This is a genomic window from Mycobacterium sp. 2YAF39 (genome assembly GCF_052114565.1).
GTDB lineage: Bacteria > Actinomycetota > Actinomycetes > Mycobacteriales > Mycobacteriaceae > Mycobacterium.
This window is the reverse complement of the sequence record NZ_JBFREZ010000013.1, coordinates 55,247-110,494: the sequence shown is the minus strand read 5'-3', so window position 1 is coordinate 110,494 and position 55,248 is coordinate 55,247. Positions and strand designations below refer to the sequence as shown.

Annotated in this window: 59 protein-coding genes and 1 tRNA gene (2 of these 60 only partly in view); 30 read left to right on the top strand and 30 right to left on the bottom strand. The window is 65.5% G+C overall.

Going from position 1 to position 55,248, the window contains the following annotated elements; genetic code table 11:
• Together AB4Z42_RS26775 and AB4Z42_RS26770 are read left to right on the top strand one after the other, a co-directional pair.
• On the top strand, positions 1-562 hold the 3' portion of the coding sequence (locus AB4Z42_RS26775; protein ID WP_442012269.1) for an NADP-dependent oxidoreductase. It extends 452 nt beyond the left edge of the window; only the last 562 of its 1,014 coding nucleotides appear in the window; its start codon lies off the left edge, out of view; the stop codon is at positions 560-562.
• A gap of 47 nt (positions 563-609) precedes the next feature.
• Entirely contained in the window at positions 610-1,428 is an 819-nt protein-coding gene (locus AB4Z42_RS26770) for a cutinase family protein (protein WP_442012268.1), read from the top strand.
• Here the strand turns inward: AB4Z42_RS26770 and AB4Z42_RS26765 are convergent.
• Positions 1,425-2,402 carry an SDR family NAD(P)-dependent oxidoreductase gene (locus AB4Z42_RS26765; protein ID WP_442012267.1) on the bottom strand — a complete coding sequence of 326 codons (978 nt, stop codon included), beginning with the start codon at positions 2,400-2,402 and terminating at the stop codon, positions 1,425-1,427. The two genes, AB4Z42_RS26770 and AB4Z42_RS26765, sit on opposite strands and share 4 nt — an antisense overlap.
• Positions 2,396-3,595, bottom strand: coding sequence for a cytochrome P450 (locus AB4Z42_RS26760; RefSeq protein WP_442012283.1), 1,200 nt, complete (start codon positions 3,593-3,595; stop codon positions 2,396-2,398). Before AB4Z42_RS26760 ends, AB4Z42_RS26765 begins: the two co-directional genes overlap by 7 nt.
• 112 nt (positions 3,596-3,707) lie before the next feature.
• Here AB4Z42_RS26760 and AB4Z42_RS26755 point away from each other — a divergent pair, with 112 nt between their 5' ends.
• Entirely contained in the window at positions 3,708-4,340 is a 633-nt protein-coding gene (locus AB4Z42_RS26755; RefSeq protein ID WP_442012266.1) for a TetR/AcrR family transcriptional regulator, read from the top strand.
• On the opposite strand, the gene AB4Z42_RS26750 is transcribed toward AB4Z42_RS26755, so the two are convergent.
• The 3 genes from AB4Z42_RS26750 to AB4Z42_RS26740 form a co-directional block, all read right to left on the bottom strand.
• Positions 4,332-5,039, bottom strand: coding sequence for a cutinase family protein (locus AB4Z42_RS26750; RefSeq protein ID WP_442012265.1), 708 nt, complete (start codon positions 5,037-5,039; stop codon positions 4,332-4,334). The genes AB4Z42_RS26755 and AB4Z42_RS26750 overlap by 9 nt on opposite strands.
• A 113-nt stretch (positions 5,040-5,152) precedes the next feature.
• Positions 5,153-6,394, bottom strand: a complete 1,242-nt coding sequence (locus AB4Z42_RS26745) for a DUF445 domain-containing protein (protein ID WP_442012282.1) — start codon at positions 6,392-6,394, stop codon at positions 5,153-5,155.
• Positions 6,395-6,411: 17 nt separating this feature from the next.
• Positions 6,412-7,080 carry an Abi-alpha family protein gene (locus AB4Z42_RS26740; protein ID WP_442012264.1) on the bottom strand — a complete coding sequence of 223 codons (669 nt, stop codon included), beginning with the start codon at positions 7,078-7,080 and terminating at the stop codon, positions 6,412-6,414.
• A 50-nt stretch (positions 7,081-7,130) separates the two neighbouring features.
• Between AB4Z42_RS26740 and AB4Z42_RS26735 the strand changes: the two genes are divergently transcribed.
• Positions 7,131-7,511, top strand: coding sequence for a carboxymuconolactone decarboxylase family protein (locus AB4Z42_RS26735; protein WP_442012263.1), 381 nt, complete (start codon positions 7,131-7,133; stop codon positions 7,509-7,511).
• Between the two features lie 9 nt (positions 7,512-7,520).
• Complete coding sequence (locus AB4Z42_RS26730) at positions 7,521-8,402, top strand: NAD(P)-dependent oxidoreductase (RefSeq protein WP_442012262.1); 882 nt, start codon at positions 7,521-7,523, stop codon at positions 8,400-8,402.
• On the opposite strand, the gene AB4Z42_RS26725 is transcribed toward AB4Z42_RS26730, so the two are convergent.
• The 4 genes from AB4Z42_RS26725 to AB4Z42_RS26710 form a co-directional block, all read right to left on the bottom strand.
• Positions 8,399-10,144 (bottom strand): DUF885 domain-containing protein, encoded by a 1,746-nt coding sequence (locus AB4Z42_RS26725; RefSeq protein ID WP_442012261.1) that lies wholly within the window; start codon positions 10,142-10,144, stop codon positions 8,399-8,401. The two genes, AB4Z42_RS26730 and AB4Z42_RS26725, sit on opposite strands and share 4 nt — an antisense overlap.
• Entirely contained in the window at positions 10,086-11,042 is a 957-nt protein-coding gene (locus AB4Z42_RS26720; RefSeq protein ID WP_442012260.1) for a hypothetical protein, read from the bottom strand. The genes AB4Z42_RS26725 and AB4Z42_RS26720 overlap by 59 nt, the downstream gene beginning before the upstream one ends.
• Positions 11,043-11,060: 18 nt before the next feature.
• Positions 11,061-11,465: a cupin domain-containing protein gene (locus AB4Z42_RS26715; RefSeq protein ID WP_442012259.1), complete on the bottom strand. Its 405-nt coding sequence runs from the start codon at positions 11,463-11,465 to the stop codon at positions 11,061-11,063.
• Between the two features lie 71 nt (positions 11,466-11,536).
• Positions 11,537-13,099, bottom strand: a complete 1,563-nt coding sequence (locus AB4Z42_RS26710; RefSeq protein ID WP_442012258.1) for a phytoene desaturase family protein — start codon at positions 13,097-13,099, stop codon at positions 11,537-11,539.
• A gap of 81 nt (positions 13,100-13,180) precedes the next feature.
• Here AB4Z42_RS26710 and AB4Z42_RS26705 point away from each other — a divergent pair, with 81 nt between their 5' ends.
• Both AB4Z42_RS26705 and AB4Z42_RS26700 read left to right on the top strand, forming a co-directional pair.
• Positions 13,181-13,780, top strand: coding sequence for a TetR/AcrR family transcriptional regulator (locus tag AB4Z42_RS26705; RefSeq protein WP_442012257.1), 600 nt, complete (start codon positions 13,181-13,183; stop codon positions 13,778-13,780).
• Between the two features lie 43 nt (positions 13,781-13,823).
• Positions 13,824-14,087 carry a hypothetical protein gene (locus AB4Z42_RS26700; protein WP_442012256.1) on the top strand — a complete coding sequence of 88 codons (264 nt, stop codon included), beginning with the start codon at positions 13,824-13,826 and terminating at the stop codon, positions 14,085-14,087.
• Positions 14,088-14,102: 15 nt separating this feature from the next.
• Here the strand turns inward: AB4Z42_RS26700 and AB4Z42_RS26695 are convergent, their stop codons facing one another.
• Positions 14,103-14,531: a hypothetical protein gene (locus AB4Z42_RS26695; RefSeq protein ID WP_442012255.1), complete on the bottom strand. Its 429-nt coding sequence runs from the start codon at positions 14,529-14,531 to the stop codon at positions 14,103-14,105.
• A 145-nt stretch (positions 14,532-14,676) separates the two neighbouring features.
• On the opposite strand from AB4Z42_RS26695, the gene AB4Z42_RS26690 reads away from it, so the two are divergent.
• Entirely contained in the window at positions 14,677-15,369 is a 693-nt protein-coding gene (locus AB4Z42_RS26690) for a cupin domain-containing protein (protein WP_442012254.1), read from the top strand.
• A 743-nt stretch (positions 15,370-16,112) separates the two neighbouring features.
• Here the strand turns inward: AB4Z42_RS26690 and AB4Z42_RS26685 are convergent.
• Positions 16,113-16,517 (bottom strand): HNH endonuclease, encoded by a 405-nt coding sequence (locus AB4Z42_RS26685; RefSeq protein WP_442012253.1) that lies wholly within the window; start codon positions 16,515-16,517, stop codon positions 16,113-16,115.
• Positions 16,518-16,562: 45 nt separating this feature from the next.
• Positions 16,563-16,637: transfer RNA gene (locus tag AB4Z42_RS26680), tRNA-Thr, on the bottom strand.
• Positions 16,638-16,686: 49 nt separating this feature from the next.
• Between AB4Z42_RS26680 and AB4Z42_RS26675 the strand changes: the two genes are divergently transcribed.
• Positions 16,687-17,016 carry a hypothetical protein gene (locus tag AB4Z42_RS26675; protein ID WP_442012252.1) on the top strand — a complete coding sequence of 110 codons (330 nt, stop codon included), beginning with the start codon at positions 16,687-16,689 and terminating at the stop codon, positions 17,014-17,016.
• Between the two features lie 2 nt (positions 17,017-17,018).
• Here AB4Z42_RS26675 and AB4Z42_RS26670 read toward each other — a convergent pair whose 3' ends face one another.
• On the bottom strand, positions 17,019-17,852 hold the full coding sequence (locus tag AB4Z42_RS26670) for a hypothetical protein (protein ID WP_442012251.1): 834 nt from the start codon (positions 17,850-17,852) through the stop codon (positions 17,019-17,021).
• 94 nt (positions 17,853-17,946) lie between these two features.
• Between AB4Z42_RS26670 and AB4Z42_RS26665 the strand changes: the two genes are divergently transcribed.
• Together AB4Z42_RS26665 and AB4Z42_RS26660 are read left to right on the top strand one after the other, a co-directional pair.
• Positions 17,947-18,669, top strand: a complete 723-nt coding sequence (locus AB4Z42_RS26665) for a response regulator transcription factor (RefSeq protein ID WP_442012250.1) — start codon at positions 17,947-17,949, stop codon at positions 18,667-18,669.
• Between the two features lie 22 nt (positions 18,670-18,691).
• Positions 18,692-20,146 (top strand): sensor histidine kinase, encoded by a 1,455-nt coding sequence (locus AB4Z42_RS26660; RefSeq protein ID WP_442012281.1) that lies wholly within the window; start codon positions 18,692-18,694, stop codon positions 20,144-20,146.
• 3 nt (positions 20,147-20,149) lie between these two features.
• On the opposite strand, the gene AB4Z42_RS26655 is transcribed toward AB4Z42_RS26660, so the two are convergent.
• The 10 genes from AB4Z42_RS26655 to AB4Z42_RS26610 form a co-directional block, all read right to left on the bottom strand.
• Positions 20,150-20,554 (bottom strand): HIT family protein, encoded by a 405-nt coding sequence (locus AB4Z42_RS26655; protein ID WP_442012249.1) that lies wholly within the window; start codon positions 20,552-20,554, stop codon positions 20,150-20,152.
• 21 nt (positions 20,555-20,575) lie between these two features.
• Positions 20,576-21,439 carry an SDR family NAD(P)-dependent oxidoreductase gene (locus AB4Z42_RS26650; RefSeq protein ID WP_442012248.1) on the bottom strand — a complete coding sequence of 288 codons (864 nt, stop codon included), beginning with the start codon at positions 21,437-21,439 and terminating at the stop codon, positions 20,576-20,578.
• Positions 21,440-21,446: 7 nt separating this feature from the next.
• Positions 21,447-21,881, bottom strand: coding sequence for a nuclear transport factor 2 family protein (locus tag AB4Z42_RS26645; RefSeq protein WP_442012247.1), 435 nt, complete (start codon positions 21,879-21,881; stop codon positions 21,447-21,449).
• Positions 21,882-21,884: 3 nt separating this feature from the next.
• Positions 21,885-23,015: an NDMA-dependent alcohol dehydrogenase gene (locus tag AB4Z42_RS26640; protein ID WP_442012246.1), complete on the bottom strand. Its 1,131-nt coding sequence runs from the start codon at positions 23,013-23,015 to the stop codon at positions 21,885-21,887.
• Positions 23,016-23,107: 92 nt separating this feature from the next.
• On the bottom strand, positions 23,108-23,653 hold the full coding sequence (locus AB4Z42_RS26635) for a nuclear transport factor 2 family protein (RefSeq protein ID WP_442012280.1): 546 nt from the start codon (positions 23,651-23,653) through the stop codon (positions 23,108-23,110).
• A gap of 1 nt (position 23,654) precedes the next feature.
• Positions 23,655-23,861 carry a ferredoxin gene (locus tag AB4Z42_RS26630; RefSeq protein WP_442012245.1) on the bottom strand — a complete coding sequence of 69 codons (207 nt, stop codon included), beginning with the start codon at positions 23,859-23,861 and terminating at the stop codon, positions 23,655-23,657.
• Between the two features lie 8 nt (positions 23,862-23,869).
• Positions 23,870-25,222 carry a cytochrome P450 gene (locus AB4Z42_RS26625; protein WP_442012244.1) on the bottom strand — a complete coding sequence of 451 codons (1,353 nt, stop codon included), beginning with the start codon at positions 25,220-25,222 and terminating at the stop codon, positions 23,870-23,872.
• A complete protein-coding gene (locus AB4Z42_RS26620) occupies positions 25,219-26,046 on the bottom strand; it encodes an SDR family oxidoreductase (protein ID WP_442012243.1) in 828 nt (275 codons plus the stop codon). The genes AB4Z42_RS26625 and AB4Z42_RS26620 overlap by 4 nt, the downstream gene beginning before the upstream one ends.
• A gap of 11 nt (positions 26,047-26,057) precedes the next feature.
• Positions 26,058-27,278, bottom strand: coding sequence for a cytochrome P450 (locus AB4Z42_RS26615; protein ID WP_442012242.1), 1,221 nt, complete (start codon positions 27,276-27,278; stop codon positions 26,058-26,060).
• Positions 27,275-27,883, bottom strand: a complete 609-nt coding sequence (locus AB4Z42_RS26610; protein WP_442012241.1) for a TetR/AcrR family transcriptional regulator — start codon at positions 27,881-27,883, stop codon at positions 27,275-27,277. The genes AB4Z42_RS26615 and AB4Z42_RS26610 overlap by 4 nt, the downstream gene beginning before the upstream one ends.
• Positions 27,884-28,025: 142 nt before the next feature.
• Between AB4Z42_RS26610 and AB4Z42_RS26605 the strand changes: the two genes are divergently transcribed.
• From AB4Z42_RS26605 to AB4Z42_RS26585, 5 genes are read left to right on the top strand one after another with little or no spacing between them, the layout of a single operon-like run.
• Positions 28,026-29,492: an aldehyde dehydrogenase gene (locus AB4Z42_RS26605; protein ID WP_442012240.1), complete on the top strand. Its 1,467-nt coding sequence runs from the start codon at positions 28,026-28,028 to the stop codon at positions 29,490-29,492.
• 11 nt (positions 29,493-29,503) lie between these two features.
• Positions 29,504-30,265, top strand: coding sequence for an SDR family oxidoreductase (locus tag AB4Z42_RS26600; protein WP_442012239.1), 762 nt, complete (start codon positions 29,504-29,506; stop codon positions 30,263-30,265).
• 30 nt (positions 30,266-30,295) lie between these two features.
• Positions 30,296-31,159 carry an NAD(P)-dependent oxidoreductase gene (locus tag AB4Z42_RS26595; protein ID WP_442012238.1) on the top strand — a complete coding sequence of 288 codons (864 nt, stop codon included), beginning with the start codon at positions 30,296-30,298 and terminating at the stop codon, positions 31,157-31,159.
• A gap of 2 nt (positions 31,160-31,161) precedes the next feature.
• Positions 31,162-31,605, top strand: a complete 444-nt coding sequence (locus AB4Z42_RS26590) for a carboxymuconolactone decarboxylase family protein (protein ID WP_442012237.1) — start codon at positions 31,162-31,164, stop codon at positions 31,603-31,605.
• Positions 31,595-32,821 carry a hypothetical protein gene (locus AB4Z42_RS26585; RefSeq protein ID WP_442012236.1) on the top strand — a complete coding sequence of 409 codons (1,227 nt, stop codon included), beginning with the start codon at positions 31,595-31,597 and terminating at the stop codon, positions 32,819-32,821. Before AB4Z42_RS26590 ends, AB4Z42_RS26585 begins: the two co-directional genes overlap by 11 nt.
• Here the strand turns inward: AB4Z42_RS26585 and AB4Z42_RS26580 are convergent.
• Together AB4Z42_RS26580 and AB4Z42_RS26575 are read right to left on the bottom strand one after the other, a co-directional pair.
• Positions 32,760-33,401: a TetR/AcrR family transcriptional regulator gene (locus AB4Z42_RS26580; RefSeq protein WP_442012235.1), complete on the bottom strand. Its 642-nt coding sequence runs from the start codon at positions 33,399-33,401 to the stop codon at positions 32,760-32,762. The genes AB4Z42_RS26585 and AB4Z42_RS26580 overlap by 62 nt on opposite strands.
• A gap of 13 nt (positions 33,402-33,414) precedes the next feature.
• Complete coding sequence (locus tag AB4Z42_RS26575) at positions 33,415-34,653, bottom strand: cytochrome P450 (RefSeq protein WP_442012234.1); 1,239 nt, start codon at positions 34,651-34,653, stop codon at positions 33,415-33,417.
• Between the two features lie 59 nt (positions 34,654-34,712).
• On the opposite strand from AB4Z42_RS26575, the gene ddaH reads away from it, so the two are divergent.
• Positions 34,713-35,483 (top strand): dimethylargininase, encoded by a 771-nt coding sequence (ddaH, locus tag AB4Z42_RS26570; RefSeq protein ID WP_442012233.1) that lies wholly within the window; start codon positions 34,713-34,715, stop codon positions 35,481-35,483.
• 6 nt (positions 35,484-35,489) lie between these two features.
• On the opposite strand, the gene AB4Z42_RS26565 is transcribed toward ddaH, so the two are convergent.
• A complete protein-coding gene (locus tag AB4Z42_RS26565; protein ID WP_442012232.1) occupies positions 35,490-36,647 on the bottom strand; it encodes an NAD(P)/FAD-dependent oxidoreductase in 1,158 nt (385 codons plus the stop codon).
• Between the two features lie 52 nt (positions 36,648-36,699).
• Between AB4Z42_RS26565 and purD the strand changes: the two genes are divergently transcribed.
• On the top strand, positions 36,700-37,968 hold the full coding sequence (gene purD, locus AB4Z42_RS26560; RefSeq protein ID WP_442012231.1) for a phosphoribosylamine--glycine ligase: 1,269 nt from the start codon (positions 36,700-36,702) through the stop codon (positions 37,966-37,968).
• Here the strand turns inward: purD and AB4Z42_RS26555 are convergent.
• Positions 37,965-38,786, bottom strand: coding sequence for an alpha/beta hydrolase (locus AB4Z42_RS26555; protein WP_442012230.1), 822 nt, complete (start codon positions 38,784-38,786; stop codon positions 37,965-37,967). The two genes, purD and AB4Z42_RS26555, sit on opposite strands and share 4 nt — an antisense overlap.
• Before the next feature lie 110 nt (positions 38,787-38,896).
• Here AB4Z42_RS26555 and AB4Z42_RS26550 point away from each other — a divergent pair, with 110 nt between their 5' ends.
• The 3 genes from AB4Z42_RS26550 to AB4Z42_RS26540 are packed head-to-tail and all read left to right on the top strand — an operon-like array spanning position 38,897 to position 41,981.
• Complete coding sequence (locus AB4Z42_RS26550) at positions 38,897-39,526, top strand: TetR/AcrR family transcriptional regulator (protein WP_442012229.1); 630 nt, start codon at positions 38,897-38,899, stop codon at positions 39,524-39,526.
• A 42-nt stretch (positions 39,527-39,568) separates the two neighbouring features.
• The gene (locus AB4Z42_RS26545; protein WP_442012228.1) at positions 39,569-40,561 is read left to right on the top strand and encodes an SDR family NAD(P)-dependent oxidoreductase; all 993 of its coding nucleotides are present in this window, start codon (positions 39,569-39,571) and stop codon (positions 40,559-40,561) included.
• Entirely contained in the window at positions 40,554-41,981 is a 1,428-nt protein-coding gene (locus tag AB4Z42_RS26540) for an APC family permease (protein ID WP_442012227.1), read from the top strand. The genes AB4Z42_RS26545 and AB4Z42_RS26540 overlap by 8 nt, the downstream gene beginning before the upstream one ends.
• On the opposite strand, the gene relZ is transcribed toward AB4Z42_RS26540, so the two are convergent.
• Complete coding sequence (relZ, locus tag AB4Z42_RS26535) at positions 41,978-43,714, bottom strand: bifunctional ribonuclease/(p)ppGpp synthase (RefSeq protein ID WP_442012226.1); 1,737 nt, start codon at positions 43,712-43,714, stop codon at positions 41,978-41,980. The genes AB4Z42_RS26540 and relZ overlap by 4 nt on opposite strands.
• Positions 43,715-43,754: 40 nt before the next feature.
• Between relZ and purB the strand changes: the two genes are divergently transcribed.
• Genes purB through AB4Z42_RS26520 form a run of 3 tightly spaced genes read left to right on the top strand, consistent with a single transcriptional unit; the run spans position 43,755 to position 47,319 of the window.
• Positions 43,755-45,182 (top strand): adenylosuccinate lyase, encoded by a 1,428-nt coding sequence (gene purB, locus AB4Z42_RS26530; protein WP_442012225.1) that lies wholly within the window; start codon positions 43,755-43,757, stop codon positions 45,180-45,182.
• A gap of 5 nt (positions 45,183-45,187) precedes the next feature.
• On the top strand, positions 45,188-46,414 hold the full coding sequence (locus tag AB4Z42_RS26525; RefSeq protein WP_442012279.1) for a cytochrome P450: 1,227 nt from the start codon (positions 45,188-45,190) through the stop codon (positions 46,412-46,414).
• Positions 46,411-47,319 (top strand): tellurite resistance/C4-dicarboxylate transporter family protein, encoded by a 909-nt coding sequence (locus tag AB4Z42_RS26520; RefSeq protein ID WP_442012224.1) that lies wholly within the window; start codon positions 46,411-46,413, stop codon positions 47,317-47,319. The genes AB4Z42_RS26525 and AB4Z42_RS26520 overlap by 4 nt, the downstream gene beginning before the upstream one ends.
• A gap of 1 nt (position 47,320) precedes the next feature.
• On the opposite strand, the gene AB4Z42_RS26515 is transcribed toward AB4Z42_RS26520, so the two are convergent.
• Positions 47,321-48,181 carry a DUF559 domain-containing protein gene (locus AB4Z42_RS26515; protein WP_442012223.1) on the bottom strand — a complete coding sequence of 287 codons (861 nt, stop codon included), beginning with the start codon at positions 48,179-48,181 and terminating at the stop codon, positions 47,321-47,323.
• 94 nt (positions 48,182-48,275) lie between these two features.
• Entirely contained in the window at positions 48,276-48,896 is a 621-nt protein-coding gene (locus AB4Z42_RS26510) for a hypothetical protein (RefSeq protein WP_442012222.1), read from the bottom strand.
• 30 nt (positions 48,897-48,926) lie between these two features.
• On the opposite strand from AB4Z42_RS26510, the gene AB4Z42_RS26505 reads away from it, so the two are divergent.
• The 6 genes from AB4Z42_RS26505 to AB4Z42_RS26480 form a co-directional block, all read left to right on the top strand.
• Entirely contained in the window at positions 48,927-49,820 is an 894-nt protein-coding gene (locus AB4Z42_RS26505) for a phosphoribosylaminoimidazolesuccinocarboxamide synthase (RefSeq protein ID WP_442012221.1), read from the top strand.
• Positions 49,817-51,949: a S9 family peptidase gene (locus tag AB4Z42_RS26500; RefSeq protein ID WP_442012220.1), complete on the top strand. Its 2,133-nt coding sequence runs from the start codon at positions 49,817-49,819 to the stop codon at positions 51,947-51,949. Before AB4Z42_RS26505 ends, AB4Z42_RS26500 begins: the two co-directional genes overlap by 4 nt.
• Positions 51,950-51,991: 42 nt before the next feature.
• Complete coding sequence (locus tag AB4Z42_RS26495; protein ID WP_442012219.1) at positions 51,992-52,549, top strand: TetR/AcrR family transcriptional regulator; 558 nt, start codon at positions 51,992-51,994, stop codon at positions 52,547-52,549.
• A gap of 10 nt (positions 52,550-52,559) precedes the next feature.
• A complete protein-coding gene (locus tag AB4Z42_RS26490) occupies positions 52,560-53,057 on the top strand; it encodes a glutathione peroxidase (RefSeq protein WP_442012218.1) in 498 nt (165 codons plus the stop codon).
• A gap of 72 nt (positions 53,058-53,129) precedes the next feature.
• Positions 53,130-53,834: a DUF2334 domain-containing protein gene (locus AB4Z42_RS26485; protein ID WP_442012217.1), complete on the top strand. Its 705-nt coding sequence runs from the start codon at positions 53,130-53,132 to the stop codon at positions 53,832-53,834.
• A 24-nt stretch (positions 53,835-53,858) separates the two neighbouring features.
• Positions 53,859-55,248 carry the 5' portion of an FAD-binding dehydrogenase gene (locus AB4Z42_RS26480; RefSeq protein ID WP_442012216.1) on the top strand. Its footprint extends 254 nt past the window's final position, so 1,390 of the gene's 1,644 nt are visible here — the first part of the coding sequence; it begins with the start codon at positions 53,859-53,861; its stop codon lies off the right edge, out of view.

Here is a 55,248-nt window from a genome sequence, read left to right as displayed (position 1 = left end):
CGAGACCGTGGTCGTCTCGGCCGCGGCGGGTGCCACCGGGTCGGTGGCAGGACAGATCGCCAAGATCGCGGGTGCCCGGGTGGTGGGCATCGCCGGCGGGGCAGAGAAGTGCAAGGCGGTGGTCGAGGACTTCGGCTTCGATGCCTGCATCGACTACCGGGAGGACAACCTGAAGGCTGCGTTGAAACAGCACTGCCCCCGAGGGGTCGACGTCTACTTCGACAACGTCGGCGGGCCGATCCTGGACGCCGTTCTGGGCCGTCTCGCACCCAAAGCGCGCGTCGTGTTGTGCGGTGTCATCTCCAGTTATCTGACGGGCGAGCACCCCGGGCCTGCCAACTACGTGAATTTGCTGGCGAAGACGGCGACGATGCAGGGATTCAACGCGCTCGATGAATGGGGTCGATTCGACGAGGCGTTCGGACCACTGCGCGATTGGGCGGCCGAAGGCAGGCTCGTGCACCGCCAGACGATCTACGACGGCATCGAATCATGCGTCGATGCCATGAACGGCCTGTTCACCGGTGCCAACATCGGTAAGATGCTGGTGAAGATCAGTTAACCGGGAAAGCCCTGAGTACATGCAGACGAAAGAGGGTACAGACGGTCATGATCTCTAACGTCCTTCGTTTGCTCGGGGTCACCGCCACCTCGGCCGCGGCTCTGCTGCTCTCACCCGTCCCGTTCGCCGCCGCACAGGGATGCCCCGATGTCGAGGTGGTCTTCGCCCGCGGAACCGGCGAACCGCCGGGCGTGGGCGGGGTCGGCCAGTCCTATGTTGACGCTCTGCGCGCCCAAGCCGGGACCCGGTCCGTGAACGTTTATCCGGTCAACTATCCCGCCAGCGGCGACTTCGCGGATCGCATCGCCTTTGCGAGGACCGTCGTCGACGGGATCCGCGATGCGGGTACACACATCGAAACGACAGCGGCGAACTGTCCGGACACCAAGATCGTGCTCGGCGGTTACTCCCAGGGCGCAGCGCTTGCCGGTTACGTGACGTCGGCCGAGATTCCCGAACAGGTGCCCGCCGAGTACCGCGAGTTCATCCCCAACCCGATGCCTGTTGAGGTCGCCGACCATGTTGCCGCCGTGGTCCTCGTCGGACTGCCGTCGCCGGAATGGCTGGCCAGCGGCGGTGCACCACCCATCACGATCGGTCCGTCGTATGTCGACAAGACCCTCAAGGTCTGCGCACCCGACGACACCATTTGCAACGGGGCACCCGCGGGACCGCCCAGCTTCGCCCATGCGATGTATAACGTGAACGGCGGCACCAATGACGCAGCGGCCTACACGGTGGCGCGGCTTGGTCCGGCTCCGGCTCCGGGAGCGGCCCCCGCCCCGGCACCTGCGCCTGGCCCAGCGCCCATGCCTGGTCCGGCTCCGGCGCCTATGGCCAATCCGGCTCCGGCACCTATGGGCTAGCCCGGCCCCGACGCCATGATGGTGGCGAAGAGCTCGGTCATCTCGTCGGCGGGACCGCCGGGAACGGTGTAGCCGGTTTCATCGCGGATGTCGTCGAGGTGGTCGCGCACCTCCTCGATTGACAGTTCGGGACTGTAGAAGCCCTTCGTCCGACCGATGAAGAAGCGCGCCACATGTCCGGCGCCGACGGTGTAGATCTCACCCGACACAGGGCAGTCGCGGTGCGTTAAGAACGCCGCCACCGGAGCGACGAGCGCCGGGTCGAGCTTCTGAAGGTATTGGGCGGCAAGCTCGTCCAGGATTGCCTGGGCAGCCGCATCATCCTGTTGGGGCGCCGTGTCGACCGAATGCTGCAGCATCCGTGTGTACGCGATCGGGGAGATGGCATTCACCTTGATGTTGCGATCGGCCCCCTCTGCCGCCAGCACCCGGGTGAAACCGACCAGACCGGTCTTGGCCGAGCCGTAATTGCTCATGCGCTCGGCGCCGAGAAGGCCTGCCGCCGAGCACGTGTTGAGGATTCGGCCATATCCCTGCTCGCGCATCACCTTCCACGCCGGCCGAGTCAGGGCGAAGGCCCCTTTGAGATGCACGTCCAGGAGGGGGTCGAGCAGTTCGGCGGTGATGTCCTCGAACGGGGCGTCCCGCACGATTCCAGCGTTGTTGATGAGGATGTCGACGCGTCCCCACGTGTCGGTGGCGACATCGATGATCGCCTGGCCGCCTGCAGGCGACGTCACGCTGTGGCTGTCGGCCACCGCCTCACCGCCCAGCGCGACGATCTCGTCCGCGACGCTGCCGGCGGCGGCGCGATCAGATCCGTCGCCGGTCAACGAACCGCCGATGTCATTCACGACGACACGCGCACCGCGCGATGCCAGCAGCAGCGCGTACTGCCTGCCGAGACCGCCGCCCGCGCCGCTGATGACCGCGACCTGTCCGTCGAACCGCAGTGCGTCGGTCGTCCTCACCATGTGACGGGCAGCTCTTTCATGCCGTAGATACCGGATTCGCCTTTGAATCGCAGTTCTTCCACATCCACGGCCAATTGCAGCCCCGGTACCCGGCGTGCCAGCGTGCCGAAGGCGATCTGCATTTCGACCCGCGCGAGATTCGCGCCGATGCACTGGTGCACGCCGTAACCGAATCCCAAGTGCCCGCGTGTATTTCGGTCGCCATCCAGTATGTCGGGGTCGTCGACGAAGGCCGGGTCCCAGTTGCCGGCGGGCAGGTTCATCACAAGCCAGTCGCCCGCCTGGATCTGCTGGCCGCCAAGGACAAGATCTTCGGTGGCTATCCGGTCGACCTGGCTGTGAACGATGGCGAGATAACGCATCAGTTCTTCGACGATGTTGGCGATGACGGACGGGTCGTCGGTGTTACCGAGTCGCTCGAACATCTCCCGATGTTCCATCAGCGCGACGGTTCCGAGTGCGATCATGTTCGCCGTGGTCTCGTGACCGGCCTGCATCATGATCGCCCCGGTGACGGTGGCGGTCTCGCGGCTGATGTCGCCGGTCACCACGTGGTCGGCGACCAGGCGGCTGAGCAGATCGTCGCCGGGCTCGTGCTCTTTGCGCTCGACCAGCTCGGCGATATAGGCGAACATCGCGCCGAAGGCCTCGGCCTTCTCCTCGTCGGAGGTACGGCCGTCCAGCCCCACCGTCGTGTGGTGGTGGAACATCTCGAGGTCGTCGCTTGGCACTCCGAGCAGATGCGCGATGACGAGTGAAGGCACCGGTAGCGCGAAGGCGCGCACGAGATCGGCGGGTGGTCCGCTGTCCAGCATGTCGTCGAGATACCGATCGACGATCTCCTGAATCTGTGGCCGCATGCCGTCAACGCGCCGGAAGGTGAAGTCTCTGGTCAGCATTCGCCGGATCCGATGGTGTTCGGGGTCGTCGACGCGCGCGAACATCACCGGCGTGTTGTTGTCGCTGTCTTTCGGCAGCATCGACGCCGGGATCGTTTCGGCGGACAGTCGAGGATCGACGAGCGCGGCCCTGATGTCTTCGTACCGGCTCACCACCCACGTCGGCTTGCCCTGGTAGATCGCCCGCTGCAGGCCCGGCTCATCGCGCCATTGCGCGAACTCGGCAGGCGGCCGCAGCGGGCAGCCCGCCGAGCGCGCAGCGGGGATTGCGGGCAGGTCGGTATCAGGGGCCATATCGGAAGTCGTTGATGTCACCGGCGTTTCCCATTAAGTGTCAGTGCTCTGCCAATTATCCAGAGCGTAAGACCCACGAGAGTGGCAGTCAACTGTCAGTTAGACTGGGCCGATGACCGCGGTAGCCGACCGCCCGTTGCGTGCCGATGCGGCGCGCAACGCCGAGCGCATTCTTCGTGCTGCGCGGGACGTCTACGGAGAACTGGGCTACGAGGCGCCGATGGAGGCCATCGCCCGCCGGGCCGGGGTCGGCGAACGGACACTGTATCGACGGTTTCCCACAAAGGGGGACTTGATCAGTGCCGCACTGGATCAGAGCATCGCCGAAGACCTCACACCGGTGATCGAGAAGGCCCGCGGCGACAAGGATCCGATGCGCGGACTCGTGGCGTTGGTCGAGGCGGCGATCGCACTGGGCGCCCGCGAGCATCACCTGTTGACCGCCGCCTTACGCGCGGGTTCGCTGAGGTCCGATATCTACGCCGAGCTGAACGCCGCGCTGGCCGAGCTCACGGCGCGAGGCCGGGAGGCCGGCGTCGTACGCGCCGACCTCGTGGCCGACGACCTGCCTCGCTTGATCGCCATGCTCTACAGCGTGCTGTCGACGATGGATTCCGCCGGCGACGGCTGGCGTCGTTACGTCGCCCTGATCATCGACTCGATATCCACCGGCACGCGGCAACGGCTGCCACGGGCCGTGCCGCTGCGCTTCGAACCGGCGTCGGGCGGCTGGCCTCTAATGTGAACTCGCGCTGTTGTCGGACGAGACACGCTCAGCGGCGAATGTTGCGGCCTGGTCGGTCATCCCGTTGACCGGATAGGCGTTGTGTGACGCGCCGTCCCCGCCGCCGGGTGCGCAGATCGGATCTGTGGGGACGCACATTTCGAGGGTCTTTGCCGTGTACAGGCTGCCGACCGTGATGGGCGGCGCCGCGGTGTTGATCGTCTGCAGGAACCCGTTCGAGGGCTTTCCGAAGAGCGCGACCGCAGCCACGTGGTTGGCGTCATCGGCAGGCATCGGACCGGTGATCCCCTGAGGCAGGGTGAATCCCGGAGGGACCGCGTCTGCGGTGATGTACCCGGCGACCGCCGCACCCTGTGAGAAACCGCCGAGCACGATCTTGGTGTTCGGGCACGTGTTGACGATGTCCTGGACCTTGTTCCTCGCATCGATCACACCGTCCGCGGCGGTCGCGAAATCAAGCGACGCGGGGTAGTTCACCGGGTAGACATCCATCGACTTGTCACCGATCTTCGAGCGCAGCGAATCGACGAATGCCTGGCCGACACCCCCCACTCCGGGTGCTTCGAATGTGCCGCGCGCGAAGACAACCTGCACATCTGAACACGATGCGGCGGATGCCGCCGGGGGCGGGATCGACGGGCTGAGCAACGCCGAGGCCGCGACCCCCGCGACAATGACCAACCGATTGATGACCCGCATACCGACACCGCCTGTGCTAGTTCTTGGAATGTGTGGGGCTCAACGCTGCGCTCCGCGTAGGCGGAGTTCCCGTCTTACGCGGATGTATAACTGTCGAATCCCTGTGAGCTAGGTCAATGTCCGAACTGCTCGATGATGAGCACCTGCAGTTCACCGACGACGCCGCCGAGCACGCCGCCGACCGTGATCATCAACGGTTCGTCGTCCTTGAAAATCGGCCGCAGGATCGACTCGTACTGCTCGTTGGACAGCTGATCCATCTTCTCGATGATGGTCTGTTCCAGATCGATGACGCTCGTCGCGTAGTCCTGTGCCTCCAGAAGCGTCGACGGAAGACGATCGAGCACGAGTTCGACCACCCTGTCCTTCAGCGCCCGATAGCGTTTCGTTCCGACGGCGAGCACGACCAGCGGACCCGCGACACCTGTCTGCGCATCGATCGCGGCTTCGACTTCCTTGGCGGCCAACGCGAACAACTTGTCCGAACCCGGTCCCTTGAGAATGCCGTCGAAGAGAATTTCGGGTGAGAACAGATCGTCGGCGAGGATCTTGGCGTAGTCGCGCGTGATCTTTTCGCGCTGGACGTGCAGCAGTCCCTGAAACGGGATGAACCCGAGAAACTTCTTCGGTTGCACCGGCCGGAACAGCATGTTGAGCGCGATGTAGTCGGAGAGGAATCCGACGGCGAAACCGAACGCGGGCATGATCCACGGATTCTTGAACAGTGCCCACGCGATCATCTGCACGAGACCGATGCACAGGCCGAAATAGATCCCGCTGCGCCGGACGAAGGCCATGGCGTCGTCGCTCACGCCGCGCATCAGCTTGTTCAGCTTTTCCTTGTTTCGCACCAGCGTGGTGACGGCGAGAAATTGAAGATCAACGTACCTGCCGAGGTCCGACTTCATCTCGTTGAGCATGTTCTCGGTGACGCGTGGTGCCTGCGACCGGATCCGCTCCGCGATGACCTGGCGACCGGCCTCGGGCAGCGAATCCCACAAGCCCGGGCGGATCTCCTCGGCGATGTCGCGGGAGATCTCGTCGACCGCCTGGATCAGCGGATCGCGCAAGGCCTCGACAGCTTCCGCGGCGTCGATGCGCGCCACCAGCTCTTCGGGTTTGAGCAGGTTGGTGGTCAGCAACTCGATGGTCTTCGAGCCGACCTTGCCCGCCCGCCGGGGCACGATGCCCTGCCAGCCGATGGGTCCGATGCCCTTGAACTCGAGCGGCCGGTAGATCATCTCCAGCGCAACGATTTTCGTACTCCAGCCGACGAACGCGGCGACGAGCGGCATCGAGAGATAGATCAACCAATTGGCGCCGAAGTCGTGCCTGATTTCCGACCAGGTCTGCATCGCGACGACGACGTCGGTCACTGGCCGCCCTGCTGCATCGTCGCCTCCCACAGTGATTTGCCGAGGCTGGACAGCGTCAGAGTGAACTTGTCGACCTTCGCGGTCAGCGGTCCGCGGGAGGCGTTCTTGATCGCGTCGAGCACCGCGGTCTCCGCCATCAGGACCTCGTAGTCGTCCTTGAGGTCGGGGTCCTCGGGCCCGATGTCGACCAGGCCGAGCGACAACAGATGGCTGACGTAGGTGGGCACCATCGCAGGCAGCGCGACGTTGGCCGTGCGGCCGATCAGCGAGGCGTTCTCGAGCACCGCTCGGCCCGGAACGGCTCGCCGCACCCAGTCGTGCACCGTCACCAGGGGTGACGACGAACCGTCGGAGAGCGCGCTGATGATGCGTGCTTCGTCGGCGACCAGTTGGTCGAGGATGTGGTTGAAGAGCTCGACCTGGCTGCTGCTCGTGCTGTTGTCCAGCGCGCGCTCCAACAACTCGCGCATCTTGGAACCCAGTGCGTCGGTCTGTGGTGCTTTGGTCGCGGTCGGCGGCGGGCTCTCGGGTGATGGCTCCTCGGACTGATCGCCGAGCCAGCCCATCAGCTGTTCCTGGGTACGAATCGACGTCCGGAGCCAGAACCGCGCTGCGCCGGTTGCGAGCCCGGCGACGCGTCCGAGCGGATCCTGGGAGTTCCCCACGGCGCAACGGTAACGGCTCGACTGCAAGAATCGGCGAAAAGGAGACAGCCGTGAATCAGGACACGTACGACAGGGGTCGCGAGATTCGAAGCGCAGTTCTCGGCAAGGCCTATGTCGCGCAGGCGACCGAAAACGCCGACGACTTCACGGAGCCACTGCAGGATCTGGTCACCGAGTACTGCTGGGGCGCGGTGTGGGGTCGCGACGGGCTGCCCCTCAAGACCCGCAGCATGCTCAACCTGGCGATGCTCGCGGTGCTGAATCGGCCCAACGAGTTGCGGACGCACATCCGGGGTGCGCTCACCAACGGGGTGACCCGCGACGAGATTCGCGAGATCTTCCTGCAGGTGGCGATTTACGGAGGGGTGCCTGCCGCCGTCGACAGCTTCCGGGTCGCGCGGGCCGCTTTCGACGAGATCGAGCAGGGTTAGGAGTTCCCGATGGACATCGGTTTCGTCGGCCTCGGCAACATGGGCTTTCCGATCGCCTGCCGGCTGCTCGCGGCGGGACATCGTGTCGTCGTGTTCGACACCCGCGCAGCCGTCGTCCACGATGCCGTCGCACAGGGCGCCGAGGCCGCGCCGTCAGCCGTCGACGTCGCGGATCGCGTCGCGACCGTCATGGCCAGCCTGCCGATGCCACAGGCGTCGATCGCGGTCGCGGACGCCGTCGCGGGTGGGTCGGCCATCCGTCGTTTCATCGACTTCTCGACCGTGGGAAGCCGTACAGCACAACGCAATAGCGCCGCACTCGCCGAGCATGGCGTGACTGCGCTGGACAGCCCTGTGAGCGGAGGCGTGCACGGCGCCGAGGCGGGGACGCTCGCCGTGATGGTCTCCGGACCGCGTGCCGACTTCGACGAGTGCGCGCCGGCCTTCGATGTGATCGGACGCGTCACCTTCATCGGCACGGAACCCGGTGCCGCGCAGACGATGAAGCTTGTCAACAACATGATCGCCGCGACATCGCTTGCCGTCACCGCCGAAGCGATGGCGATGGGGGTCAAGGCCGGCTTGGACGCCCAGACGATGATCGATGTACTCAACGCCGGATCGGGTGGTACGCACGCGAGCCGCGACAAGTTCCCACGGGCGGTGCTGCCACGCACTTTCGACTACGGTTTCGCGACCGGTCTGATGGTTAAAGACGTACGGCTCTACCTCGATGAGGCACGGGCACTCGGACTGCCCACCGAGATGGCCGATGCCGTCGCCCAGATGTGGGAGACCACCCTGATCGCGGAGGGCCCCGAATCCGACTTCACGTCGATCGTGAAGCCGATCGAAGCCGCGGCCGGAGTCGTCATCGAGGCTCGTCCCTAGAACGGGTCGCCGGTCTCCCCGAGCATCGCCCTACGGATCAGCGGCAGTGGCAGCGGCCCGAGCTTGATGAACGTGTCGTGAAAGTCCTTCAGAGAGTAAGCATCACCCTGCTTTTTCTTGTAGTCCTCGCGCAGCTTGAGGATCATCAGCTTGCCCATGGTGTAGTAGCCGTAGGTGGCGTCGGAAGTCCCGCGCTTGGCCTCGGACTCGGCCACCGGCCCCGGCAGGTATGCCTCGTTGGCGAACATGTCCCTGGCTTGCTCGACCGTCATGCCCTCGGTGTGCATCTTGATACCGACGATGAAACGGACGTCACGCAACAGCGCATCCTGGACCTGCGCCAGCCGGTACCGCGGATCGCCGGCATGTAGACCTTCGTCGAGCATCATCTGTTCGCAGTAGTGCGCCCAGCCCTCGAAGTTGCTGGCCGTCCCGAACACCTTTCGGACGTCGGACGGGTAGTCCTTCGCATACAAGAACTGCACATAGTGACCGGGCCAGACCTCGTGCACGGACACATTGCTGATCATCTGCCGGTACCAGGCCGTCATGAAGTCGTCCTGCTCCGCCTGCGGCCACGCCGGGTTCGGCAGCGTCATGTTGAAGTAGGCCTCTGTCGCCACCTTCTCGAACGGTCCGGGGGTGTCCATCGACGCCGACGTGGTGGCGCGGAGGAACGGCGGCGTCTCCACGACGCGCGCCGGTGGAGCGGGCGGTAGGTCGATGATGTGCTTGTCGCGCACGAACTGCGCGAGGCTGTCGAGGTTGTCCTGTGTGACTGCCAGCAGTTCGGATGCCGGCGGGTAGTCCTTTTCGACGACGGCCAGCACCTCGGCCGGCGGTTTGGTGGGATCGATCTTCCCGGCCGCCTCCGCGAATGCCTGCCTGTTGCGCTGAAGGTCCTGCTCGGCGATGTCCAGCAGTTCCGGAAGCGGGGTGGTGATCATCTCGTCGGCGGCCAGCACCTTCTGGTAGGTGTCGGTGCCGTACGCGAACGAACCGTTGGACCGCGGCAGCAGATCGTTCTCCAGCCACGCCTTGTAATCGTCGAGCGCCGCGACGACCGCCGCGTTGGCCGTGTTGAACTCGGCAAGCAGCGCAGCGTCTTTCACGTCGGTGAACGCCGCGGGCACGTCCTTGTCGAAGAAGTCGCGGTTGCCGTCGACCTGCTCGATCGCGATCTCGGTGTAGATCCGGGGTGGGTTGTCCAGGTTCTTGCGGGCCTCGGCCAATGCGTTGGGCATCAGCTTCAGGCGCGCTATCAGCGATCGCATCCGTTGCTCTGGGGGTGCGAACTTGCGGGAGATCATCACGAAGGCGTCGTTGGCGATACCGCTGCTGTAGATGTCGGGGTCCCTGGCCCAAGGCCGGATGACGTCGTTGCGCAACAGCATCCCGTCGAGCTTGTGTTTGGTCTGTTCGAAATCGAGTTGCGCTTCGAGTGAAAGTGTTTCGGCATCAACGTCATCGAGCCGCGTGAGGAACGACCGGATGGAGTCGGAGTCGGCCGCCACCGACGCCGCGGAGTAGTCCGCGATCAGATCGTCGTACTTGTGGATGCCGAGGTAGGTCGCGGACGACGGGTCCTGCTTGTAGGTGAACTCGAGAATCTCCGCCGCGAGTTGGCGAAAGGCCGCATCGCCCGAGCCGGGCGCCGGGGCAGGTGCGGGCTGTTCGGACTTGCTACACCCCAGGGGCATCAGGAGGAGCAGTGAGCAGAGAACCAACGCCAGACGTCGCATCTGCAGCACGATAGCTGCGAGCATCCGTCGGCGGGGTCGAAGTGCGGTGATCGGCCGCGGGGTGCAACCAGGTGGCGATGTTGGCGACGTAGTCCTTGAAGGCCGCCAGCCGCGAAGGATCAGCCTTGATCTCCTTGCCCTCCGGTTCGGTGACGAAAGTGGGCGCCCCGCAGTCGAGATCCCAGTTGTAGTCGGCGAAGTGGTGAAACGTCGATGCGGCCAGCGCGCGACCCATCGGCCGTCCGTCGGGCCCGGACTCGCCGTCCAGGACGACTGCGAGGTTGAAACGGCGATCGCTTGCGGTGCTGCGACCCTGTGCGAGTACCGACGCGCAGGGCACGCACGCCGACACCGCGCCCTCATGCGGATGGGCGGGGAACCACTCGATCCGGCCGCAGGCGTTGCCCGTCGTGCGCAGCAACTCGTGCACCGGTTCGTCGGTGAACACAGGCTGGTAGTCGCCGTTGGCGCCCGAGTGGTAGTTCGGCCACGAGATGGCGGGGGTGTCCTGGTCGTCGCGCATTCGTGCCGGGTCGGGATTCTTGTCGTGAAAGTGATTGACCGCACCCAGGGATCCGAGCCCGACAAGGCAGCTGCCCAGATCCTGGTGATCGCGGGCGGTGAGCACGCCGCCACCGTTCTCGCGGAAGGCCACGATGGCCGCGGCTTCGACGTCGGTGAGGCCGTCGCCGACATCGACGGCCAGCAGCCACACCTGGTCGTAGTCGAGCTCGTCGAGCCGGCTCAGGATCGGGTCGTCTGCGGTCCGGCCGGCTCGGTTTCGCGCGGTGACCTCGTGCCCGGCGGCCCGCAATTCGCCCGCCAGTAACGAGAATCGGGTGATATCCCAGTCGTCGCCGTGTTCGGCGATCGTCGTCTGCAGGAGGATCTTGGACATCGGAATCCCTTTTCTCACTCAGGCTTTGGCAGCAGTGACGCGCCGATCGCGGCGCGCGAACAGCTCGTCGCCGTCGACGAGGGTGAGCATCTGCTGACCCGGGGCGCAGAGCATGGTGACGACGAAACGCACTTTGATGTCGTCCCGGGCATTGCCATCCGAGTAGTGGATGACGTCGCCGCCCGGCTCCCAGAAGGTTTCACCGGCCTTGACGACGCGTGGCGCCTCACCCTCGAGTTCGAACAACATCTCACCCTCTAGCACGTAGCCGAACGCCGGTCCGCTGTGACGGTGCGGCGGGCTGCCCGGATCGCCCGGCGGGAATTCGACAGCAATGGTCATCGCGTGCGACCCGGGGGCTACGTCGGGCGGCGTGGCCTCCTGCAGCACGGTGATCGCGGTCTGCCACGCATTGCTGGTCATTTGGGGCTCCTTCGGTCGCTGTTCGCGGTTACACACGTAGGACCGGGCAGGAGCGGGTTTTGTGACAGGCCTCAGCTGCGATCGTCGAGGACCTGGTGGCCGGCGTTGTATCCCGGTATGAACGTGATGCCCGGACCGCCGTGGCACCCGGCTCCGCCCAGGTAGAGCCCGTCGATCGGGACCTCGATATCGAGAAACCCCTTGGGCCCGGGTCGGTTGGGCCCCATCAGATCCGGATGCAGCAGGCCGTGGCAGAAGTCGCCCGACGGTGCGGCGAACATCGTCTGCATGTGGTACGGCGCGAACGTGATGTGGCGGATCAGGATGTCGCGGAAGTTCGGGGCGTAGCGGGTGATCTTGTCGATGACCTTCTCGGCCATCTCGTTCTTGAGATGGCCGTGCTGATCGCGATTCGCCTCGACGGGGAACGCATATGCGTACGCGCTCGCCGCATGTTTACCGGGCGGCGCCATGCCGGCGTCGTGGACCGAGGGGATCTGCATCCCCATCGACGGATTGTCGGGTACGACGCCGCGCCTGCACTCCTCCCACTGGCGTTGCTGTTCCTCGGGCGAGTTGAAGATGCCGATGGACCCCTGCATGCCGGGCTCGTTCAGGAACTCATAGGGCGGGGCGAACTCGGGCAGGTCGTCCAGCGCAAAATGCAACTGCACGAACGACGCTCGATGATCGCGTCCACCCAACCGCGTGAGGAGATCGGCGGGCAGGTGCTCGGCGCCCACCAGGTCGACGAGTGTGAGGTCGGGAGACAGGTTCGAGATCACGACCGGTGCGCTGATCTCGGACCCGTCGCGCATGCGCACGCCGGTGACGCGGTCGCCGGCGACCAGGATCTTGTCCACCTTGGCGCGGTACCTGACTTCGCCACCGTTGGATACGAACAGGTCGAGCAGGTGGTCGCAGAGTGCGCCGATGCCGCCCTCGAGTTTCGTCATCATCGCGGTGGCGTCGTCGGGTACGGCGAGGGCGAACGCCAAACATGTTGCGCTGCCAGGGGTGTAGGGACCGCGGTAGGTGGAGTTGATGGCCAGGAATGCGAGCATGCCACGCATCACGGCGTGTTTCTGCCGGTCGGGAAGGAAGCGGTCGATGGCGTCCATCGCGGTGCCGAACAGGATGTCGTGGATGGCCGCGCGCTCGTCCTCGTTGGCGGCGCACGCATACATCTCGTCGATGGTCTTCGGGGGTTTGCGAACATCGAAGCGGCCGAGCGCTTTTGACGGACCCTGGCTCCACCCGATCAGCCCCGCCATGCCGGTGACGGCGTCGACGCCGTGTTTCTCGGTGAGGTGGGTCATGAACTGCATCGGGTCGCGATAGAAGATCATCGCCTCGTCGCCGTCGTCACCGAGGTTGACCGACATCACCTCCGACTCGACGGTGGGCAGGGTGTCGAGTCCGAGGTCCTTGGCGATCTGCGGCGGCATGGGGAACTGCACCGACCCGGCGATCTCGTATCGGAATCCGTCGATGAGCTCGACGGTCGCCGCCATCCCGCCCGCGTACGTGTTGGCCTCGAGGCAGACGGTGCGCATACCTGCCCGCTGCAGGAGGGCGGCGGCGGTCAGTCCGTTGTGGCCGGCACCGATGACGATCGCGTCGTAGTCACTCATGACAGGCAGGTTATGTCAGTACTGACACAAATACGTCAGTACTGACGAGATTGTCCGAGATCGGGTTACGATCTCCGCGCTATGACCGCATCGCCGAACCTGCACGAGCTGCGGCGGCGGTCGACGCGTGAAGCGTTGCGACAGGCCGCGCTGACCAGCTTCGCCCGTAAGGGCTTCTCGAACGTGACGGTGACCGAACTCGCCCGCGAGGCCGGTGTCACCGAGCGCACCTTCTTTCGGCACTTCCCGACCAAGGAAGCCGTGCTGTTCCAGGACTACGAGACGCAGGTCGAATGGCTGGCCGAGGCACTGGCGCGGCGGCCCGAGTCGGAGTCGGTGTTCGACGCGGTACTGGCCAGCGTCGCAAGCTTCCCGCACGACTTCGAGGTGGTCCGCCAGGCGGCGAGCGCCCGCGCGGAACTGATCACCGCCGAACGGATCGCCGCCCACCTCAGGGTGGTCCAGGCGTCGTTCGCCAGAGCGATCACGAGCTTCGTCGCGCAGCGATACGCCGATAGGCCCGAGATCGATCTGCTCGCCGAGGTGGCTGGCGCGACGCTGGCCGCAGCGCTGGTCACTGCGGTGGAGAACTGGGGTGGAAGCGGGTGCACGGGCGACCTCGACGAGATTGTCGCCACCTGCGTGAATCTCGTCAGGTCCGGTATGGCGCCACTGGCTTGAGCAAATGGCATTTTGCGGAGCGTTACGGGCGTACGCTGGGCTTATGTGGTCTCGTCGATTGATCCTGGCCGGCTTGTGCGCCGCTGCTATCGCCACCGCGCCCGTCAGCTTTGCGGACCCGACGATCTATCCGAACACCGACGCCAACGGCGTCCCGACGAATCAGTCCGGCGGCCCCGTCACCGACATCAACGGTGTGCCCTGCACAGCCGGTCACTACGGGACGTGCTTCTCCTTCGCGCAGAATCAGCCGGGTCGCGAGACGCCTGGCTCGATCGTGGGCGGCAGCCCGACGGTCAGGCGATAGCCGGTCCGCGTACCGCTAGCGCAGCGAGCCGGGCGGCCAGTCGACGCCGATCTCGTCGCAGATCGGCGGGATGATGATCAGCGCACCGCGCGGGCTGCAGAATGGCGTCCCCGGTGGCTTTTGCATCGGAGGGGCAGGCGTGCCGACTGGGGCAGGCGGCGGCACGGCCGGATGCGGCGAGCCGGACCAGGGGTACATGGTGTTGGTCGTGACGTCCACGATGCCCTCGGAGTTCCAGTACCAGTCGTGCGGGACGTTCCAGTCCCAACTGAGGACCTGACCGCCGGGAGGCGAAGGCTCACCCGGAAACCAGTGCGTACACGTGACGCCCGCCGGACAGTTGCCACCTTGATAGCTCGGGCCCTGGGCGGATGCCGCGGGCATACCCAATCCGGCCAGCCCGAGACCGCTGGACACGACTACTGCGGTCGCCAGCTTCGACATTCGTTTAATGGTCGTACTCCTTATTCGGGCGCCGCCCCTGTGGCGTGGCCATTGCGGTCAAGTACAGACCGTGGACCGCGCTACCGATCCCAAAGTTCCAAAGATGACGCCTCGGAGCCCCACCGCCGGCGCTAGGCTCCCGGGCGTGACGGTGAATCGCCGCAAAGTGCTGGGTGGAGCGGCTCTGGCGGGCGCCGGCGCCGCAACTGGTGTTGGCGTCGACCGCATCGTCTCCAGCGGCACCGGTAATGGCACCGAGAAGGAAGCTCCCGTGACTGTTTCTGATGACGCTGCGCGCTTTGGTGATCCGCGGATACCCGCCGAGACGATCACGTCGCAGTCACACCTGTTCCATCTCGGCGCGCAGCCCCGCAGCATGCATGACGGTGGTTTTTTCCAGCAAGCCAACGAGGACAACTTCCCGATCCTCAAAGGGCAAGAGGCCAGCCTGCTGTTGCTGACATTGGAGCCCGGCGGCATCCGTGAGCCGCACTGGCATCCCAGCGCGTGGGAGCTCAACATCGTCACCAGCGGTGTGGCGACATGGATCGTCATCGACGGGAACGGCAACTACGAGAGCTTCGACCAGCACGTCAACGACCTCGTATTCGCGCCGCAGGGTTCGTTTCACTACTTCGAGAACCGCGGCCAGGACGACCTGACGATCATCATCATTCAGAACACAAGTGCGCCTGAAGACAAGGACAACATCGGCATTGGTGAGTCGCTCAGCAGGCTCCCACCGCGCGTGTTGTCCGCCGTATTCGGTGTTCCCGAAGACACTTTCGGCAAGTTCAAGAAGATCGACAACTCGATCGTGATTCTGCGGTCGCCGTAGCCGACTAATGCAGACTTAGAGGATGAGCGACGCCTCACGAGGTGAGGATTCATCCCCGATTCTTACCGCGCTGGCTATGCGGCAGTGCCCAACCCCACACATGCCCGTTCGACGCTGTCGGACCTTGGGATGAATTCCAGGACGTACTGCGAAGATCTCCTCGAACACGCGCTCGTCGGCGGGCAGCCGATAACGCTGCGCCCCAACGATTTTCGGCGAGTTTGTGAGAGCGCAGTCCACGACGTCATGGAGTAGTCGGGTGCATCGAGTTGTCTCCGCGCAACCGTAACGGCGCGGTGTGCGTTCAGCAGCTTTCAGCGGTATTTCAGCTCCCATCGGTAAGCCTGGGTCCGTAGCGGCTCATCGCAACGTGGCGACCGGACAAGTCGGTGATGACGGTTTCAGGCCCACTCGATTGGGTCGAATCGGTACTCGGTGTCGACGTGCTGGTACATCCGCCCAGCGTCACCACCACTGCGAGCAGCGTGGCAATCGCACGCACCGTCCTAGTCGGAGGTTTCGGGCCGTACGCATAACGGTCGGTCGTCGGTACACCTGCTCAATTGGATGTTGCGCATTCGGCGCAGTGATCGCATTCCGCTCCGGTTAATCGCTACCGCACTGCGTGGCGAAGCGAAAGGCCTTCGTATCCACAGGAGTTGGGATTTTCCCGGACTACCTGGCAATTCAGATTTTTTGAAAAGGCTGAAAAGAAATGCGTTGTTCAGTAATGCACGTGCTGACTAGTAGGACTGTCCGTCGGCGTAACGCTGGCGACGGTAGTGGCGCCCATTGCCGCGATTGCGGCTCTTGTACGTCGGTAATTGTGAGTCACAGTTCGGGCAGACCAGCCGCAGGTTTTCCCGACGGTTGTTGGTCGGGTCGCCGTCGATGTGGTCCATCACCAATGCGAGGGGCAGTGCCAGCCACACGCTGGCTCCGCCGCAGATCGCACAGCAGCCCGACTGAGCGTTGGCGAGATACTCCCGGATGTGGTGGCCCCTGCTAGTGGCGATCGTGGCCTCGCCAGACTCGAGCCAACGCGACGTACTCGACTTGCGTCGAAACGATTGCTGACACGCATTACCGCAGTAGATCTTTTGGCTGCGCTTCGAGAGTTCGGATCCACAGCCACGGCACTGTCTCACGCTACGAAGCTACGACGTCCCACTGACAATAGCCGCCGTCGGACTTGGAGCCTCCTATCGGGATTGAACCGATGACATTCCGCTTACAAGGCGAACGCTCTACCACTGAGCTAAGGAGGCCTGCGGGCTCAGAGTTTATCGGGTCAGGCATCGGGGCATCCCGGTGGCCGTGAGCGTCAAAGACGATCTGCTCGACGACTTCCCGCATGTGTACCCGGCGCTGTCGCGCCCCGAGGTCGAGCGGTTGCTTACTCTGCTCGACCAGAGCGCGAGCACCGAGGCCGCCATGGGTCTCTCCATCGCCACCGCTCTCGAGCCGTTGGTCCCCGAAGTCGCAGGTCGGATCCAGAACTACAACAAGGCGGGGGATACCGACGACTACGTGCGCATGCTGCGCGGAGCCGCGGTTCTTCTGCTTCAGAAGTGGCAGCCCGACGAACAGGCGCCCGCCCCGGACAGCATCGCCGACCTGGTCGACGAGGTCGAGGCCGAAAGCTGACGTCACTCGTCGGCGTCGACGACCCGTTGCGACCTCACGGGCTGCACCGCCGAACGTGCCCGCGGGCGTCGGCCCGGGAACGGAATCCGGTCGGCGATATTGCTCAGCGGGTTGACCACCTGGCTCAGGGTGATGACCGCTTCGTGGAGCGCATCGATCGTTGGCGCCAACGCCTCCAACCCCGGCGTCAACCTGTTGAGGGTGTCCGCCACGTCCGCCAGTTTCAGCAGCGGGCCGTTCTCATCGGTCAGGGTGTCGAGCAGCCCGCCCTCGGCCAACAGTCGGTCGGCCACGCCGTCCTCGCGCAACACCCGCTCGATCAGGCCGTCGTTGGCCAGCAGCTGATCGGCCAGTCCGCCCGGCGCGATGACCCGCGACAACGCCCCGTCGTCGGTGGTCATCCGGTCGAGCAAGCCGCCCTCTGCGGTTACCTGGTCGACGATCCCGCCCGGCGCGAGCGCCCGGGAGACGGCACCCGTGTCGGCGGTCAGCCGATCCAGCAGTCCGCCCTCGGCCGTCACCTGATCGACCACCCCGCCGGGCCTCAGCAGCCGGTCGAGCGGGCCGTTGGGCGCCAGCGCCCTACCGAGGGGCGCATCGTCGTCCATCAGCTTGGCCAGGCGGTTTGCCCGCTCGACCGCGTCGTCGAGACCCAGCATGTGTGCGAAGGACGCCGACCCGGTCCCGTTGGCCGGATCCGTATCGCCGAGGGTTCGCTGCGCGATGCCGAGCGCCCCGCCGGCGATCGAAAGCCCTGTCTCGGCCATTGCCAGCCCAACGCGTACCGGCGCTGTGGCCAGGTCGGTCACGGCGGAGAGGGTCTTGCCCAGGTTCATTTTCCCAGTCTATGGACCGCGCAAGCGAAAACTCACAGGAAGTGCACAGCCATTCGGCAGGATCATGGCAAGGCGGGAGGTGGAAAGTAGCTGAATGGCGATGCCTGCTGCAACCGAAAACCATCCAGAAGCCACGGTCCTTGTCGTCGACGATGAGACGAACATCGTCGAGCTTCTGTCGGTGAGCCTGAAGTTCCAGGGATTCGAGGTCTATACGGCGTCCAACGGTTCTGCCGCCCTGGACAAGGCCCGTGAGGTACGGCCGGACGCAGTGATCCTCGACGTCATGATGCCGGGAATGGACGGTTTCGGCGTGCTGCGCCGGCTACGCGCCGACGGCATCGACGCACCCGCGCTGTTTCTCACGGCCCGCGACTCGCTGCAGGACAAGATCGCCGGGCTGACACTCGGTGGCGACGACTACGTGACCAAGCCGTTCAGCCTCGAAGAGGTGGTCGCCCGGCTGCGGGTCATCCTGCGGCGCTCGGGTCGTGGTGCGATCGAGGAATCCCGCAGTTCACGGCTGACGTTCGCCGACATCGAGCTCGACGAGGACACCCACGAGGTGTGGAAGGCCGGCGAGCCGGTCTCCCTGTCGCCGACGGAATTCACCCTGCTGCGGTACTTCATCATCAACGCGGGCACGGTGCTGTCGAAGCCGAAGATCCTCGACCACGTATGGCGCTACGACTTCGGCGGCGACGTCAACGTCGTCGAGTCTTACGTCTCGTATCTGCGCCGCAAGATCGACACCGGCGAGAACCGGCTGCTGCACACGCTGCGCGGCGTCGGCTACGTCCTGCGCGAGCCGCGGTAAGCGCTTGCGTGACGGGCGCGCCATAGAGCACGACAATGGGAGTGTGGGCGCACTGAGCTTGCGGGGTATCCCGCTGAGGATCGGGCTCGTGGCCGCCACTCTGGTGTTGGTGGCGTGCGGACTGTTCGCGGCCGACTTCGCCGTCACGTCCATCCTGCGGCACACCCTGAGCAACCGCGTCGACCAGGAATTGCTCGACGCCTCCCGCAGCTGGGCGCAGGCCCCGCGCCACCTGCCTGCCCTGCCGATGGAGGGACCCAACCCGGCGCGCCCGCCGTCCAACTTCTACGTGCGGGGCATCGGCCCCGACGGGCACATCTGGATGGCGGTCAACGACCGCGACGCCGAACCCGCGTTACCCGACAGCAACGACGTGGGACCGGTGCCGGTCACCATCAGATCGGTCGACAACTCGGGTGTCGAATGGCGCGCGATGACGGTCCGCGGACCCCAGGGTGAGCTCACCACGGTGGCCATCGACCTGTCCGATGTCCAGACGACGGTGCGGGCCCTGACATACGCGCAACTCGGGATCGGTCTGGCCGTACTGCTCGTGCTCGGTGTGGCGTGTTACTGGGTCGTGCATCGCAGTCTTCGCCCCCTCGTCGAAGTCGAACGGACCGCCGCGGCGATCGCGGCGGGGCAGCTCGACCGTCGTGTTCCTACCCGTGACCCTCGCACCGAGGTCGGCCGACTTTCGTTGGCGCTCAACGGCATGCTCGCCCAAATCCAGAGCGCGATAGCGGCGTCGGAGTCATCCGCGGCGCAGGCGCGCGGGTCCGAGGACCGGATGCGACGGTTCATCACCGACGCCAGCCACGAGCTTCGCACACCCCTCACGACGATCCGCGGTTTCGCCGAGTTGTACCGGCAGGGTGCCGCCAAGGACGTCGAAATGCTGATGAGCCGGATCGAAAGCGAATCGAGCCGGATGGGTCTGCTTGTCGAGGATCTGTTGCTGCTGGCCCGACTCGACGCGCAGCGTCCATTGGATCGGCGCAGGGTCGACCTGCTGGTGCTGGCCAGCGATGCCGTGCACGATGCACGCTCGATCGCACCGAAACGCAGAATCACCATGGAGGTGTTCGACGGGCCGGGAACCCCCGAGGTGGTCGGCGACGAGCCGCGCCTGCGGCAGGTCCTCTCCAATCTGATGACCAACGCGTTGCAGCACACCCCCGACACCGCGGACGTCACGGTGCGGGTCGGAACGGAAGACGACACGACCGTGCTTGAAGTGTGCGACAAGGGTCCGGGGATGAACGTGCAGGACGCCCATCGCGTCTTCGAGCGGTTCTACCGCGCCGACTCGTCGCGAGCGCGGACCAGTGGCGGCACCGGACTAGGGCTCTCGATCGTCGACTCGCTGGTGTACGCGCATGGCGGCACGGTCAGCGTCACCACCGCCCCGGGGCAGGGCTGCCGGTTCAAGGTCGCGCTTCCGCGAATCGCCGACGTTCCCGCTGCGGTGGGTTGATTCTCAGCCCAATTCGGCGAGCGCGGCCTTGATCTTGGCTTGCGCATCGTCGAGGGACTGCTGCGACGGGTTCTGATCGGCGTTCGCGAAACCGAAGTCCGCGAGATTGTTGGTCGGGAAGACGTGGACGTGCAGGTGTGGGACCTCCAGCCCGGCGATGATCACGCCCGCACGGTCAGCGGGAAAGGCCTTGACCACGGCCTTGCCGATCAACTGGGACACCTCCATGACCCGGGCGAACACGGAGGGGTCGACGTCCTGCCAGTTGTCGATCTCGGCACGCGGCACCACCAGCGTGTGGCCGACGGTGATGGGTGCGATCGTCAGGAACGCGACGATGTCGTCGTCCTCGTAGACGAACCGACCGGGCAGCTCTCCGTTGATGATTTTGGTGAACACGCTCGCCATGTCGCTGAGCTTACGGGGTGTTCAGCTGGGTACCGCTCCGGTGCCGCCGATCAGCTTGTCCAGCTCGGCCACCGACCACGGCGGGCTGTCGTGATGGTCCCGGTAGGCGATGATCGCCGGTGTCTGCCGATCGAAGCGACCGACGAAACCGCCTGCGGCGATGAAGATCTGGCCCGTCACATCCTTGGCGAGATCACCCGCGAGGTAGGCGTAGATCGGCGCGGCGTATTCGGAAGGGGGCGCGTCCAGCGCGGCCTGCGTACTGACGTCGTCGAGAAGGCCGCGGCGATTCAACTCGGCGATGTGGGATTCGTACTCGGTGCCCGTCGACAGCCGCGTCTTCGCGCCGGGGCACACCACGTTCGCCCGCACCCCGTGCTCCTTGAGCTCCGCGGCGATCGCGAGTGTCAGCCCGTTGACCCCACCCTTGCCGGCCGGGTAGCCGGTGCCCCCGTAATCGCCGAGGTACGCGAACGAACTGGTGTTGACGATCGAACCGCCACCCTGTTCGACCATCTTCGGCGCCGCGGCGCGACAGGTCTCGAACGTGGTCACCAGGTGCGCGTCGATCAGATCGCGGAACAGCGTACTCGTGACTCTGAGGATCGACTCACCGGCCAGTCCCGGCGTGCCCGCGCAGTTGACCAGGATGTCGATGCGGCCGAATTCGCTTACGCACCGGTCGATCAGGGCGTCGGCGACATCGGGGTTCGCGGGCGAACCGGGGTGGGCGACCGCTCCGGCGATGCGTTCGGCGGCCTTGTGGGCGGTATCTGGATCGCGTCCGTTGAGCACGATCCCGGCGCCCTGTTCGGCGAGCAGTTCGGCCACCGCGAATCCGATGCCGCGGGTGCCGCCGACGACGACGGCGCCCTTGCCTGCCAAAGCGGGACTAATCGCCTTCGCCCTCCTGGGCGAACTCCATCGCGTCCATGTTCCAGTAGCCGCGCAGGTTGGTGATCAGGCCTTCGTCGTTGACCTTGTAGGTGAACACCCCGCGCACCGTGGCGGTGAAGCCGTTCGGGAAACGGGTCTGCAGCACCAGGATGTAGGCGATCTCCGTCGGCGAACTGGACGGGAACGTTGCCTCACGGGTGACGGTCAGCTGGTTCGGGCCGATGTTGGTGTCGAAGAACTCCCGGACGGCCGCCTTGCCGCGCACCCCGTTGCCGTCGGGGTTGGTCACCGAGGGTCCGATCGGATCCTCGATGACGATGTCGTCGGTCATCAGCGCCAGCCAGCCGTCGCCGTCACCTGCCTGAACACAGCGCCACGACGCCTCGGACGCGGCGACGACGGGACTCTTCTCGACGGTCTCCTGCGACATGGCCTACGACCGATCGTCGTCGGTGTACCGGATGATGCCGCGAATGTTCTTGCCGTCCAGCATGTCCTGGTAGCCGTCGTTGATCTGCTCCAGTTTGTACTGCCGGGTGACCATGTCGTCGAGGTTGAGCTTGCCCGCCTTGTACATCGACAGCAGCTGTGGAATGTCGTACTGCGGGTTTCCACCACCGAAGATGGTGCCCTGCAGGTTCTTCTGCATCAGCGTGAGCATCGCCAGATTCAGCGTCACCTGGTTCTCGAGGATGCTTCCCATCGCAGTGAGTACGCAGGTGCCGCCCTTGGCGGTGATGTTCATGTAGCTGTCGACGTCCTCGCCGTGCAGCTCGCCGACGGTCACGATGACCTTGTGCGCCATCAGGCCCGCGGTGACCTCCATGATGCCCATCATTGCGGCGTCGATGTCCGGATAGACATGGGTCGCACCGAATTTCAGCGCTTGGTCACGCTTCCACTCGACGGGATCGATGGCGAAGATGTGACGGGCTCCGGCGTTGACCGCACCCTGCAGTGCGGACATCCCGACGCCGCCGACGCCGACGATCGCGACGTCCTGTCCCGGACGGATGTCCGCGGTCCGCGTCGCCGAGCCGTAGCCGGTGGTCACACCGCAGCCGACGAGGCACGCGACCTCGAACGGGATCGACGGGTCGATCTTCACGACCGAGGCCTTGTTCACCACCATGTACGGCGAGAAGGTGCCGAGCAGCGTCATCGGGTAGACGTCCTGGCCCTTCGCCTTGACGCGGAAGGTGCCGTCGGACACGGCCGCTCCGTTGAGGAGGTGCATACCGAGGTCGCAGAGGTTGCGCATGCCGGCCTGACACGTCTGACATCTGCCACACGACGGGATGAACGACAACACCACGTGGTCGCCCGGCGCGAGGTCCTCGACGCCTGGCCCGACCTCGGTGACGATGCCGGCGCCCTCGTGGCCGCCGAGCACGGGGAAGCCGCCCATGGGGATTCCGCCGGTGACCAGATGGAAGTCGGAATGGCACATCCCCGACGCTTCCATTTGGATCTTGACCTCGTCCTTGACGGGATCGCCGATCTCGATCTCCTCGATCGACCACGGCTGGTTGAACTCCCAGATGAGAGCGCCCTTTGTCTTCATCCGAACTCGCCTTCCACTAGACCCTTGGGGCCAGACTAGAGCCATTAGTTAGGTGCGTCACACGCACCCCCAAGCAACCGCTTGGCCGGGAGCTACCAGATCTTGGCCGGTGCCTTGCCGAGCGGGTAGTAACCGGGCAGCTTCTCGCCCGCAATGGAGCGCTCGATCCGCTTCTGCATACCTTCGCTGAGGTCTCCGGTCTCGATCAGCTTCCCGAACATGTAGGCGACATGACCGAAGTCGAAGAAGTCGCGTTGCCACTCGATCTTGAGGTCGGCATCGAGGCGGAACCAGCTGCCGCCGATGCCGTAGATCTCGTCCTGGCTGCCGTCGGTCTTGTTGACGATCTGCTTCCAGAAGCCGACGACCTCACCGAGCTTCTCGTCGATGAGAACCTTCTGATATTCGTAGACCCAGTTCTCCAGGCCCTGCATCTCCAGGCCCAGCGCGACGTCGCGGATCTCGTCGCGGCCGATACACATCACATCTTCCTTCGGCCCGATGTTCCAGCCATAGGTCGCGTCGGCGGTGTAGAAGTCGGCCAAATTCTTCCAATCGCCTGCAGCCTCGGAGTCCTTATTGGCCTGCAACCACCGTTCGACCCAGTCTTCGAGTTGTTCCCGCGACAGTGAGGGCATATCAGTCATCCTTATCTTCTATGAACAGTGCCTGAGTGGGGCACATGTCTACCGCATTTTGAACTTCGTCCCGGTCTTCTTCCGGCCCAGTGTCTTTCAGGATTTCGACCTGGCCGCGTTTGGGAACGGAGAAGTAGTCGGGTGCCTCGAGCTCACACATGGCGTGGCCCTGGCACAGGTCGATGTCGACGCCTACCTTGAACCCCATCGTGACTCCTAGGCGGTGCGCCTGCGATAGCGGACCTTTGCGGGCTGCGCCAGCTGCACCACCATCTTCGAGTGGTCGTTCTTGTAACTGTCGGCGGGCTGCGCCATCTCGAACTCATACTCACGCAATAGAACCGAGAAGATCGCCTTGATCTGCATCTGCGCGAACGCCGCTCCGACGCAGCGGTGCTTGCCGGCGCCGAACGGGATCCACGTCCAACGGTTGGCCAGATCCTCCTGCCGCGGCTTCAGATAGCGGTCGGGGATGAATTCGTCCGGTTCGGGGAAGTCCTCCGGAATTCGGTTCGAGATCGCCGGCGACGCTGCGACGAAGTCGCCCTTGTGGATCGGGAAGCCCCCGACCTCGAACTCGTCCTGTGCCACTCGCATCAGGATGATCAGCGGCGGGTGCAGACGCAACGTCTCCTTGACGACGTTGTCCAGCTTCGGAATCTGGCGCAGCGCATGGAAACTGACCTCCTGCCCGTCGGCGTAGAGCTCTTCGAGCTCGGCTAGCACCTCGGCGTACACGTCGGGGTGCCGAATCAGCTCGATCAACGTCCACGAGGAGGTACCCGAGCTGGTGTGGTGACCGGCGAACATCAGGGAGATGAACATGCCGGTGACCTCGTTGGCCGTAAAGCGCGGGTTGCCTTCGTCGTCCTTGATCGAGACCAGCACGTCGAGCAGGTCTCGATCCTCCTTGCTCGCGGGTGGGTTGGCGATGCGGCCTTCCATGATCTCCTGAACCAGCGCAACGAGTTTCACGCGCGACTCGTCGCGAATACGGAAGCTCTCGATGTCGAGGTAGGGATCGACGTAGCAGAGGGGATCGGTCCCACGCTCCAGCTGGTGGTAGTACTGGGCGAATCGACTGTCGAGCTGCTCGCGGAACTTCAGTCCGATGAGGCACGCCGTCGAGGTGTAGATGGTCAACTCGGAGAAGAAGTCGAGGAGTTCGATCTCGCCCTCGGGTCCCCAGTCGGCGATGATCTTCTTGACCTCGTTCTCGATGGTGGCCGCGTGGCCCTTCATCTGCTCGCCACGCAAAGCGGTGTTGTGCAGCATCTCCGCTCGACGTTCGGGGTCGGCGTCGAACACCACACCCTCACCGAAGATCGGCGTCATGAACGGGTACGCCTCAGCCTGATTGAGCTCGCTGTCACTGGAGCGGAAGAAGAACTCGTTGGCCTCCGACCCCGACAGCATGACGACGTGCTTGTCGACCAGCTGGAACCAGCCGACATCGCCGCATTCCTCACGGATGCGGTTCATCAGGCCGATCGGGTCGGTGCGGAACTCCTCGAGGTGTCCGTGTTCTTCCTCGCCGCCGGAAACCCGGGGCACGATCGCAGTGGTCATTTGTTCAGGTTCTCCTCGTTCAAGACCAGTTTCTGCCGCTCGGCCGGGGCGCTGGTCAATGGGGCTTCGGGCTGAAGTTCCATGTTGGCGATGTACCCGCCGCGCGGTGTCTCCGCGACGAACGTGATCGCGCGTGCGAGATCGGCGGCCCGCAGGAAGTAGTCGTGTCGGGCCTGTCCCCACTTCGCCCAATCCTCAAGTGCCGGAGCGATCTTGTCGGCGGGCAGGCTCCAACCCATGCTGGTCTTGGTCGGACCCGGATGCACGATTGAAGCGCGGACGCCGGTGCCCTCGAGCTCCATCTGGAGGTTGTTGACCATGGCGACCAGCGCGGCCTTGGCCGCCCCGTAGGCACCCATGTGCGGACGTTGCCGCAGCGCCACTTCCGAACCCACGAAGATCAGGTCACCGCGTTGGCGTTCCAGCATGCCTGGCAGCACCGCGGTCGTCAGCCGGTTGGCCCCGACGAGATGGATCTGCAGCTGTGAGTCGAATTCGTCGGTGCTGATCTCGGCCAGCTTTCCGAAGTAGGTGTCTCCGGCGCCGGCAACCAGCACCTCGATCTCGCCCAGCGCGTCAACCGCGTTGGCCACGAACGACTTCACCGAGTTGGGGTCGGTCACATCGAGGTGGAAACTGACGGCCTCGCCACCTTCGGCACGGATCTTGCCGACAAGGTCGTCGAGCTTCTCGACGCGACGGGCGCCGAGTGCGACGGGAAACCCGCGCGATGCCAGGTCGATGGCGGTGGCTTCCCCGATGCCTGCCGAGGCGCCTGCGACGATGGCCGGTCTGCGGTCGGGAAGTGGTTCAAAGCGTGGCATTTAGGTGACCTTCAGTGGATCTCGAGAGTCATGGGTAGGTGGGCGAATCCGCGGACGCTGCTGGAGTGGACGCGGACGGCGTTGGACTCGTCGACCTCGAAACCACCGATCCGCTTGAAGAATTCGGTCAGTGCCACCCGGGCTTCCATCCGTGCCAGATGGGCGCCGAGGCAGAAATGCGCGCCACTGCCGAAACTCAGAAGATTCGATCCGATATCGCGACCGATGACGAATTCATCGGGTTTGTCGAACACTCGCTCGTCGCGATGGGCCGAACCCGGGAGCAAAAGGAGGATGTCGCCGTCAGGAATGGTGGTGTCGTAGAAATTCAAGTCGCCGGACACGACGCGCGCCAGGAGCTGGCTGGAGGTGTCGTAGCGAAGCGTCTCCTCGACCCACGACGGAATCTGCTCGAGGTCGGAGAACACCGGTGCGAGTTGGTCCGGGTTGGCATGACCCCAGAAGGCGGCATTGGCAAGCAGTTTGGTCGTGGTCTCGTTGCCCGCGATCACCATCAAGAACAGGAACCCCAGCACCTCCTCGTCGGTGAGTCGGTCGCCGTCGATCTCGGCTTCCAGCAGCGCCGACGTCAGATCGTCGCTGAGCTTTTTGCGCCGCTGCGCGATCATCTCCTGGTAATAGACCATCAGGTTGATCGACGCTTCGATCGCCGACGCGGGTACGTCCATCACACCGTCTTCGCGGTGCATCACTCCGTCGGCCATTGCCCTGATGCGGTCGCGGTCCTCGACGGGCACACCCATCAGCTCGGAGATGACGTCCATCGGCAGCTTGCCCGCGAATTCCGCGACGAAGTCAACGGTGCCGGATCCGGCCTTCTCGAGCATGACGTCGAGGTGCTGAACCGCAAGTTCGGTGACGCGTCCCTCCAACTCCCGAATCCGTCTCGGCGTGAAGCCTTTTGACACCAGCGTGCGCAACCGCAGATGGTCGGGATCGTCCATGGCGAGGAACGACATCGTCTTCGATGCGTGTGGTCCACGCGAAATCGGATCGAGCGAGACCCCGTCGCGGTTGGACAGCGTGGTGCTGTTGCGGAAGCCGTCCCGCACATCCTTGTGCCGTGACAAAGCCCAGAAGCCGATGTCGGAGTTGTGATACAGCGGGGCCTCGTCACGCAGCCGCTTGTAGTACGGGTACGGGTCTTCGTGGAAGTCGTAGTCGTACGGGTCGAGGAGCAGGTCGCTCGTCGGCGTGGACTGGGATGTCACTTGTCTTCTCCCAAGATGAGGCCGACCACATAGCTGAGGCGGTCGGCGATCTGGTGGTAGGTGAACGCTCCGCTGCCCGCGTTGACCAACGCGCCGAAGAACGTCATCTCCAACGCGGCGAGTGTGCGTGGGTCGGCATCCGGGCCGACGGCCGAGCGGATGCGGCGGTGGATCTCGGCGCCGATGCGATCACGGACCGAGCGCACCGCATCATCGTTTCCGCTCAGCAGCGCGGTCGTGCACGCGGCCGCGACCTCCGGCTCGTCGGCGACCGTCAGCGCCATACTGCGCAGTGTCTTCTCGACACGCGTCACCCTGCTGTCGTTGACGTCGGTGAAGTACGGCACCCGGCGGATCAGGTTCAGGTAGACCTCGGCGATCAAATGGTTCTTCGACGAGAAGTACGTATAAGCGGTCGCAGGCGCCACCTTGGCCCGCGCGGCGACGGCACGCACTGTCAGATCCGCGTAGGACGACTCGCGCAGCATCTCCACGCCGGCGGCGAGCACCTTGTTGAAGGTCTCCTCCTGCCGGCGGTTGCGCGGCGTCTCCCCTGCCTGCGGGGGAGGTGGCTGCGTGATCGCAACCACGGGATCACTGGACACATGTCCAACTTATCCGACAGGGGTGTGATGAGGCAAGCGCACAGGTGAAGTGGGCCAGCCTTGCTTCTCACGTAGTAGTGACGCTAAGGTTCGAGGTGACACAGTCGGACAGTTGTCCAGTAATGCGAACACAGGAGTTCGGATGGGAATCCTCGCCGATCGCGAGAGTCGTCTGTTCATCGACGGCAAGCTGGAGCCGGGAAGTGCGGGCACGTTTCAGACCGTCAATCCTGCTACCGAGGAAGTGCTCGGCGTCGCTGCCGACGCGAGCACCGAGGACATGGGCCGGGCGATCGAGGCGGCACGGCGTGCCTTCGATGACACCGGATGGTCGACCGACACCGAGCTTCGGGTGCGCGGCATTCGTCAACTGCAACAGGCGATGCGCGACGCCGCGGAGGAGCTGCGCGAGCTGACGATCAGCGAAGTCGGCGCGCCCAGGATGCTCACCTCCATGGCGCAACTCGAGGGTCCCGTCGAGGACCTGAGTTTTTGCGCCGACACCGCCGAGTCGTATTCGTGGAAAACCGATTTCGGTGTCGCGTCGCCGATGGGCATCAAGACCAGCCGGACCATCGCGCGGGAGGCCGTCGGGGTCGTCGGGGCGATCACGCCGTGGAACTTCCCCCACCAGATCAACCTCGCCAAGCTGGGCCCCGCCTTGGCGGCCGGCAACACAGTGGTGCTCAAGCCGGCGCCCGATACGCCGTGGTGCGCCGCGGTGCTGGGTGAGCTGATCGGTGAACACACCGACATTCCGGCCGGTGTGGTCAACATCGTCACCTCCAGCGATCACGGCGTCGGTGCGCTGTTGTCGAAAGATCCACGGGTGGACATGGTGTCGTTCACCGGGTCGACGAACACCGGTCGCGCGGTGATGGCAGACGGTGCGGCCACCCTCAAGAAGGTGTTCCTGGAACTCGGTGGCAAGTCGGCGTTCCTGGTGCTCGACGACGCCGACCTGGCCGGTGCGTGTTCGATGTCGGCGTTCACCGCGTCGATGCATGCGGGTCAAGGCTGCGCGATCACCACCCGACTCGTCGTCCCACGCGCCCGCTACGACGAAGCCGTCGAGGCGGCGGCGGCCACGATGGCGGGTCTCAAGCCCGGTGATCCGCAGGACGCGGGCACCATCTGCGGGCCGCTGATCTCAGAGCGGCAGCGCGACCGCGTGCAGGCCTACCTCGACTCGGCTATCGAGGAGGGCGGCACATTCGCCTGCGGCGGAGGGCGTCCCGCCGACCGTGACACCGGATACTTCATCGAGCCGACCGTCATCGCCGGCCTCGACAACAACGCCAAGGTGGCCCGCGAGGAGATCTTCGGGCCGGTATTGACCGTCATCGCCCACGACGGCGACGACGACGCCGTTCGCATCGCCAACGACTCGCCGTACGGCCTGTCGGGCACGGTGTTCTCACCGGACCTCGACCGGGCCAACGCGATCGCCGCGCGCCTGCGCGTCGGCACCGTGAACGTCAACGGCGGTGTCTGGTACTCCGCGGACATGCCGTTCGGCGGATACAAGCAATCCGGCATCGGCCGCGAGATGGGGCTTGCCGGTTTCGAGGAGTACCTGGAAATCAAAGCCATCGCGACGGCGAACTAGAGGAGACATCGGTGGGTCTGTACGGAGATCAGTTCAAAGAGAAGGTCGCGATCGTCACGGGTGCCGGCGGCGGCATCGGCCAGGCGTACGCCGAAGCGCTCGCCCGGGAGGGTGCGGCGGTGGTGGTCGCCGACATCAATGTCGAGGGCGCGCAGAAGGTCGCCGACGGCATCAAGGGGGAGGGTGGCAACGCGCTCGCGGTACGTGTCGACGTCAGCGACCCCGACTCCGCCAAGGAGATGGCAGCGCAGACGCTTTCGGAGTTCGAGGGCATCGACTACCTGGTGAACAACGCCGCGATCTTCGGCGGTATGAAGCTGGACTTCCTCATCACCGTCGACTGGGACTACTACAAGAAGTTCATGAGCGTGAACCTCGACGGTGCGCTGGTGTGCACGCGTGCCGTGTACAGAAAGATGGCCAAGCGCGGTGGCGGGGCGATCGTCAACCAGTCTTCGACGGCAGCCTGGCTGTACTCGAACTTCTACGGTCTGGCCAAGGTCGGCATCAACGGCCTCACCCAGCAGCTCGCGACCGAACTCGGTGGACAGAACATCCGCATCAATGCCATCGCGCCGGGGCCCATCGACACCGAGGCCAATCGCACCACCACGCCGCAGGAGATGGTCGCCGACATCGTGAAGGGAATCCCGTTGTCCCGCATGGGCGAGGTGGACGATCTGACCGGCATGTGCCTTTTCCTGCTGTCCGACCAGGCCAAGTGGGTCACCGGGCAGATCTTCAATGTCGACGGCGGACAGATCATTCGGTGATGAGCGCTTGCGCGAAGAACAGAGGGCACGATGAGTGACGACCTGAAGCTCGGCTACATCGGCCTCGGCAATCAGGGTGCCCCGATGGCGAAACGCCTCGTGGAGTGGCCCGGTGGTCTCGTGGTCTTCGACGTGCGGACCGAGGCGATGACGCCGTTGGCCGAACTCGGCGCGAGCCTTGCCGACAGCGTCGCCGACGTGGCCGAAGCCGACGTCATCAGCGTTACGGTGCTCAACGACGCGCAGGTCCGTGATGTCGTCGCGCAACTGGGTGATCACGCCAAGCCGGGCACCGTCATCGCGATTCATTCGACGATCGAGCCCGATACCGCCTCCGAGTTGGCTGAACAGCTGCGCCCCAAGGGAATCCACATTGTCGACGCTCCGGTCAGCGGCGGAGCGGGCGCGGCTGAAAAGGGCGAACTGGCAGTGATGGTCGGCGCCGACGACGATGCGTACGACACCGTCAAACCGGTCTTCAAGAAGTGGGCGTCGATGGTCGTCCGCGCCGGCGAGCCGGGCGCAGGGACGAGGATGAAGATCGCCCGCAACATGCTGACATTCATCGGGTTCACCGCGGCCTGCGAGGCGTCCAGGCTGGCCGAAGCGGCAGGCATCGATCTGCAGAAGCTCGGCCGCGTCGTGCGCCACAGCGATGCGCAGAGCGGCGGGCCGGGGGCGATCATGGCCCGTGATGACACGAAACCGCTTGCGCCGGATCACTTCCTGTATGACATGTTCGTTCACACGCGCGGTCTGGCTGAGAAGGATCTGAAGTTGGCCCTCGGACTCGGTGAGGCCAACGGTGTTGAACTGCCACTGGCCGAGATAGCTTTGCGGGATCTGGCGGCCGGGCTCGGCGTCCCGCACACCACGTCGACGGCGAAGGAGTGACGATGGATGAACAGCGCCGCAAGGGCCTCGAGAAGATGAACGAGGTCTACGGCTGGGAGATGCCCAATATCGAAGGGGATCCGTTCTTCGACCTCACGGTCGACCATCTCTTCGGCAGCATCTGGACGCGACCCGGACTGACAATGCGCGACAAACGGATCATGACGCTGACCGTGGTCACCGCCGTCGGAAACTCCGACCTTGCCGAGATCCAGGCCAACGCCGCCCTGGCCAATGGCGAGATGACGGAGACCGAGCTCAAGGAAATGGCGATCTTCCTGACGCATTATCTGGGTTTCCCGTTGGGGTCCAAGCTCGACGGTGTCGTTTCCTCGGTGATCAAGAAGCGCAAGAAGGCCGCGGAGCGCGGGCAGAGCGAAGACAAGAAGGGCAACGTCAACGCGGCGGTCCGAATGCACTCCGGGGGCTCTGTCCATGATGAGTAGATATGCCGCGCTGTCGCGCGAGGAGCTGGCCACACTGGTACCGGAACTGCTGCTGATCGGTCAGCTCATCGATCGCTCGGGAATGGCGCACTGCATCAGCGCGTGGGGACGCGAGGAGATGCTCCAGATCGCCATCGAGGAATGGGCTGCGTCCAGCCCGCTGTACACCAAGCGGATGCAGAAGGCGCTGAAGTACGAGGGCATCGACATCTTCACCCTCTTCAAGGGCCTGCAACTCGACATCGGTGCACCGCCCCAGTTCATGGATTTCCGCTACGTCGTGCACGACCGCTGGCACGGCGAGTTCTATCTGAATCACTGCGGCGCGCTGATGGACGTCGAGCCGATGGGTGAGGAGTATGTCCATGGCATGTGCCACGACATCGAGGACCCCACCTTCGACGCCACCGCGCTGGCCACCAACCGCAAGGCCCAGGTGAGGCCCATCCACCGGCCGCCACGGATACCGTCCGACCAACATCCGCACTGCCGGTGGACCGTCATCATCGACGAGTCCTACCCCGAGGTGCCGTTCATCCCGGCAATGGACATCGTCGGCGCCACCCACGCCCACTCGTGTGAACTCGAGCCGATCGACCCGAACGACGAAGGCATGGCGGACTATTCGGGAGAGTTGCTCGCCGATGTCGACTTGGGCGCGTTCTCACATTCGGCCCTGGTCCGGATCGCCGACGAAGTCTGTCTGCAGATGCACCTGTTGGTGAAGTCGTTCACGATCGCGGTCGAGAAGCGCGCCAAGGACGATGCGGCGCTCGCACGGTCGATTCGCACCAAGCAGCTGATCGGTATCGCGGGGGTGGCCGCCGAGCGAATTCACAAGGCGCTGCGGCTCTCCAGTGATCCGAAGGGTGCGCTACGCGTGCTGGAACTGCATCCGCTGCTGAATCCGGCGGCCTACGTGTACGCCGACATCGACCCGGACTTCGTCCACGTGCGGCGCTCCCCTGCATACGAGGACGGCTCGTGGATCTCGCTGGTATCGCCCGTGGCTGACCTGCCACTCCAGGCGATTGTGCAGGCCGTCGACCCCCATCTGCGCGCGGAGGTGTCGGGTACCGAGTCCGACTGGACCGTGCGGGTCGTCGAAACCGACACCGCGGCAAAGAAACTGTCCGAGGTCGAGGTGACCGAGTTCAGCGCGGGTGCGTCGTGGGTGTTCGAGGAACGGAAGTCGCTTCCGCTGACGGTTGTATAGCGCCACCCACCCACCGCCGTAGGTAGCTTCGAAGTTCGGCGCCCCGCCGCGGCGGTCTGCCGGGGTCGATGATGAACGACTGGATGATCCGCAGCAGGTGTTCGACCAGTTCGCCGAGATCGGCGTCGCTGTACCCGAGACCGGCCCAGTCGACGTCGAATCTGCGCACCAGCGAGTGGCCGAAATCCATCGCGACATCCGACGTGACGGATTGGGTGTGCGGGTTCGGCTGGCCCGCCATCAGCAGTAGGCCGATGTGTTTGTCCTCGGGTAGCCATTCCAGGGCTGTTGCGACGGCCTCGGCGATAGCGTCGGCGGGGTCGGTGATTCCCCGAAGGTGCGCGGCCAACCGGTCCAGGAAGCCGCTTGCGGCGTGCACCGCGGCGGCGATCAGCAGTGCGTCGGTGCTCGGGAAGTAGCGGTACACCGTCTGTCGGGTGACGCCGAGCGTGCGGGCGACGTCGCTGATCGAGAAATCGGCCCCACGTGCGTCGATCGCCCTGCCCGCAGCGTCGAGGATGCGGCTGATGGCCTCGTCGTCGGATGCCGGCGCCGATCCGGACCAGCCATGGGTGCGCATTCCCGGATAGTACTCAGCCTCGGTACGAGACCGGCAGCGCCTTGACCCCGTTGATCCACCCCGACCTAAGCCGTTGCGGTTCATCCAGTTTGGTGATGTTGGGAATCTGATCGGCGAGCTCGTTGAAGATCAGCTTGATCTCCATGCGGGCTAGGTTCGCGCCGATGCAGAAGTGCGCGCCGTTACCGCCGAACGACAGATGCGGGTTGGGATTGCGCAGGATGTCGAATTGGAAGGGCGACTCGAACACGTCCTCGTCGAAGTTGGCCGAACTGTAGAACAACCCGACGCGCTGCCCCTCACGGATGCTCGCGCCGCCGATCTCGGTGTCCGCCAGCGCCGTTCGCTGGAAGCAGTGCACGGGGGTGGCCCAGCGGATGATCTCGTCTACCGCTGTGTCGGGCCGCTCGCGCTTGAACAGCTCCCACTGGTCGGGGTTCTCGAAGAAGGCGTTGATGCCGTGCGTCATGGCGTTGCGGGTGGTCTCGTTGCCTGCGACGGCGAGCAGGATGACGAAGAACGCGAACTCGACGTCGCCGAGGGTTTCGCCGCCTTCCCCTCCCAGGTCGGCTTGCACTAGGCGCGTGACGATGTCGTCGGCCGGACAGCGCCGCCGCTCTTCAGCCATGGTGTACGCGTAGCCCATCAGCTCGGCGTTGGCGGTCGTCGGATCGGAGTCGAAATCCGGATCGTCGGTGTTCATGATCGAGTTGGTCCAGTGGAACAGCTTCTCGCGGTCGGCCTCTGGCACGCCGATCAGATCGGCGATCGCCAGCAGCGGCAGGCTCATCGCGATGTCGTTGACGAAGTCCCCGCTTCCCTTCTCCTTCGCGGCGGCGACGATCTCATGTGCGGCGACGGCGAGCTTCTCCTCGAGTGCGGCGACTGAGCGGGGAGTGAACAGTCGCGACACGATCTTGCGCAGCCGGGTGTGTTCGGGGGCGTCGTGGTTGATCAACAGCGCCTTGGTCAGGTCGAGCTGCTCGCCGGTGACGCCGTCGGGCAGTCGCATCACGGCGCCCTTGCGGTTGGTGGACCACAGGTCGCCGTTGCGGGAGATCGACTTGATGTCCTCGTGGCGGGTGATCACCCAGTACCCACCGTCGTCGAAGATCGACTCCTCCTGGTCGTTCCACCACACCGGCGCCGTTTTGCGCAGCTCGGCGAATTCGGTGACCGGGATTCCCTGCAGAAGGACGTCGGGGTCGGTGAAGTCGAAACCCGCTCCGAAGGGGCATGTGCTCTGCGTCATAGTTCGACCATACACCGTGAAGTCAAGTGTATGGCCACGGTCGGTCGTACGATCGGACGATGCACGGCAAGAGGGCATTGGTGCGTAGGCCGAGTCCGCGCCTGGCCGAGGGCCTGCTCACCCATCTCGAGCGGTCGCCCGTTGACGCCGACCGCGCGATGGCGCAATGGGACGGCTATGTGCGGGCCCTGGTCGACGCCCGCTGGCAGGTGATCGAGGTCGAGGCCGCGCCGGACAGCCCCGACAGCGGTTTCGTCGAGGACACGATGGTCGTCTACGGCGATCTGGCGGTCATCGCGCGGTCCGGTGCGCTGGAGCGCCGAGACGAAACGGCGGGCGCTGAGAAGGCCGTCGCCGACGCCGGTTACCGCATCGCACGCATCGAGGCGCCAGGCGTGCTCGACGGCGGCGACGTGTTGAAGCACGGTGGAACCGTCTACGTCGGGCAGTCCGCGCGCTCCAACGCCGACGGCATCCGTCAGTTGGCCGAGTATCTGGCGCCGTTCGGCGCCCGGGTGGTCGCCGTCCCGCTCACCAAGGTGCTGCACCTCAAGTCGGCCGTGACGGCGCTGCCCGATGGCACCGTCATCGGGTATCCGCCTGTGGTCGACGATGCATCGATCTTCGGCGAGTTCCTGCCGGTCCCGGAGGAACCCGGGGCGCACGTCGTTCTGCTCGGCGAAGGAAAGCTGCTGATGTCGTCGAGTGCTCCCGACACCGCGGCGTTGATGCGGGAGCGCGGTTATGAGCCGGTGCTCGTCGACATCGGCGAGTTCGAGAAGCTCGAAGGATGCGTGACGTGTCTTTCTGTTCGACTGCGGGGCGTTTGAGCCCGGCTAGCGCATCGGCACTGGTGGCGCAGCGCCCTGTTTGATCAATCGCTCGCCGAGGTCGTAGTCGTCGTCGGCATTGAGGGTCAACACGCCGACGGTCGCCCCGTTGCTCTCGTACCAGATGGTGAAGCCGTCGTCGTGGATCACCTGCCGACTGTGTTCGTAACCGTCGCCCCACGCGTGATACTTGACGTCGCTGCCACCGATGGTCGTCCAAAAGCCAGGAACGCCATTCCATTCCGCGTCCACGCCGGCCGCGGCCGCGCCGGCGATCGACCCTTGGTCAGCGGCATCCTGCCAATGCTCGACGGCTATCCGGCGGCCTGCCGACGAGTTGTGGGCCAGTGCCACGTCCCCCGCAGCGAAGATGTTCGGTGCCGAGGTCGCCATGTCTGCGCTCACCACGATGCGTGATTCTTCGATGTCCAGTCCGGCCGTTTCGGCGAGCCCGCTCCGCGGGGTCACGCCGGTTGCAGCCAGCACGAAATCGCAGCCGAGGGTCACGCCGTTGTCCAGTTGCACCGCGGCGCCCTCGTGGATCGCATCGACCGACACGCCGCCGACGTAGCGGACACCCGCATCCTGCACGAGTTTCAGAAGCTGCTCGCCGGCGTCCTTACCGAGCCGCTTGTGCTGTGGAAGATCCTCGGGTGCAACCAGGGTCACCGACAACCCGCGCCGAGCCAGTGACGCGGCCGCCTCACAGCCGATGAAGCCGGCGCCGACGACCACCACGGCGCCGGCGTCCGAGCCTGCAGCACGCAGCCGCTTCGCGTCGGCGAGTGACCGCAGCAGCAGCGCCTGCTCGCCCCCGGCCACCGGAAGGGGTGAGGGTGTCGCGCCCGCGGCCAGCACGAGCGCCACATAAGGTCGGTCTTCGCCTGCGGCGATCACCGAGCCGCGGTCCGGGTCGATGCGTTCCACCTCCACACCGAGCTCGAGCTCGATGCCGCGGTCGGAGTACCACGACGGCGGATGCAGGGCCACATCGTCGGTCGCGCCGCGCAGAAAGTCCTTGCTCAGCGGTGGACGCTCATACGGAACCGCTTCGTCGGCGCTGATGAGACGCACCGGAAGGGCGTCGTTGTGCTTGCGGAACTCTTCTGCAGCGGCGACGGCGGCGGGCCCACTGCCCACGACGATCAGGCCTGGTTCAGTCATCGGGCCCGGATACCCGAAGGGTCGAGCGGATAAGCGATTAGGGTGTGCGGTTGTGCGCGTCCTGGTGATCGGATCCGGTGCCCGTGAACATGCGTTGCTTCTCGCGTTGCGCCGCGACCCCGAGGTCGAGGAACTGGCCGTCGCGCCGGGCAATGCCGGCACCGCGATCGTCGCGGACCAGTACGACGTCGACATCACCTCCGGCGAGGCCGTCGTCAACCTCGCCCAGCGGATCGGTTCCGATTTGGTGGTGGTCGGGCCCGAGGTGCCGCTGGTCCTCGGTGTCGCCGACGCGGTGCGCAGCGCGGGAATCGCCTGCTTCGGACCCACGAAGGACGCCGCGCGGATCGAAGGGTCGAAGTCGTTCGCCAAGGATGTGATGTCCGCGGCGGGAGTGCGGACCGCGACAAGTGAGATCGTCGACAACCCCGCCAACCTCGACGCCGCGCTCGACCGCTTCGGCCCACCGAGCGGTGACCCGTCGTGGGTGGTCAAGGATGACGGCCTGGCCGCTGGCAAGGGCGTGGTGGTGACCGCCGACCGCGACGCGGCGCGGGCGCATGCCGCCAGCCTGCTCGACTCCGGGCATCCTGTGCTGCTTGAGTCGTTCCTGGATGGGCCCGAGGTATCGCTGTTCTGCGTCGTCGACGGCGAGACCGTGGTGCCGTTGCTTGCCGCTCAGGACTTCAAGCGCGTCGGCGACGGCGACACCGGACCGAACACCGGTGGTATGGGCGCATACGCGCCACTGCCGTGGCTGCGCGACGATGCGGTCGCAACGATCGTCGACGAGGTTGTCAAACCCGTTGCCGCCGAGCTTGTTACGCGCGGAAGCGCGTTTTCCGGCCTTCTCTACGCGGGGTTGGCGCTCACCTCGCGTGGCCCGGCGGTCGTCGAATTCAACTGCCGCTTCGGCGATCCGGAGACCCAGGCCGTCCTTGCGCTGCTGGACAGCCCGCTGGGTCAGTTGCTGCGCGCCGCGGCGACCGGGCAACTCGCCGAACAGCCGCCGCTGCAATGGCGCGACGGTGCCGCGGTGGCCGTCGTGCTGGCCGCGGAGAACTACCCCGGCCGGCCGCGGGTCGGCGATGTCATCACGGGCTCAGAAGCCGACGGTGTGTTGCACGCGGGCACCGCACGCCGCGATGACGGCGCAATCGTCTCGTCCGGTGGACGGGTGCTGTCGGTCGTCGGAACCGCGGCCGACCTGTCCGCGGCACGCGACGCCGCGTATGCGCTGATCAAGTCGATTCGACTGCCGGGCAGCCACTTTCGCGGCGATATCGGGCTAGCCGCAGCCGAGGGCCGGGTTTCGGCCTAGGCGACGAGCAACGGCGCCATCCACGCGACTTCGCCGGGCAGCTGCGAACTCCAGAACGCGCTGTCGTGCCCGCCGGGGGAGAACCCGCCCGCCGGCGGACTGGCCAACTGGGCGGTGAACTGCTTGGTCGCCGAGTAGAACGGATCGCTGTCGCCGCAGTCGATCCGGATCGGAATCGAGTTCAGCGCAGGCAGTCCCCAGACGCTGTTGGCCTCGTAGTCTTCGGCGCTGTCGAACGCACCAGGCGCCGCCGCTCCCGGGGACGTCCACAGCGCCGGGCTGACCGCGGTGATCGCTGCGGTGCGGGCAGGCCCGAGCCGCGCACCGAGCAGCAGCGCTCCGTAACCGCCCATCGACCAACCGAGAAATGCGACGCGCGACGTGTCGAGGCCCTGACTGCCGAGCATCGGGATGAGCTCGTCGAGCACCATCGCTCCGGAGTCGTCACCGTCGGCCCGCTTGTGCCAGTAACCACCGCCGCCGTCGACGGCCACGACTGCGACCGGCGGGATACCGGCATCGACCGCCTGCGCCAAACCCTGCTCGACGCCGCCCGCCATGACGCCCGCAGCATCCTGACCTTTGCCGTGCAGCGCGATGATCGGACGCAGCGGGGCCGTCTGGCCGGGCGGGCGCGCGATCGCCCAATTGGTCGTCACTCCGCCACGCGCGGCCGAGACGAACGAGCCGTCGACATAGGTGGGGGCAGGAGCCGCGGACGCCGTTGGCGACACCCGCAGCGCCGCCGCTCCGGCCGCCACGCCGACACCGAGACGCAGAAGAGCGCGTCGATTCAGTTCGGGCATGGCGGACATCATGCCATCGGCGCCTGCGGCGGCCGGACGGCAGTGAGCAGAAGTGCAGACTTCTCTGAGTAAAGGCTGATGATTAGCCGAAAGCGCGATGCTTCCGGTCCCCGGCTGGCAGCATGCTTAACGTGACAGCCGCGGTCACTCCCAAAGGGGAACGAAGGCGCTATGCGCTGGTCAGCGCTGCTGCTGACCTGCTCTGCGAGGGCGGGTTCGACGCGGTACGGCACCGGGCGGTGGCCCGTCGCGCGGGCCTGCCATTGGCGTCGACGACGTACTACTTCTCCTCACTCGAGGACCTCATCGCAAAGGCCGTCGAGTATGCGGGCACACGTGAAGCCGAGCAGTTGCGAACCAGGGCGAGCACCCTGTCGCGCCGCCGCCGCGGCGCGGAGTCGACCGCCGATGTCTTGGTCGATCTGTTGGTCGGAGAGGCGAACGGACTGCGGGTCACCGAACAATTGATCTCGCGCTATGAGCGCTACATAGCGTGCGCGCGCCAACCCGGACTCCGCGATATCGAGCGGCGCATTCTGCAGCAGCGCACCGATGCGGTCGTCGAGGTCGTGGAGCGGTCCGGGCGGGCGGTGCGGGTGGAACTGCTCACGGCGTTGGTGTGCGCCGTCGACGGCGCGGTGGTCGCCGCGCTGGTGGGCGACGGTGACGGGCCTCGCGCGACCGCGCGCGCGACATTGATCGACGTCATCGACGTCTTGGCGCCGATCGACGAACACGTCGCTCAGGTGTGACCCGACGTTTGCGCATTTCGCATCCTGGATAACTAGGTCCGGGTGAGGTTCACCAGGCTCCTTGACGACGCGCTGGACCGGTCGGTCGTCCTCGGCTACACCAAAATCGGATCACGGTTGCGACAGACGTGGTGGCCGGCCGATCCGGGGCCAAAGGCGATGGCGGGCAAGCGGGTCCTCGTCACCGGTGCGACGGCGGGAATCGGTGAGGCGATTGCCCACGGGTTCGCCGAACTCGACGCGACCGTCCACCTGTTGGGCCGCAACGCGGACAAGGTCAGACATTCGGCGGGCGCGATCCGGCGCGCGGTTCCCGGCGCAGTGGTCATCGACGAGGTGTGCGACGTGTCCGACCTCGACGCCGTGCGCACGTGGTGTGACGACCTCTCCGGGCGAATCGACGAACTCCACGGGGTGGTGCACAACGCGGGGGCGATTCCCAAGGAGCGTGTCGAGACTCCACAGGGCCACGAGACCCAACTGGCCTGCCACGTCCTTGGTCCGCACCTGATGACGGAACGACTGCTGCCGCTGCTTCGTGACGCACACGGCGCCTCCGTCGTGTTCATGTCCTCGGGCGGCATGTACACGACACCATTGTCGGTCGACGACATGGAGTCGGAATCCGGTGATTACAACGGCGTTCGGGTGTACGCGCGGACCAAGCGGATGCAGGTGGTGCTCGCCGAGGCGTGGGCGCGCAGGCTGTCGGGCGACGACATCCGCGTCGAGAGCATGCACCCCGGCTGGGTCGAAACGCCCGGTGTCGCCGACGCTTTGCCGATGTTCCGAGTGGTGACAAGGCCGTTGCTGCGCGATACTTCAGACGGCGCAGACACTGCGGTGTGGCTGGTTGCCACCCGGCCCGAATCTTCATCGGGCCACTTCTGGCACGACAGGGCCCAGCGTCCAACGACGTTCGGGTGGCAGCGAGCCGAGGATCCTGAACTGGTTGCGCGATTCCTCGACGCGGTGACGTCAGAGACAGGAACAATGCCGTTCACCGCCGATTGGCAGGAGGCACGTCATGACTAAGCCGGAAACCGCGGAAAAGCAGCCAGAGCTCAAGCGGGTCATGGGGCCGGGACTGCTGCTGCTGTTCGTCGTCGGCGACATTCTCGGCACCGGGGTGTATGCACTGACCGGGCAGGTTGCCGGTGAGGTCGGCGGCGCGGCGTGGCTACCGTTCCTGATCGCCTTCTTGATCGCGACCATCACCGCATTCTCGTATCTCGAACTGGTGACCAAGTATCCGCAGGCGGCCGGTGCAGCGTTATACGCGCACAAGGCATTCGGGATCCACTTCTTCACCTTCATCGTCGCGTTCGTCGTCATGTGCTCCGGCATCACGTCCGCATCGACGGCTTCGCAGGCCTTCGCATCGAACCTCGTCAAGGGGTTCGGATTGGACTGGGGCAAGGTCGGCATCGCGGCGATTGCCTTGCTGTTCATGGCCGCACTGGCTTTGGTCAACCTTCGGGGCGTCAGCGAAAGTGTGAAGCTCAACGTCGGTTTGACCATCGTCGAGATCACCGGCCTGCTGCTGGTCATCGTGGTGGGCCTGTGGGCGTTCACCCAGGGCGGTGACAACCTCGACTTCTCCCGCATCATTCTCTTCGAAAATGAGGGTGAGCGAAGCACTTTCGTCGCTGTCACCGCGGCGACCTCGCTGGCGTTCTTCGCGATGGTCGGCTTCGAGGACTCGGTGAACATGGCCGAGGAGACCAAGGACCCTGTACGGATATTCCCGAAAGTTCTGTTGAGCGGCCTGACTATCGCGGGCATCGTCTACGTGTTGGTCTCGATCATTGCGGTGGCGTTGGTGCCGATCGGCGACCTGACGGCGAGCAAGACGCCGCTGGTCGATGTCGTCGAAGCCGCGGCGCCGGGGCTGCCGATCGGCACGCTGTTCCCGTTCATCACGATGTTCGCGGTGTCGAACACGGCACTGATCAACATGCTGATGGCCAGCCGGCTGATCTACGGTATGGCGCGCCAGCACGTGCTGCCCCCGGTGCTCGGCGCGGTGCACAAGACGCGGCACACCCCGTGGGTCGCCATCCTGTTCACCACGGTGATCGCGTTCGGGTTGATCTTCTATGTATCGGCATTCGCCAGTGATGACGCGATTTCGGTCCTCGGCGGCACAACGTCGCTTCTCTTGCTTGCGGTGTTCGCGATGGTCAACGTCGCCGTCCTGGTGCTGCGTCGCGATGTGGTCGCCTCAGGCGGGCATTTCAAGACGCCGACGGTGCTCCCGGTGATCGGTTGCATCGCCTCGCTGTACCTGGTGACGCCGTTGTCCGGCCGTCCCGCTATCCAGTACCTGCTCGCCGGGATCCTGCTGGTGATCGGAGTTGTACTGTTCGGCATCACGCTGCTGATCAACAAGCAACTCGGGATCCAGCAAAAGGGCATAGTCGATCCGACACAGCTGGCCGAGACTCCGGACTAGCTGGCGCCGTTGCGGAGCCGTTTGAGCCGTTCCTGTAACAGCTCCACACGATGCGCGTTGCCGTGCAGCTGTAGATAACGCTCGCCGAAGACGGCAAGCAGCGCATCGTCGAGCCGGCGCACCGCACCGGGTGGATAGCGATAGCCCATCGCACGGTTGATCGCGTCGGCGTCCACGGTGTCCAGCACGGCCGTCAGCTCGTCGAGTGAGGTGATGCCGAGTTCCAGCAGCAGTCCGGAGATCCAGCCGTAGTGGTCGGTCCGCGACCAGCCGGCGTCGGCGTACCGGTTGCCCAGGAAAGTCGCCAGCACAGGCGTCGCGATCCGGGGATCGGTCGAGGCTTCCTCGTCGGCCGCGTCCTCGTCGGACATGGTGACGCGCAACCGCTCACGAATGGCGGTGAACTCGCGATCGGCGAGTTCAAGCAACCCCGCAGCCAACGTGAACCGGCGGTCGAGATCGGGGGCGTGCTCGGCGGGTATCGAGCCCTTGTAGCGGATGTCGTGTTCGAACTCCGCCCATGCGTGCTGCAGCACGGTGCGCACCTGGATCGACGCCGGCTGCTGTTCACCCTCGACCCCGACGAGCAGGTGCCTGCTGGCATAACCCCACCGGCCTTCGCGCGCGGTCTCCAACCCCATGTCGCGGTCGTCGAGCAGTCGCATCTCGTCGGCGAGCAGTGTGGCGACCGCGTCGACGTCCTCGCGCAGATAGGTGATGATCCGCAAACCGACCTGGTCGGTGATCTCGACCAACGGGTCGCTGAACAGACGGCGCCCGTCGACGATCCGTTCGGCCTTGGCGGCGAACGACTCGACGCTCTTGGTGCGCGCCGTGATGCTCAGGTAGTTGATACCGGCGTCGTCCAGGAGCGCCGTCACCAGCGCAAGATATTTCTCGGTGGCGGCCACCAGTGCGGGCCGCCGGGCCTCGTAGTCGGCGACGGCGGCGCGCACCAGGTCCGGAATCTGTTCCGGCGCTTGAGTTTTAGGTTCGACGGGCAGCGGGGTACGGCGGCCGGGCAGCGTCGGTGTGACAATGTAGCCCGTCTCGAAGTCGCCATAAGTGGTCACGTCGTCGGGCCGGTGATACCGGTAGAGCGCGATATACGCGCACAGCACCGCGTCGACGGGATCCTCGTCTCTGTCGAGCTGCCCCGGCCTCGTCGCCGCCTCGATCCTTTTTCGCAGCTCGACCCATGTGACGCTGCGGTTCACACGCAGCCGCGGCGTCGCGTCGTCGAGTGCCTCGATATGTGTCATCAGTTCCAGTAGCGCAAGCTTTCGTTCCCCGAACTTGCCGCGCTTGTACTTCAGCGTCTTCTCCAGGTTGAACAAGACGACCGATGCCGGATGCGGGAATACCTCGATCGCGGTTCGTTGGGCGTGCGACGCCGGATTCAGGTCCAGGCCGAGGCGTGCGGCAAGAATCTCGCCGCGGGGCGGGTTGAATTCCGGTCGTTCCCGGAACGCGGGCCGCGCACCCGCTTCGAACTTAGCGAAGTCGCGATTGAGCGCTCGTTCGCACGGTCGGGCGCCGGTCTGGTTCGGCACGATCAGGGGCGCGTCGATGGCGACCAGGCATTCGTCGCGGGTATACGGGGCGATCGCGGCCGCGATGCTCTCGTCGTCACCTGCCGCGCCGACGTGCAGGAGGCGCCCGTCGGAATCGACGGCTGCGACACCGGTCTGGCTTTTCTCACCCCACGCAAGATCGAGCCCAACGAAGTGCATACCGCAAGACTGCCTTACGCGGGTCGTAAGCTGTGTGTTTGTGACGATCCCGAATGTGCTGGCCAACCGGTATGCCAGTGATGAGATGGTGGCCATCTGGTCGCCTGAGGCCAAGGTCGTCGCCGAGCGCCGGCTGTGGCTGGCGGTGCTGCGTGCCCAGATAGAACTGGGTATAGATGGCGCCGTGGTGCCGTCGGGCGTGGTCGAGGACTACGAGCGGGTGCTCGACGACGTCGACCTGTCGTCCATCGCGGCGCGCGAACGTGTGACGCGCCACGACGTGAAGGCGCGAATCGAGGAGTTCAACGCGCTGGCCGGCCACGAGCACGTGCACAAGGGCATGACGAGTCGCGACCTGACCGAGAACGTCGAGCAGCTGCAGATCCGCCGTTCCCTGGACCTGGTTTTCTCGCACGGTGTTGCGGTGGTGGCGCGACTGGCCGAGCGCGCGGTCGTGTATCGCGATCTCGTGATGGCGGGCCGTTCGCACAATGTCGCCGCGCAGGCCACCACGCTGGGTAAGCGATTCGCGTCGGCCGCCGAGGAGCTCCTCGTTGCGCTTTCGCGGTTGCGGTCGTTGATCGACCGCTATCCGTTGCGGGGCATCAAGGGGCCGATGGGTACCGCGCAGGACATGCTCGACCTGTTCGACGGTGACACGGTCCGGCTCTCTGCGCTGGAGACGCGGATCGCCGAATTCCTCGGCTTCACAGAGATTTTCACGAGCGTCGGGCAGGTGTATCCGCGGTCGCTGGACCACGACGTCGTCTCGGCTCTGGTGCAGGTCGGCGCGGGACCGTCGTCGTTGGCGCACACGATCAGGCTGATGGCGGGCCACGAACTGGTGACCGAGGGTTTCGCGCCCGGCCAAGTCGGTTCGTCGGCGATGCCGCACAAGATGAACACCCGTTCGTGCGAGCGCGTCAACGGCCTGCAGGTGGTGCTGCGCGGTTACGCCTCGATGGCTGCCGAGCTCGCCGGTGCCCAATGGAACGAGGGTGACGTGTTCTGCTCGGTGGTGCGGCGGGTGGCGTTGCCCGACGCGTTCTTCGCGATCGATGGGCAGACCGAGACATTCCTGACGGTGCTCGACGAGTTCGGCGCGTACCCGGCGGTGATTCAGCGCGAACTGGACCGCTATCTGCCGTTTCTCGCGACGACGCGCATCCTGATCGCCGCGGTGCGGGCGGGTGTCGGCCGCGAGACCGCCCACGAGGTGATCAAGGAACACGCCGTCGCCGTGGCGCTGGCGATGCGGGAGAAGGGTCAGGAGCCTGACCTGCTGGACCGGTTGGCCGCGGACCCGCGACTGCCCCTTGACCGTGTGGCGCTCGACGCGGCGCTGGCGGACAAGCAGGCGTTCACGGGTGCGGCGGCCGACCAGGTGGATCGCGTCGCCGCCGCCGTCGACGAATTGGTCGGCCGATACCCGGAGGCGGCCAAGTACACATCGGGCGCGATCCTGTGACCTCGGTGGTGGGCGGGCTCACCGAGATCGACTTCACCGATTTGGACAACTTCGCCAGCGGATTTCCGCACGCACTTTTTGCGGTTCACCGTCGCGAGGCGCCCGTCTTCTGGCACGAGCCGACCGCCAACACCCCCGACGGCGAAGGCTTCTGGTCCGTCGCCACACATGCGGAAACCCTTGCGGTGTTCCGGGATCCGGGGACCTACTCGTCGGTGACGGGTGGTTCACGGCCGTTCGGCGGCACACTGCTGCAGGATTTGACGATCTCCGGGCAGGTCCTCAACATGATGGACGACCCGCGACATTCGCACATCCGCCGACTCGTCAGCTCGGGCCTGACCCCGCGGATGATCGCCCGCGTCGAGGACGACCTGCGATCCCGCACCCGCAGGCTGCTCGACGGGGTGACACCGGGGGAGCCGTTCGACTTTGTGACCGACGTGGCCGCCGAGCTCCCGATGCAGATGATCTGCATTCTGCTGGGAGTTCCTGAATCCGAACGGCATTGGCTGTTCGAGGCGATCGAGCCGCAGTTCGACTTCGGCGGCTCCCGCAAGGCGTCCATCGGGCAGATGACGCCCGAGGAGGCCGGCACGCGGATGTACACCTACGGACAGGAGCTGATCGCATCGAAGCGGTCGGAGCCGACCGACGACATGCTGTCGGTGGTGGCGAACGCGACCGTGGAGGATGAGAGCCTTTCGGATTTAGAGCTGTACCTGTTCTTCAGCCTGCTGTTCAGTGCGGGTGCGGAGACGACGCGCAACTCCGTCGCGGGCGGGCTGTTGGCGCTGCTCGACAACCCCGGCCAATTCCGGGAGCTGCGTGCGGATCTGGAGCATCTGCCCACCGCGATCGAGGAGATGGTGCGTTGGACGTCGCCGTCGCCGTCCAAGCGGCGCACCGCGACGCGTGACGTGGAGCTGGGCGGCTGTCACATCGAAGCGGGCCATAAGGTGCAGATCTGGGAGGGCTCGGCCAACCGCGACCCGTTGGTGTTCGCAGACCCCGATACGTTCGATATCACTCGTAAACCCAATCCGCACTTGGGTTTCGGTCAGGGAGTGCACTACTGCCTCGGCGCGAACCTCGCACGGCTGGAGCTACGGGCGCTCTACGAGGAGCTGCTGACGCGGTTCGGCTCCGCACGGCTGGTCAGTCCGGTGGAGTGGACGCGGTCCAACCGGCACACAGGTATCCGTCACCTGGTGGTCGAATTACGGCCGTGAGACCCGACGTATTCGCGGCGGTCATGGCGACCGGCATCGTGTCGATCGCGGCTGCGGACCACGGCTTCGGTGTGATCAGCGAGATTCTGATTGTCGTTGCGGCGGTGGCGTTTCCGGTGTTGATGGTTCTTGTTGCGCGGGCGTGGCGCGGGTTCGACCTGCGCGATCCGAACGTGACGCTGGCGCTGTTCACCTATATCGCGGCGTGCGCGGTGGTGGGCGCGCGGCTGGCCGACCATCGCATCGTGCTGTGGGTGTCGGCGGGTATGGCCCTGCAGGGCTGGTTGACCTTGGTGCCGCTGGCCGCCCGGTCGCTGTGGCCGCTGCGGTGGACGGGCCTCCGGGACCGTGCCCACGGCGGGTGGGAGCTCGCCGCGGTCGCGACGTCCGGACTGGCGATCGTCTCTGCCGAACTCGACATTCTCTTCTGGGCGGCCATCTTCTGGATGCTCGGCATCGGCCTGTACCTGGCGATGACCGCGCTGGTGCTCTGGCGCGTGCGACACGATGCGTCGTCGCCGGAGCTCGTGCAGCCCGACGTGTGGATTCTGATGGGCGGCATAGCGATTGCGACGCTTGCCGGAGATCACCTGCACCACGCGCTGATACCGGGTCCGATCGCCGACGGTGTCCGCGCGGTGACACTGGGTACGTGGTTCGTGGCGACGGCGTGGATCCCGGTGCTCGTCTACGTGGCGTTCCGGCGGCGGGTCGGTCTCGATTGGCCCGCAGTGTTCCCGCTCGGCATGTACTCGTCGGCGACCTACGCGATGGCGGTGGAGACGGGTTGGCATTGGTTCGTCGCGATCTCGCTGGCGTTCCTCTGGGTGGCCCTCGCGTCGTGGCTCATCGTCGCCGCGTTGGCTTTGTTGCGATTTCGGCGTGCCAAGTCTCGCTCAGCGTGACTCAGCACGCCGAAATCGCTGTACGGATCACGTTGAGGACGCGGTCGGGATGCTCGGTGAGGTCGAGCCAGGTGAAGCGCAACACCTGCCAGCCCAGCAGCGCGATGCTGTTCTGTCGCTCGCGATCGATCTGAAAATCGGCGGCCGCGCTGTGATACGCCCACCCGTCGACTTCGATCGCAACCCGTTGCGCGGCAAAGGCCACGTCGATCTTGTAGCCGCCGACGCGGTGGTTCGCCTGCCATCCGGTGATGCGTGCGTCGTGGAGAAGCTTGACCAGCAGCCGTTCGGCTTGAGACCGCGCGCCGCCGGCCGCTGCCTGAAGGAGTCGTCGCGCAGCCGGCGAGCCGTAGCGGCCTTTGTTGCGCAGATGCGCGCGCCACAGGTCGCGCAGTTCGGCGTCGCGCTGAAGCGCCGAGTCCATCAGTCTGGCGCCGTCACCGCGCCGGACGGCCGCCTCCACGATCGTCAGCGCCGGCGCGGTCACCTGCAAGCCGTCGCGCACGACGATGTCGGCGGGATTCAAGTCGCGCCGTCGCACGACCGACCCGTCGTGGCAGCGGCCGTTGCTATCGCGCGGCACCGTGACCTCGACGATGTCGGGGGCGAATCGGGTCAGGCCGAGCCACCACGCGGCAGCCAGACCGCTGCCCACCGCGTGCTGGCCATAACCCCACACGGCCGCGCGGATTCGTGCCGCATCGGTGAACGCCCTGTCGTCGGCGAAGTACACCCGACGGGCGCACCTCAGCCACTTGCCGCTCCCCACCCGGCGGCTGACGGCCTGTTTCGTGAGTCCCGCTGACCTCGCTTGAGCGAGCGTGATGACGCCGTCGTGGCGGCGCAGATATTCATCGAGCACGCGTAAAGGACGTCAACACAGGCTCGACGGTTCCCACCCCTGCGATTTCGGCGTGCTGAGTACCGCTGAGCGTGACGTAGCACGCCGAAATCACTCAGCGCCGGAGGCGCTGGACGCCCGCGGCGCGCAGTTCGAGCGCCGCGAGCCCATGTATCGCGACGTGGTCGTGGCTACGCCAGGCCCCGACGGGGTCAGGGTGTATCGCCAGCAGCTTGCCCAACGGCCGGTTGGCCAGCGCCCGCATCGCCAGCAGCTGTTCGCCTGCCGGTGTTCGCGCCAGCGCGATCGCGATCCACTTGCGACGGAAGAACCGGATGCGCAGGAACAGCCACGGCATCGCGACGAACAGAATCGGCGGCGCGGCGACCGCCAGCGCCAGTACCCACGCCAGCCACGACGCCGTCGAATCGAGACTCTGCCCGGCACCGGCGATGTCGAGCGCTGCCCGTGCGGCCGCCCGCAGCGGCTTGGCCAGCGACTCCCCGACGAGCGGGAAGTCGTCTGTGTTGTCACCGGCCGAATTGAGGTTGTCGGCGACGCCGCTGGCCCCGGTCTGCACCTGGCGCCCCACTTCGGCGATCGTCGACACGGCGGCATGGACCGCCATTCCGACCAGCACCCAGATGACGGTCCACGTGATCACGACGATGTCGCTGATCAGTTGGCCCAGCAGGCGCGACGGCGTGGTGGCATAGGGAAGAAACCGCGAACTCATGGACCAGATGCTGCCCGATAAGCTGGCCCGATGCGCCCCGCTCTGTCCGACTACCAGCATCTGGCCAGCGGTAAGGTTCGCGAGCTGTATCGGATCGACGACGGGCACCTGCTCTTTGTCGCCACCGATCGCATCTCGGCGTTCGACTACATCCTCGACAGCCGGATTCCCGACAAGGGTCGCATCCTGACGGCCATGAGCGTGTTCTTCTTCGACTATCTCGAAGCGCCCAACCACCTGGCGGGTCCACCCGACGACGAGCGCATCCCCGAGGACGTGCTCGGCCGCGCGCTGGTGGTCACCGAACTCGAGATGATGCCCGTCGAATCGGTGGCGCGCGGCTACCTCACGGGTTCCGGGCTGATCGACTACCAGACGACGGGTTCGCTCTGCGGCATCCCGCTGCCAACCGGTCTGGTCGAGGCCAGCAAGTTCACCGAGCCGTTGTTCACCCCGGCCACCAAGGCCGACCTGGGAGCCCACGACGAGAACATCTCGTTCGACGACGTGATCGAGATGGTCGGCGCCGTGCGGGCCAACCAATTGCGCGAGCGCACACTGCAGACCTACCTCCAGGGCGCCGACCATGCGCTGACCAAGGGCATCATCGTCGCCGACACCAAGTTCGAGTTCGGCGTCGACAAGGACGGCAACCTCCGGCTGGCCGACGAGATCTTCACGCCGGACTCGTCGCGGTACTGGCGTGCCGACGACTATCGGGAAGGCGTCGTGCAGAACAGCTTCGACAAACAGTTCGTCCGCAACTGGCTGATCGGCCCGGAGTCCGGCTGGGACCGCCACGGCGACAAACCGCCGCCACCCCTGCCTGCCGACATCGTCGACGCCACCCGGGATCGCTATATCGAAGCGTACGAACGTATCTCGGGTCTCAAATTCGATGATTGGATCGGTGCCAACGCGTGACTCCACCCGTAGCGAAACGTATCGAACACCGCCGCGAATACCACGGCGACGTCTTCGTCGACCCCTACGAATGGATGCGCAACAAGTCCGATCCCGAGGTGATCGACTACCTCAAGGCCGAGAACGACTACACCGATCAGGCCACCGAGGCGCTCGCACCGTTGCGGCAGAAGATCTTCGACGAGATCAAGGCCCGCACCAAGGAGACCGACCTCTCGGTTCCGACCCGGCGCGGCGACTGGTGGTACTACGGCCGCAGCTTCGAGGGTAAGCAATACAACGTGCACTGCCGTTGCCCAGTCGCCGATTACAACGACTGGGTGCCGCCTGAACTCGACGAAGAGACAGAGATCCTCGGTGAACAGATCCTCATCGACGAGAACGTCGACGCCGAAGGCCACGACTTCTTCGCGCTGGGTGCGGCGGCTGTCAGCCTGGACGGCAACGTGCTGGCATTCTCGGTGGACACCAATGGCGATGAGCGGTACACGTTGCGGTTCAAGGACTTACGTACCGGCACCATGTACGACGACGAGATCGCCGGCATCGGCGCAGGTGTGACGTGGGCCGCCGACAACCGCACCGTCTACTACACGACGGTCGATGACGCCTGGCGCCCCGACACCGTGTGGCGGCACCGCATCGGATCCGGCCTGCCCGCCGAGCGGGTCTACCACGAACCCGACGAGAAGTTCTGGCTGGCGGTCGGGCGCACGCGCAGCGACAAGTTCGTCCTCATCGCCGCGGGAAGCGCCGTCACCACCGAGGTCCGTTACGGCGACGCCGCCGACTCGCAGACTGAGTTCACCCAGGTGTGGCCGCGCCGCGAACTCGTCGAATACTCGGTGGAACACGCCGTCGTCGGCGGCGAGGACCGATTCCTGATCCTGCACAACGACGGAGCGGAGAACTTCACGCTCGTGGAGGCGCCGGTGGCCGATCCCACCGCGTTCCGCACACTGATCGAACACCGCGACGACGTACGGCTCGACTCCGTCGACGCGTTCGAAGGGCATCTGGTCGTCGGCTACCGCAGCGAGGCGTTGCCGAAGATCCAACTCTGGCCGGTCTACGCCAACGGCACCTACGGGCACCCCGAGGAACTCACCTTCGAATCCGAACTGATGTCGGCCGGCCTTGGCGGGAACCCGAACTGGAGCTCGCCCAAGCTGCGGATCGGTGCCACGTCGTTCGTCATCCCCGTGCGGATCTACGACATCGACCTGGCATCGGGCGAGCGCACGCTGCTGCGCGAGCAGCCTGTGCTCGGCGACTACCGGCCCGAGGACTATGTGGAGCGCCGGGACTGGGCCGTCGCCGGAGACGGCGCGCGCGTGCCGATCTCGATCATTCATCGCATCGGACTGCAGTACCCGGCACCGACGCTGCTGTACGGCTACGGGGCATACGAGTCGTGCGAAGACCCCCGGTTCTCCATCGCGCGGCTTTCGCTGCTCGACCGGGGGATGGTGTTCGCGGTCGCACACGTACGCGGCGGCGGGGAGCTCGGCCGGCCGTGGTACGAGCACGGAAAGCTGCTCGAGAAGAAGAACACGTTCACCGACTTCATCGACGTCGCACAGCATCTCGTCGACGCCGACATCACCCGCCCCGAGAATCTCATCGCATACGGCGGCAGCGCGGGGGGCCTCCTGGTCGGGGCCGTCGCCAACATGGCCCCCGAGCTGTTCGCGGGTGTTCTCGCCCTGGTGCCATTCGTCGACCCGCTGACCACCATCCTCGACCCGTCGCTGCCGCTGACCGTCACCGAATGGGATGAATGGGGAAACCCGTTGCAGGACAGCGACGTATACGCCTACATGAAGTCCTACTCACCATATGAGAATGTCGGCGCACAGAACTATCCGCCCATCCTGGCGATGACGTCGTTGAACGACACCCGGGTGATGTACGTCGAGCCGGCGAAATGGGTTGCCGCCCTGAGGCACAACCAGACCGGCGCGCCCTCCGTGCTGCTCAAGACCGAAATGAACGCCGGCCACGGTGGAATCAGCGGGCGCTACGAACGGTGGAAGGAGGCGGCGTTCCAGTACGCATGGCTACTGGACGCCGCCAAGGCACACCACGACGGCGGCGCGTACGAAGAGGATCTGCTCGACCGGTCGTAGCGATTATCTAGGCAGTGTCAAGATGAACTGTATAGTGGGCGCATGCGCAGGGACTCCTACCACCACGGAGACCTGAAGGCCGTCATCCTGTCGCAGGCCGCCGACCTGGTGGCGCAGCGCGGGGCCGACGGGATCTCGCTGCGCGAACTGGCAAGGGAAGCCGGCGTATCCCACGCCGCGCCCGCGCACCACTTCACCGACCGCCGCGGCCTGTTCACCGCGCTGGCCGCCGAGGGCTGGCGAAAGCTGGCCGCCGCGCTCAACGAGGCCCAGCCCGAGTTCATCGACGCCGCGCAGGCATACGTGCGGTTCGCCCTCGACCATCCCGGGCACTACGCGGTGATGTTCGACCGCTCGCTCGTCGATCCCGAGGACGTCGAGTTGGTCGCCGCACAGGACGCCGCCGGCGCGGAACTGGCCCGAGGTGTGGGCACCCTCGACGACGCACGCGCCGAGAAGGACCCCGAGGCGGCGGCGCTGGCGGCTTGGTCTCTGGTGCACGGCTTTTCGCTGCTGTGGCTCAACACGGCAATCGACGACGGCGCGGACCCGATGGAGACGGTGCACCGAGTCGCGAGGATGCTTTTCAAGACACGGTAGCGTGCCATTCATGACCCAGACACCGCTCACCGATATCGCACTGACCACGCTCGACGGAGCGCCGACCACCCTTGGCGAACTCGCCGACGGCGCCGCCCTCGTGGTCAATGTCGCCTCGAAATGCGGCCTGACGCCGCAGTACACCGCCCTCGAGCGGCTGGCCAAGGATTATCAGGACCGTGGGCTGACGGTGATCGGCGTGCCGTGCAACCAGTTCATGGGCCAGGAGCCCGGGTCGGCCGAAGAGATCGCGGAGTTCTGCTCGACGACGTACGGGGTCACGTTTCCGCTGCTGGCCAAGACCGACGTGAACGGCGACGACCGGCATCCGCTGTACGCCGAGTTGACCAAGACGGCTGACGACGCAGGCGAAGCTGGCGACATCCAGTGGAACTTCGAGAAATTCCTGCTCGCACCGGGCGGGAAGGTGGTCAAGCGGATCCGGCCGCGCACCGAACCGGACGCCCCCGAGGTCATCGCGGCCATCGAAGAGGTGCTGCCGCGGTAGTCGCACCGAATGGACAACTTCAGGCAGGGTGTCAGAAACCGTTGCGACACCTGAAGTTGCCACAATGAGCGCGTGGCTGGACAACTGATCGTCTCGATCTCCGGGATCAGCGACCGCACGATGGCCGACGTGGAGAACTTCTGCGGTCGACTTGACTCGCGGAGCGTGCCGGTGTCATTGCTGGTGGCGCCGCGCATCAAGGGCGGCTACCGGCTCGACGGGGACGCCCCGACCGTCGACTGGCTGACCGCCCGCCGCGACGCAGGGGACGCCATCGTGCTGCACGGTTTCGACGAAGCCGCCACCAAGAAGCGGCGTGGCGAGTTCGCGACACTGCCTGCGCACGAAGCGAACCTGCGCCTGATGGCCGCCGACCGGGTGATGGAACACGTGGGGCTGCGCACCAGGCTGTTTGTGGCACCCGGCTGGACGGTGTCGCCGGGAACGGTAACGGCTCTGCCCCGCAACGGGTTTCGTATGCTCGCTGCGCTGACCGAGATCACGGACCTGGTACGCCATACAACTGTCCGGTCGCGGGTGCTCGGCATCGGCGAGGGCTTTCTCAGTGAACCGTGGTGGTGCCGCACGCTTGTGCTGTCGGCCGAACGCACGGCCCGGCGCGACGGCATCGTCCGGGTGGCGGTCGCTGCCCGCCACCTGAGCAGGCCCGGACCACGGCAGGCGATGCTCGACGCCGTCGACCTGGCGCTGATGCACCGGTGCACGCCCGCGGTGTACCAGTGGACTCCATACAGCGCATTGACAGACGCCGCATAGCCACCGCCCGCTAACGTGGCGGCCATGGCAGATGCTGATGTCATCGTCGTGGGCGCAGGTCTCGCTGGTCTGGTCGCCGCATGTGAGCTCGTCGAACGCGGGCGACAGGTCCTGATCGTCGATCAGGAGAACGCCAACAACATCGGGGGCCAGGCGTACTGGTCGTTCGGCGGGCTGTTCTTCGTCGACAGCCCCGAACAGCGCAGGCTCGGCATCCGCGACAGCCATGAACTCGCGTTGCAGGACTGGCTCGGAACGGCCGGATTCGACCGGCCCGAGGACCACTGGCCGCGGCAATGGGCACACGCCTACGTCGACTTCGCCGCGGGTGAGAAGCGCGGCTGGTTGCGTGAGCGTGGGTTGCAGATCTTCCCGGCGGTCGGGTGGGCCGAACGCGGAGGCTACGACGCTCGCGGGCACGGCAACTCCGTGCCGCGGTTTCACATCACCTGGGGGACCGGTCCCGGGATCGTCGACGTCTTCGCCCGTCGCCTGCGCGACAACGCCAAGGTGCGTTTCGCGCACCGTCGCCGTGTCGACGAACTCATCGTGGAGGACGGCTCAGTCGTCGGGGTGCGTGGCGCGTTGCTGGAGCCGTCGAATGCGGCCCGGGGCGAGGCCTCGTCGCGAAACACCGTCGGTGACTTCGAGTTACGGGCACAAGCGGTGATCGTCGCCAGCGGCGGAATCGGCGGCAACCACGACCTGGTTCGGCAGAACTGGCCCAAGCGGATGGGCCGGGTGCCCGACCAGTTGCTGAGCGGTGTGCCGGCGCATGTCGACGGCCGGATGATCGGTATCACCGAGTCGGCCGGGGCGCGCGTGATCAACAGGGACAGGATGTGGCACTACACCGAGGGCATCACCAACTACGACCCGATCTGGCCACTTCACGGCATCCGCATCATTCCCGGCCCGTCGTCGATGTGGCTGGACGCCACCGGAAAACGGCTGCCGCCACCGTTGTTCCCCGGCTTCGACACCCTCGGCACGCTGGAGTACATCGCCCAGACCGGCCACGATTACACGTGGTACGTGCTGAACGCCCGCATCATCGAGAAGGAATTCGGGCTGTCGGGTCAGGAACAGAACCCCGATCTGACCGGGCGAAGCGTGCGCCAGGTGCTGAGTCGCGTCAGGCCGGGTGCCCCGCCGCCGGTGCAGGCGTTCGTCGACAAGGGCGTCGACTTCGTCACGGCGAACTCGTTGCGGGAGTTGGTGTCCAAGATGAACGCGGTGCCCGGCGTCGAACCACTGGACTACGACATCGTGGAGGCCGAAGTCACCGCCCGCGACCGTGAGGTCGTCAACAAGTACACCAAGGACAGCCAGATCACCGCCATCCGCGGCGCCCGTGCTTTCCTGTCCGACCGCATCAGCCGCGTCGTGGCCCCGCACCGGCTCACCGACCCGA

What these genes read in the sequence shown, in the direction of transcription:
- AB4Z42_RS26770 (WP_442012268.1), top strand. Translation starts at nt 610, where the DNA reads ATGATCTCTAACGTCCTTCGTTTGCTCGGGGTCACCGCCACCTCGGCC.
- AB4Z42_RS26765 (WP_442012267.1), bottom strand. Translation starts at nt 2,402, where the DNA reads ATGGTGAGGACGACCGACGCACTGCGGTTCGACGGACAGGTCGCGGTC.
- AB4Z42_RS26760 (WP_442012283.1), bottom strand. Translation starts at nt 3,595, where the DNA reads ATGGCCCCTGATACCGACCTGCCCGCAATCCCCGCTGCGCGCTCGGCG.
- AB4Z42_RS26755 (WP_442012266.1), top strand. Translation starts at nt 3,708, where the DNA reads ATGACCGCGGTAGCCGACCGCCCGTTGCGTGCCGATGCGGCGCGCAAC.
- AB4Z42_RS26750 (WP_442012265.1), bottom strand. Translation starts at nt 5,039, where the DNA reads ATGCGGGTCATCAATCGGTTGGTCATTGTCGCGGGGGTCGCGGCCTCG.
- AB4Z42_RS26745 (WP_442012282.1), bottom strand. Translation starts at nt 6,394, where the DNA reads ATGCAGACCTGGTCGGAAATCAGGCACGACTTCGGCGCCAATTGGTTG.
- AB4Z42_RS26730 (WP_442012262.1), top strand. Translation starts at nt 7,521, where the DNA reads ATGGACATCGGTTTCGTCGGCCTCGGCAACATGGGCTTTCCGATCGCC.
- AB4Z42_RS26725 (WP_442012261.1), bottom strand. Translation starts at nt 10,144, where the DNA reads ATGCGACGTCTGGCGTTGGTTCTCTGCTCACTGCTCCTCCTGATGCCC.
- AB4Z42_RS26720 (WP_442012260.1), bottom strand. Translation starts at nt 11,042, where the DNA reads ATGTCCAAGATCCTCCTGCAGACGACGATCGCCGAACACGGCGACGAC.
- AB4Z42_RS26715 (WP_442012259.1), bottom strand. Translation starts at nt 11,465, where the DNA reads ATGACCAGCAATGCGTGGCAGACCGCGATCACCGTGCTGCAGGAGGCC.
- AB4Z42_RS26710 (WP_442012258.1), bottom strand. Translation starts at nt 13,099, where the DNA reads ATGAGTGACTACGACGCGATCGTCATCGGTGCCGGCCACAACGGACTG.
- AB4Z42_RS26705 (WP_442012257.1), top strand. Translation starts at nt 13,181, where the DNA reads ATGACCGCATCGCCGAACCTGCACGAGCTGCGGCGGCGGTCGACGCGT.
- AB4Z42_RS26700 (WP_442012256.1), top strand. Translation starts at nt 13,824, where the DNA reads ATGTGGTCTCGTCGATTGATCCTGGCCGGCTTGTGCGCCGCTGCTATC.
- AB4Z42_RS26695 (WP_442012255.1), bottom strand. Translation starts at nt 14,531, where the DNA reads ATGTCGAAGCTGGCGACCGCAGTAGTCGTGTCCAGCGGTCTCGGGCTG.
- AB4Z42_RS26670 (WP_442012251.1), bottom strand. Translation starts at nt 17,852, where the DNA reads ATGAACCTGGGCAAGACCCTCTCCGCCGTGACCGACCTGGCCACAGCG.
- AB4Z42_RS26665 (WP_442012250.1), top strand. Translation starts at nt 17,947, where the DNA reads ATGGCGATGCCTGCTGCAACCGAAAACCATCCAGAAGCCACGGTCCTT.
- AB4Z42_RS26655 (WP_442012249.1), bottom strand. Translation starts at nt 20,554, where the DNA reads ATGGCGAGCGTGTTCACCAAAATCATCAACGGAGAGCTGCCCGGTCGG.
- AB4Z42_RS26645 (WP_442012247.1), bottom strand. Translation starts at nt 21,881, where the DNA reads ATGTCGCAGGAGACCGTCGAGAAGAGTCCCGTCGTCGCCGCGTCCGAG.
- AB4Z42_RS26640 (WP_442012246.1), bottom strand. Translation starts at nt 23,015, where the DNA reads ATGAAGACAAAGGGCGCTCTCATCTGGGAGTTCAACCAGCCGTGGTCG.
- AB4Z42_RS26635 (WP_442012280.1), bottom strand. Translation starts at nt 23,653, where the DNA reads ATGCCCTCACTGTCGCGGGAACAACTCGAAGACTGGGTCGAACGGTGG.
- AB4Z42_RS26630 (WP_442012245.1), bottom strand. Translation starts at nt 23,861, where the DNA reads ATGGGGTTCAAGGTAGGCGTCGACATCGACCTGTGCCAGGGCCACGCC.
- AB4Z42_RS26625 (WP_442012244.1), bottom strand. Translation starts at nt 25,222, where the DNA reads ATGACCACTGCGATCGTGCCCCGGGTTTCCGGCGGCGAGGAAGAACAC.
- AB4Z42_RS26620 (WP_442012243.1), bottom strand. Translation starts at nt 26,046, where the DNA reads ATGCCACGCTTTGAACCACTTCCCGACCGCAGACCGGCCATCGTCGCA.
- AB4Z42_RS26605 (WP_442012240.1), top strand. Translation starts at nt 28,026, where the DNA reads ATGGGAATCCTCGCCGATCGCGAGAGTCGTCTGTTCATCGACGGCAAG.
- AB4Z42_RS26595 (WP_442012238.1), top strand. Translation starts at nt 30,296, where the DNA reads ATGAGTGACGACCTGAAGCTCGGCTACATCGGCCTCGGCAATCAGGGT.
- AB4Z42_RS26590 (WP_442012237.1), top strand. Translation starts at nt 31,162, where the DNA reads ATGGATGAACAGCGCCGCAAGGGCCTCGAGAAGATGAACGAGGTCTAC.
- AB4Z42_RS26585 (WP_442012236.1), top strand. Translation starts at nt 31,595, where the DNA reads ATGATGAGTAGATATGCCGCGCTGTCGCGCGAGGAGCTGGCCACACTG.
- AB4Z42_RS26580 (WP_442012235.1), bottom strand. Translation starts at nt 33,401, where the DNA reads ATGCGCACCCATGGCTGGTCCGGATCGGCGCCGGCATCCGACGACGAG.
- AB4Z42_RS26575 (WP_442012234.1), bottom strand. Translation starts at nt 34,653, where the DNA reads ATGACGCAGAGCACATGCCCCTTCGGAGCGGGTTTCGACTTCACCGAC.
- ddaH (WP_442012233.1), top strand. Translation starts at nt 34,713, where the DNA reads ATGCACGGCAAGAGGGCATTGGTGCGTAGGCCGAGTCCGCGCCTGGCC.
- AB4Z42_RS26565 (WP_442012232.1), bottom strand. Translation starts at nt 36,647, where the DNA reads ATGACTGAACCAGGCCTGATCGTCGTGGGCAGTGGGCCCGCCGCCGTC.
- AB4Z42_RS26555 (WP_442012230.1), bottom strand. Translation starts at nt 38,786, where the DNA reads ATGATGTCCGCCATGCCCGAACTGAATCGACGCGCTCTTCTGCGTCTC.
- AB4Z42_RS26550 (WP_442012229.1), top strand. Translation starts at nt 38,897, where the DNA reads ATGCTTAACGTGACAGCCGCGGTCACTCCCAAAGGGGAACGAAGGCGC.
- AB4Z42_RS26540 (WP_442012227.1), top strand. Translation starts at nt 40,554, where the DNA reads ATGACTAAGCCGGAAACCGCGGAAAAGCAGCCAGAGCTCAAGCGGGTC.
- relZ (WP_442012226.1), bottom strand. Translation starts at nt 43,714, where the DNA reads ATGCACTTCGTTGGGCTCGATCTTGCGTGGGGTGAGAAAAGCCAGACC.
- AB4Z42_RS26510 (WP_442012222.1), bottom strand. Translation starts at nt 48,896, where the DNA reads ATGAGTTCGCGGTTTCTTCCCTATGCCACCACGCCGTCGCGCCTGCTG.
- AB4Z42_RS26505 (WP_442012221.1), top strand. Translation starts at nt 48,927, where the DNA reads ATGCGCCCCGCTCTGTCCGACTACCAGCATCTGGCCAGCGGTAAGGTT.
- AB4Z42_RS26495 (WP_442012219.1), top strand. Translation starts at nt 51,992, where the DNA reads ATGCGCAGGGACTCCTACCACCACGGAGACCTGAAGGCCGTCATCCTG.
- AB4Z42_RS26490 (WP_442012218.1), top strand. Translation starts at nt 52,560, where the DNA reads ATGACCCAGACACCGCTCACCGATATCGCACTGACCACGCTCGACGGA.